The sequence below is a fragment of the Mycolicibacter arupensis genome, from assembly GCF_002086515.1.
GTDB lineage: Bacteria > Actinomycetota > Actinomycetes > Mycobacteriales > Mycobacteriaceae > Mycobacterium > Mycobacterium arupense.
Genome location: NZ_MVHH01000008.1, coordinates 1 through 57671, shown reverse-complemented (window position 1 = coordinate 57671; position 57671 = coordinate 1). Strand labels below are relative to the sequence as shown.

Below are 57671 nucleotides of genomic sequence, written 5' to 3'. Positions count from 1 at the left end.
TTCGGCGCCTTCGTCGACCTGGGCGGCGTGGACGGCCTGGTGCACGTCTCCGAGCTGTCCTGGAAGCACATCGACCACCCGTCCGAGGTGGTTCAGGTGGGCGACGAGGTCACCGTCGAGGTGCTCGACGTCGACATGGACCGCGAGCGGGTTTCGCTGTCGCTCAAGGCCACTCAGGAAGACCCGTGGCGGCACTTCGCCCGTACCCACGCGATCGGTCAGATCGTCCCGGGCAAGGTCACCAAGCTGGTGCCGTTCGGTGCGTTCGTCCGCGTCGAGGAGGGCATCGAGGGCCTGGTGCACATCTCCGAGCTGGCTGAGCACCACGTCGAGGTTCCCGACCAGGTGGTCGCCGTCGGCGACGACGCCATGGTCAAGGTCATCGACATCGACCTGGACCGCCGCCGGATCTCGCTGAGCCTCAAGCAGGCCAACGAGGACTACACCGAGGAGTTCGACCCCTCGAAGTACGGCATGGCCGACAGCTACGACGAGCAGGGCAACTACATCTTCCCCGAGGGCTTCGACGCCGACACCAACGAGTGGATCGAAGGTTTCGACAAGCAGCGCACCGAGTGGGAGGCCCGCTACGCCGAGGCCGAGCGCCGGCACAAGATGCACACCACGCAGATGGAGAAGTTCGCCGCTGCCGAGCAGGCCGAGCCGCGCTCGGGTGCCAACGGTTCGCACCGCGACGAGGCTCCGGCCGGTGGTTCGCTGGCCAGCGACGAGCAGCTCGCCGCACTGCGGGAGAAGCTCGCCGGTAACAGCGCCTAACCAGCGCCCAGCGGGGTTGAAGGGGCGCAGATGCTGCGTATCGGTCTGACCGGCGGTATTGGCGCCGGTAAGTCGACGGTGTCGGCGACCTTCAGCCGCCACGGTGGCGTCATCGTCGACGGTGACGTCATCGCCCGTGAAGTCGTGGAGCCCGGTACCGAAGGCCTCGCCAAGTTGGTCGAGGCCTTCGGGCCGGGCATCCTGCTTTCGGACGGGGCTTTAGACCGTCCGGCGCTGGCCGCGATCGCTTTCAGCGACGACGACAAGCGGGCCATTCTCAACGGCATTGTGCATCCGCTGGTGGCACACCGCCGCTCCGAGCTGATCGCCGAGGCCGGTGACGAAGCGGTGATCGTCGAGGACATCCCGCTGCTCGTCGAATCGCAGATGGCTCCGCTGTTTCCGCTGGTGGTCGTGGTGCACGCGGACATCGAAACCAGGGTGACGCGGCTGACCCACTACCGTGGCATGTCCGAAGAGGACGCGCGGGCTCGGATCGCCGCGCAGGCCACCGAGCCACAGCGCCGCGACGTCGCCGACGTCTGGCTGGACAACTCCGGCGACCCGGACCAATTGGCGGAGCAGGCCCTGGAGCTGTGGCACCAGCGCATCAAGCCGTTCGCGCACAACCTGATCACCCGCCAGACGGTGCCGTCGCCCACTCAGCTGATGAAGGCCGATCCGACCTGGCCGGATCAGGCGCAACGCATCCTGGCCCGGCTGCGCACCGCCTGCGGGCACCGGGCCGTCCGGGTGGATCACATCGGCTCCACCGCGGTGCGCTGGCCGGAGGCCTTCGAAGCCCGAGACGTCATCGACGTCCAGGTCACGGTCGCGTCGCTGGCGGTGGCCGACGAACTCACCGAGTCCCTGCTACGGGCGGGCTACCCGGCGGTGGAGACGATCACCGCGGACAACGGCAAACCCGATGCGCGCAGCACGGTCGCGGAGTTCGACCACGCGGCAGATCCGGCGTTGTGGCGCAAGCGTATTCACGCCTCTGCCGACCCGGGCCGGGCCACCAACGTGCACATCCGCGTCCAGGGTTGGCCCAATCAGCAGTTCGCCCTGCTGTTTCCGGCCTGGCTTTCCGCCGACGCTGCCGCGCAGGCGGAGTATCTGGCCATCAAGCGTGACGCCGAACGCGCGGGAATCGACGGCGGCATCGAGGCCTATGCCTCGGTCAAGGAGCCCTGGTTCGACACCGCCTACCGGCAGGCCTGGGCCTGGGCCGACGCCACCGGGTGGCGTCCCTAGCGGACCTGGCCGGTCAGGCCATGCTGCTGATCAGCGCGCCGCACAGCATCGCGCCGGTGTGGGGATCATTGGTGTTCCCCCAGGTGTTGACGAAGCGCTCACTCTTGACCGTGGTGACTTCGTCGACCTTGATCTCGCAGTGCACCGTCGCGGTGGTCGGGAAGCGCAGCCGGATCACCATGCCGGCCTTGCTGGGGTCGGCCATCACGGTGTTGGCCTCGAACGGCGTTCCGAAAGCGTCGAGGTCCGCGCTGGCCGTCTCGTAGTCGTTGCGCATGAACGTGACGACGTTGCCGCTCGACCAGGCGTCGACCTTCGCGATGTAGGTCACGTTGTGCAGCTCGGTGGTGGTGTCGTTGTCGTCGGCTGCCGCCGGAGCCGGGATCAGCTGACCGCTGCCGATCAGGGCCGCGATGGTTGCGGCGACGACACCGAATCGCAGTGTGGCGTTCATATCAGCGCAGTTTAGCGCGGTCACGGGAACTGCCTCCGGCCATTGCGCCTAGCGTGACTCCGCCGGCGAGCCGGTGAATCCGTCACCGACCGGCCAACTCACCTGCATGCCCTGATCGCTGAGCCAGCGCTGCAGGTCATAGCCGTGCCGGGCCAGGCCGTCGACGGCGGCTACAGCGCGCAGCACCGCCTGCTCGGCGTCCCCGAGACTCAGCAGACCTTCGGAGACGGCCGCCATCAGCTCGTCGGTGTCGGCGAGCTCGACGCCGGATCCGGTGCGAACCACCAGGTCCAGGTAGTGGTCGCGGGAACGCCAGAGCTGCGGCCCCGCGGTGTACTCGCCGACGTCGAGATAGAAATCCTGGTCGCGTTCGTGGCCCGGGTTGAAGTGGAACACGGTCGCGCGAAGTCCCAGCGACGGCAGCAGCCAGGACTGCAGGTAGTGGAACTGTGCCCGGCCCGGGGTGGGTCGAGCCAGGTAAAGGCCCCAGGGCTGCACCGTGTAGATGTCGACGGCGCGCACCACCCCCTTGGGGTCGGTGTTGGTGTAGCCGACCAGATCAAAGGTCTCTTCTTTGGGTGCGTGCACCGCGATGCCCTTCTGCCCTGGCCGTGCTGTCGGCGGCCACGCCTACTCTGGTTTCCGTGGCCTTCGCAACGGAACACCCCATCGTCGCGCATTCGGAGTACCGGCCTGCCGCTGACGCCGTCGAAGGCGTCGTGCGCGCCGGCGGCCGGTTCGAGGTGGTCAGCGAATTTCAGCCGGCCGGTGACCAGCCGGCCGCCATCGCCGACCTGGAACGCCGCATCACCTCCGGGGAGAAGGACGTGGTGCTGCTGGGTGCCACCGGAACGGGCAAATCGGCCACCGCGGCCTGGCTGATCGAACGGTTGCAGCGCCCCACGCTGCTGATGGCTCCCAACAAGACGCTGGCCGCGCAGCTGGCCAACGAGCTGCGGGAAATGCTGCCGCACAACGCCGTCGAGTACTTCGTCTCGTACTACGACTACTACCAGCCGGAAGCGTATATCGCGCAGACCGATACCTATATCGAGAAGGACAGCTCCATCAACGACGACGTGGAGCGGCTGCGCCATTCGGCGACCTCCAGCCTGCTGTCACGGCGCGACGTCGTGGTGGTGGCGTCGGTGTCGTGCATCTACGGTCTGGGCACCCCGCAGTCCTACCTGGACCGCTCCGTCGAACTTCAGGTCGGCGCGGAGGTGCCGCGCGACGCCCTGCTGCGCCTGCTGGTCGACGTGCAGTACACCCGCAACGACATGGCGTTCACCCGCGGCTCGTTCCGGGTGCGTGGCGACACCGTCGAGATCATCCCCTCCTATGAGGAGCTGGCGGTGCGCATCGAGTACTTCGGCGACGAGGTCGAGGCGCTGTACTACCTGCATCCGCTCACCGGGGACGTGGTCCGCAAGGTCGATTCACTGCGCATCTTCCCGGCCACCCATTACGTCGCAGGTCCAGACCGGATGACGCAGGCCATCTCCACCATCGAGGAGGAGCTGGCCGCCCGGCTCGACGAGTTGGAGCGCCACGGCAAGCTGCTCGAGGCCCAGCGACTGCGGATGCGCACCAACTACGACATCGAGATGATGCGGCAGGTCGGCTTCTGCTCGGGCATCGAGAACTATTCGCGCCACATCGACGGCCGCGGCGCAGGCACGGCGCCGGCGACGCTGATCGACTACTTCCCCGAAGACTTCTTGCTCATCATCGACGAGTCGCACGTCACCGTGCCGCAGATCGGTGCCATGTACGAGGGCGACATGTCGCGCAAACGCAACCTGGTCGAGTTCGGCTTCCGGTTGCCTTCGGCGTGCGACAACCGGCCGTTGACCTGGGAGGAGTTCGCCGATCGGATCGGTCAGACGGTCTACATGTCGGCCACCCCGGGCCCCTATGAGCTCAGCCAGGCCGGTGGCGAGTTCGTCGAGCAGGTGATCCGCCCGACCGGCCTGGTGGATCCCAAGGTGGTGGTCAAGCCCACCAAGGGCCAGATCGACGATCTGATCGCCGAGATCCGGCAGCGCACCGAGGCCGACGAGAGGGTGCTGGTCACCACGCTCACCAAGAAGATGGCCGAAGACCTCACCGACTACCTGCTGGAGATGGGCATCCGGGTGCGCTACCTGCACTCCGAGGTCGACACCCTGCGCCGGGTCGAGCTGCTGCGGCAGCTGCGGTTGGGGGAGTACGACGTCCTGATCGGCATCAACCTGCTGCGTGAGGGCCTCGATCTGCCGGAGGTGTCGCTGGTGTCGATCCTGGACGCCGACAAGGAAGGCTTCCTGCGCTCCACCCGCAGCCTGATCCAGACCATCGGCCGCGCCGCCCGCAACGTGTCGGGCGAGGTGCACATGTACGCCGACAAGATCACCGACTCGATGCGTGAGGCCATCGACGAGACCGAACGGCGGCGGGCCAAGCAGGTCGCCTACAACGAGGAGCACGGCATCGACCCGCAGCCGCTCCGTAAGAAGATCGCAGACATTCTCGACCAGGTTTACCGGGAGGTGGAGGACACCGAATCGGTCGAGGTCGCCGGATCGGGCCGCAATGCCTCACGCGGGCGGCGCGCCCAGGGTGAGCCGGGCCGATCGGTCAGCGCCGGGATCATCGAGGGCCGTGACACCAGCAACATGCCGCGCGCCGAGCTGGCCGACTTGGTCAAGGACCTGACCGAACAGATGATGAACGCGGCGCGGGACCTGCAGTTCGAACTGGCCGCCCGGATTCGCGACGAGATCGCCGACCTCAAAAAAGAATTGCGGGGCATGGACGCGGCCGGGATCAAGTGACCCGCCCTGCCACGGGCAGCTGGCGCGAGCTGCTCGGCAAGCGCTATCTGGGCACCTCCGCGGTGCTGGCCGGTGGTGTAGCGCTGTATGCCACCAATGAGCTGCTGACCATCAGCCTGCTGCCCAGCACTATCAACGACATCGGCGGCGAACGGTTCTACGCCTGGGTAACCACCCTCTATCTGGTCGGATCGGTGCTCGCCGCGGCGGCGGCCAACGCGGTCCTGACCCGCCTGGGCTCCCGCTCGGCCTATCTGCTGGGCCTGCTGGCCTTCGGGGCGGGCGCGGTGGTCTGCGCGCTGGCACCCCAGATGGAAGTCCTGCTGGTCGGTCGCACCCTGCAGGGCATGGGCGGTGGCCTGCTGGCCGGACTGGGTTACGCGCTGATCAACGCGGTACTGCCCAGCTGGCTGTGGACTCGGGCCTCGGGCCTGGTTTCGGCCATGTGGGGGATCGGCACCCTGGTCGGGCCGGCGGCCGGCGGCCTGTTCGCCCAGTTCGGCATCTGGCGGTGGGCCTTCATCGTGATGGCCTTGCTGACTGTCGTGATGGCCGTGGCCGTCAGCGTGGTGCTGACGGCCGGCAGCAGTGGACATCGGGGTGAGCCGACGACGTTCCCGCTGCGGTCGCTGCTGTTGTTGGGCGGCGCCGCGCTGGCCGTCAGCGTCGCGCAGTTGCCTCGTAGCCTGCTCGGAGCCGGTGGCCTCTTGCTCGTCGGCGGGATGCTGCTGATGGTGTTTCTGGTGGTGGATCGGCGTTCGCCATCTGCGGTGTTGCCGCCCAGCGCCTTCCAGCCGGGCCGTGAGAAGTGGATCTACTTAACCCTGGGCCTGCTGATGGCCACCACCAAGGCCAACCTGTATATCCCGCTGCTGGGACAGCGGCTGGCGCACCTGGCCCCGGTGATGGCCGGGTTTCTGGGCGCTGCGTTGTCCACCGGCTGGACGTTCAGCGAGATCGCGAGCGCGTCGGTGAGCAAGGTGCGGGTGGTCATCGGGTTGGTGATCAGCGCACCACTGGTCATGTCGGCAGGGCTGACGGTGGTCGCGTTCACCCGGATGAGCCACTACAACCCGACGGCGGTCGCCGCGATCTGGGCGGTGGCGCTGCTGGTGGTGGGCATCGGCGTGGGCGCGGGCTGGCCGCACCTGTCGGCGTGGGCGATGAGCTGCGTCGACGATCCGGCTGAGGGGGGTACCGCGGCAGCGGCCATCAACACCGTCCAGCTGATCGGTGGTGCGTTCGGCGCCGGCTTTGCCGGTCTGGTGGTCAACACCGCGATGAGCGCCGCCCAGCCCGCCGCCCGCTGGCTGTTCGCGATCTTCGCCGTGCTCGCGGCACTGGGATGTGTGACGGCCTATCGGGCCAGCCGCGGTGCCGGGTCCACCGGCTGAGGCGGTGTGCACGGGGGAACCAGTTCGGCGACCAACGCGTGGACGCGGTCGGCGATGTCGTCGCGGATGGCCCTGACAGCGGCAAGGGGCTGACCGGCGGGATCAGCGACTTGCCAGTCGCGGTAGCTGACGCCGGGAAAGTACGGGCAGGTGTCACCGCAGCCCATGGTGATGACGAGGTCACTGGACTCGACGGTCGCCGCGGTAAGGATCTGGGGTGAACGTGTGGCCAGGTCGATGCCGATCTCGGCCATGGCGGCTACGGCGCCCGGGTTGATCTGGTCGGCGGGCTCGGTACCGGCGGAACGGACTTCGATGCGGTCCCCGGCGAGGTGGTTGAGCAGTGCGGCGGCCATTTGCGAGCGGCCGGCGTTGTGTACGCAGACGAACAGCACGCTCGGCCTGGTGGGTGCGGTGAATCGGGGTCGCAGGGCCAGCGCCGCGTAGACCAGCCCGACCAGGACCGGCACTTCGATCAGCGGCCCGACGACCCCCGCCAGGGCCTGCCCACTGGCGGCTCCCCAGGTGGCGATCGCCACCGCGATGGCGAGTTCGAAATTGTTGCCGGCGGCGGTGAAGGCCAGCGTGGTGGTGCGCGCATAGCCCAGCCCCAGCACAGCTCCCACGAGATAGCCGCCGCCCCACATGATGGCGAAATAGGCCAGGAGCGGGATCGCGATACGAAGCACGTCCAGTGGCTGCCGGGTGATCTGATCACCTTGGAGCGCAAAGAGGATCACGATCGTGAAAAGCAGCCCGTACAGCGCCCACGGACCGATCCGGGGCAGGAAGCGGCTCTCGTACCAGTCACGGCCCTTGGTGCGTTCGGCGACTCGGCGGGACAGGTAGCCGGCGATCAGGGGTATGCCCAAAAAGATCGCCACGGACTTGGCGATCTGCCATGGGGAGACCTCGATGCTGGTCTGCGGCAGACCGAGCCAGCCCGGCAACACCGATAGGTAGAACCAGCCCAGTACGGCGAACATCGCGACTTGGAAGATCGAGTTGAGCGCCACCAGGACGGCGGCGGCTTCGCGATCACCGCAGGCCAGGTCGTTCCAGATGATGACCATGGCGATGCAGCGCGCCAACCCCACCACGATGAGCCCGGTGCGGTATTCGGGCAGGTCGGCCAGCAGCAGCCAGGCCAGCGCAAACATCACGGCCGGCCCAATCACCCAGTTGAGCAGCAGCGAGCTGAGCAGCAGTCGACGATCGGAGGTGACGGCATCGAGGCGGTCGTAGCGGACCTTGGCCAGCACCGGATACATCATGATCAGCAACCCGGCGGCGATCGGCAGGGAGATCCCGTCGATCTGCACCGCCGTCAAGCCGTCACCCAGTCCGGGAATCATTCGGCCCAGAACCAGTCCGGTGGCCATGGCCAGTCCGATCCAGAGCGGCAACAGCCGGTCCAGGGTAGAGAGGCGTGCCGGCGTTGCGGTGTCGGCCATCAGCAGCAGGCGGCCGGCGCAGCGGCGGAGTCGGTATCGGCGATCTTGGTGTAGATCTCCCACCGTTCTCGATCGGGGCCGCTGACCCAGACCTTGTCCTGAAGGGCGAAGCAGCAGGTAGTGCCCATCTCCTCTTCGGTGAACAGTTCGGCAGCCTGTAGCCGAGCGATCTCGGCGTGGACGACGTCGCTGGAAGCCACTTCCACGCCGAGGTGGTTCAGCGTGCCGCCATGGCCGGGGCTTTCGATCAGGACCAACTTCAGTGGCGGGTCGTTGATCGCGAAGTTGGCGTAACCGGGCTTGACCTTGGCGGGCTCGGCGCCAAACAGTGCGCTGTAGAACGCGATTGCGGCGTCGAGGTCGTCGACGTTGAGTGCGAGTTGTAGGCGAGACAGGGCAACCACCTCCGAAGTGTGCGACATATGTCGAACTATCCAGCTGACGTCAGCATGCCCACCTCTTCGATATATGTCAATAAATGTGTCAGAATGGGCGCATGCCCAAGGCGTTGCCCGTGATCGACACGACCGCGCCGGTGTGCTGTGCGCCGGTAGCCGCGGGGCCCATGAGTGACGCCGACGCGCTGCAGATTGCTGTGCGGCTCAAGGCGTTAGCGGATCCGGCGCGAGTCAAGATCGTGTCGTATCTGTTCGGTCCGGGTGCTGGTGAGCAGAACTCCGGCGACTTGGCCAGCGTTCTGGGGCTGAGCGAATCCACCGTCAGTCACCATCTGTCCCAGCTGCGCAAGACCGGGTTGGTGGTCTCGGAGCGGCGGGGAATGAACATGTTTCACCGAGTCCGCCCGGATGCCCTGCAGGCCCTCTGTGTCGCGCTGGACCCCAACTGCTGCACGTAAGTGCCGCTCACCGGGTGGACTTGATCACCTGGGCGAACGTGAATTGCCAACGCTCGGTCACATGGAAGCCCAGCGCGTGCAGCATCTGACCGTCGGGCGTGCGGGCGAATCGCTTGCCCGGCGGCAGCATCGCCGCGCGCTGATGGGCGGGCAGGCTGCGGTCATGATCGGTGATCGTCCAGATCGCCGGGCACCGATCGAACTGGTCAGCCAGTGCCGACACCGACAGGTGCCCGTCCCACAGCCGCCCCAACGCCTGGCGGTGCGGACCCAGTCCGGGATCGGTCAGCTTCGCGAACGCCTCGGGACGTCCGGCCGTCACCGCCCGGATCGGGCCGGGTAACCACCGTGTGGTGTTGTCGATCAGCAGACAGTCCCCGGCCTGGGCGTGCATGGCGATCACGTCGGCCACTGCGCTGTAGTCCCAGCCCTTCTCCTTGGTGTACCGATCACGTTGATTGACAATGTAATTGGGCGCTGCTGCCAGGGTCAGCACGGCGACGGTGGCAATAACGGCGCGGCGCGAAACTGCAAGCGTGGTGACGGCGATGGCCAGCGCTATCGCCATGGCGGGCGCTGTGCTGATCAGATATCGCGGGTAGTAGACCGGTTTCACCACCGCCGAATAGGCCACCGCGGCCAACGTCGGCACCAGCATCCACGTCACGCACAGCAGCACCAGCTGTCGTGTGGCGGAATCGGGCGCGCGGCGCGCACCGGTGCGCACCGCGAACACCGCCGCGGCCAGCGTGAGCCAGGCCAGGATCGCAAACGGCACACTCTTGTCGAAATACTGCTGCTCGGCGATCTCCACGACGGTCTGCATTCCCGGCGGCCGAATCCAGGCGACCTGACGGATCTGTCCCTGGCTGAACCACAAGAACGGGGCCAGTGCCACCAGCGCGCCACCGGCCGCGGCGGCCCACCTCCGCCGTTCCCGGGAGCCGACGCCCATGGTGCGCAGCGTCACCGCATGTACTGCCACCACGAGCACGGTGAACGTGTTCAGCAGGGTCGAGGCGACAATCGCCACGCCGTAGCCCGTCCATAGCCGGACGCTGTCGCGCCGGGCCGCGGCCACCCACAGCACGGTGAGCCAGACGGCGGCCATGGCAGCGAAGGCGTACGGCCGGGCCTCGACGCCGGCCCACGTCATCCGCGGCAATACTGCGTAAAGCGCACCGGCACACAGGGATACGTGCCGGCTGCTGAACTTTCCCGTCAGCACGACCACGCCGGCGGCCCCGGCTCCGACGGCCAGTGAACTCGGCAGCCGTGACCAGAATTCGGTCGCGGGGAACACCGCGAACCAGCCGTGCATGAACAGGTAGTACAGGCCGTGCACCGCGTCGATGTGGGTGAGCAACCGCCACAGTTCCGGCAGCGAGCGGTGCGTCGCCGCCGAGATGGTGGCTGCCTCGTCGAACCACAGCGAGGGCCGACTCGCCCCGATCACGCTGATCAGCGTTGCCGCGACGGCGATTACGGCCGCGTCCGGCGAGCGTCGCGGTCGACCGTGCGGGGGCGCCTCGATGCCCACCGGTGCCGGGGTCAGAACCTGGCTCACCGGTGTGCGCTGTCGGTTGCGGTGGCAGTGATGACATTCCACGCTACCGCTCGACACGTCCTGTCAGCTACGTCACCAGGACCGCCGAACGGGGCTTTGTGGCTGCTCAGGCCGTTGTGCACTGCGCGGCGCAAACGACATGTGACGTCAATTGCCCCCATCGGGGCCGCCGACGCGTTAGGGTCGCCATGGCTTAATTTGCGAACAGGCGATCAATGCACCGGGAGGGTTACCCATGAGCGGCTACAAGACCGTGGTGGTCGGTACTGACGGCTCGGACTCGTCGCTGCGCGCCGTCGACCGCGCGGCTCACCTGGCGTCCGGTGAGGGCGCCAAGGTCGTCATCGCCACCGCCTATCTGCCGCACGCCGACGACCCCCGCGCCGCCGATGCGCTCAAGGACGAGGGCTACAAGGCTTCGGGCAACGCCCCGATCTACGCCATCCTCAAGGAAGCCAAGGAGCGGGCCATCGCGGCCGGCGCCTACGAGGTCGAAGAGCGGGCCATTGTCGGTGCCCCGGTCGATGCGCTGGTGGAGCTGGCCGAGTCGGTCAAGGCCGACCTGCTGGTCGTTGGCAACGTCGGCCTGAGCACCATCGCCGGGCGGCTGCTCGGTTCCGTGCCGGCCAATGTGTCGCGGCGCTCCAAGATCGACGTGCTGATCGTTCACACCACGGGCTAGCGGCGGGTTCACCAACCCCGCTCGCGCCATTCCGCCAGGTGCGGGCGCTCTGCTCCCAGGACGGTGTCATCACCGTGTCCGGGGTAGACGATGGTGTCGTCGCCGAACCGGTCGAACACCTTACGGCTCACATCACCCAGCAGGCGCTCGAAATCCCCGGGCTGCCACGTCTTTCCGACGCCGCCCGGAAACAGGCAGTCGCCGGTGAACAGCTGGGTCACCCCGCCGGTCGCCGGGCCGTCCAGGGCCAGCGCCACCGATCCCTCGGTGTGGCCCTGCAGGTGAATCACATCGAAGCTCAGATCGCCGATGGTCACCGTGTCGCCGTCGGCCAGGATGCGGTCCGGCTTCACCGGCAGCGGCTCGGCGTCCAGGGCGTGCGCGGCCGTCGGCGCCCCGGTGGCCTCGGCCAGCGCGGTCAGCGCCTGCCAGTGGTCGAAGTGCTGGTGGCTGGTGACGATCAACGCCACGTCCGGGGCGTACTGGCGCACCAGGGCCAGCAGGGTCTCGGCGTCGTTGGCCGCGTCGATCAGCAGCGTCTTGCCGGTGTGGGTGCACGTCACCAGGTAGGCGTTGTTGTCCATCGGTCCCACCGAGGCCTTGATGATGGTGGCCCCGGGCAGCGTGCGCCTGGCCGCGGTTCCGGGCTCGACGTGTCCGGTGTAGGTGTCGTCCACCGCGATCTGGGAGGTCATTCCCGTCACGGTACTGGCCGTGAGCTGGTTGTCGGTAGCGCCACCTAGCATGGACCCGTGGCTGACCGGCTGATCGTCAAGGGTGCGCGTGAACACAACCTGCGCGGTGTGGACCTGGACCTGCCCCGCGACGCCCTGATCGTCTTCACCGGCCTGTCCGGCTCGGGTAAGTCGTCGCTGGCGTTCGACACCATCTTCGCCGAAGGCCAACGCCGCTATGTCGAGTCGCTGTCGGCCTATGCCCGCCAGTTCCTGGGGCAGATGGACAAGCCCGACGTCGACTTCATCGAGGGCCTCTCGCCGGCGGTGTCCATCGACCAGAAGTCCACCAACCGCAACCCCCGCTCGACGGTCGGCACCATCACCGAGGTCTATGACTACCTGCGGCTGCTCTACGCCCGCGCCGGCACGCCGCACTGCCCTGTCTGCGGCGAGCGCATCGCCCGCCAGACCCCGCAGCAGATCGTCGACCAGGTGCTGGCCATGGATGAGGGCCTGCGCTTTCAGGTGCTGGCGCCGGTGGTGCGCACCCGCAAGGGCGAGTTCGTCGACCTGTTCGAGAAGCTCAACACCCAGGGCTACAGCCGGGTCCGGGTCGACGGCGTGGTGCATTCCCTGACCGATCCACCCAAGCTCAAGAAGCAGGAGAAGCACGACATCGAGGTGGTCGTCGACCGCCTGACCGTCAAGGAATCGGCCAAACAGCGGCTCACCGACTCGGTGGAGACCGCGCTGGGCCTGGCCGACGGCATCGTGGTGCTGGAGTTCGTCGACCGCGAAGACGACCATCCGCATCGCGAGCAGCGCTTCAGCGAGAAGTTGGCCTGCCCCAACGGGCACGCGCTTGCCGTGGACGACTTGGAGCCGCGGTCCTTCTCCTTCAACTCGCCCTACGGCGCCTGCCCCGAATGCGCGGGCCTGGGCGTTCGCAAGGAGGTCGATGCCGACCTGGTGGTGCCCGACTCGGAGCGCACCCTGGCCGAAGGCGCGGTGGTGCCGTGGTCCATGGGCCCCACCAGCGAGTACTTCACCCGGATGATGGCCAGCCTCGGTGAGGCGATGGGCTTCGACGTCGACACCCCGTGGCGCAAACTGCCGGCCAAGGCCCGCAAGGCCATCCTGGAGGGCTCGGACGAGCAGGTGCACGTCCGCTACCGCAACCGCTATGGCCGCACCCGCTCCTATTACACCGATTTCGAAGGTGTGATGGCGTTCCTGCAGCGCAAGATGGAGCAGACCGAATCCGAGCAGATGAAGGACCGCTACGCCGGCTTCATGCGTGACGTGCCGTGCCCGGAATGTGCCGGCACCCGGCTCAAGCCGGAGATCCTCGCGGTGACGCTGGCGGCCGGTGATTACGGCAGCAAATCCATTGCGCAGGTGAGTGAGCTCTCGATCGCCGACTGTGCCGATTTTCTGGGCGCGCTCACCCTGGGTCCGCGTGAGCAGGCCATCGCCGGGCAGGTGCTCAAGGAGATCCAGGCCCGGCTGAGCTTCCTGCTCGACGTCGGCCTGGAGTATCTGACGCTGTCGCGGGCCGCCGGAACCCTCTCCGGTGGTGAGGCGCAACGCATTCGGCTGGCCACCCAGATCGGCTCGGGCTTGGTGGGCGTGCTCTACGTGCTCGATGAGCCATCGATCGGCCTGCATCAGCGCGACAACCGCCGACTGATCGAGACGCTGGTCCGGTTGCGCAATCTGGGCAACACCCTGATCGTCGTCGAGCACGACCTGGACACCATCGCGCACGCCGACTGGATCGTCGACATCGGCCCGGCGGCAGGCGAACACGGCGGCAAGATCGTGCACAGCGGGCCCTACGCCGACTTGCTGACCAACCCCGACTCGATCACCGGGGCTTACCTGTCGGGCGCCAAGAGCATTGCGGTGCCCCAGGAGCGACGCCCGGTGGACGCCAAGCGCCAACTCGGGGTGGTCGGTGCGCGCGAGCACAACCTGTCCGGGGTGGACGTGGCGTTTCCGCTCGGCGTGCTCACCGCGGTCACCGGGGTTTCCGGCTCGGGGAAGTCCACCCTGGTCAACGACATCCTGGCCACAGTGCTGGCCAACAAACTCAACGGTGCCCGGCTGGTGCCCGGCCGCCACACGCGCATCACCGGACTGGACCACCTGGACAAGCTGGTGCGGGTGGACCAGTCGCCGATCGGGCGCACGCCGCGGTCCAACCCGGCCACCTACACCGGGGTGTTCGACAAGATCCGCACCCTGTTCGCCGCCACCACCGAGGCCAAGGTCCGGGGCTATCAGCCCGGCCGGTTCTCGTTCAACGTCAAGGGCGGACGCTGTGAGGCGTGCACCGGCGACGGCACCATCAAGATCGAGATGAACTTCCTGCCGGATGTGTATGTGCCGTGCGAGGTCTGCCACGGCGCCCGTTACAACCGGGAGACCCTCGAAGTGCATTACAAGGGCAAGACCATCGCCGAGGTGCTCGACATGCCGATCGAGACGGCCGCGGACTTCTTCGAGCCGATCACCAGCATCCATCGCTACCTGCGCACCCTGGTCGAGGTCGGGCTGGGCTATGTCCGGCTGGGCCAGCCCGCACCGACCCTCTCCGGCGGTGAGGCGCAGCGGGTGAAGCTGGCCTCCGAACTGCAGAAGCGGTCCACCGGCCGCACGGTCTACATCCTCGACGAGCCCACCACCGGACTGCATTTCGAGGACATCGCCAAGCTGCTGGTGGTCATCAACGGCCTGGTCGACAAGGGCAACACGGTGATCGTCATCGAGCACAACCTCGACGTCATCAAGACCGCGGACTGGATCATCGACATGGGCCCCGAGGGCGGCGCAGGCGGTGGGACGGTGGTGGCCACCGGCACCCCGGAGGACGTCATGGCCGTACCGGAGAGCTACACCGGCAAGTTCCTCGCCGAAATCCTGGGCGCCCCGGCCAAGCCCGTGAAGGCGGTCAAGCGGCGTAAGGCCAGCGCCTAGCTAGCGACCCTCGTTACCGCATACGCCGCGGTTTCAGTTGCAGAGCTGACGGCCGCCAACTTACGGCAGCATTTGGTAGAACCCGTCCCATTCACCGCCGCATGCGCCTGGCCGAGCACGTGCGAACATGTCATTGGACATTCGGCAACTTTGGTCGACTTTGCCTGAATCCGGTCCCAACACGAGCATGGTGGCTTGGGTCCACCGGCTGCCGTCGGGGTAAGGGACGCCGGCGCAGAGGCGGCCCGCGTATATCGGCACATCGCCTCCGGGGCAATAGTCGTCGCGTAGCGATGGATGGTGCGGGTCCGGGTCGGCGTGTGCCGGAACCGCCAGCGTCAGCGAAACACTGAGCATGCCAAAAGCTATTGCGATTGCCTTAAACACCGCTGTCCTTCTTTGCCCGAGACTGAATGTCACGCCGAATCATTCGCTCTAGCTGTCGTCTGGCAGCAATCGAAACGCTGGAGCGTCGTGCAGCGGAACTATAGCCCGGAAGTCACGACGATCAAGGGTAAGGACTGCGTCTGTTTCGTAGCGTTCGGCCAGCGCCACGCAGACGGCATCGGCTAGGTCGAGACGCAAGTCCTCGTAACGATTTTGGACCGTTCGCGCGGTTCGCAAGGTCGCGGCCGTAACGGACGGGATGGCGACGCGTCCCGTACGTTCCTGCGCGAGTAGCCAATCGTTGGTCGCCAGCGCCGCGGCCCTGCCGACGCTGCGGGTGGTGATGTGTTCGATCTCCAGTAGCACCAAGGGGGAGACCACGATCAGTGAAGCGCTGATCATTGCCTGCCGCGCTGCGAGGTGCGCGGGATCTTTCGCATTGAAGGCGGCCACCAGTCCTGAGGTGTCCGCGATGATGATCACTTCGCGCTGTCGACCGCAGCCTCAGCGACCACCTGGTGGATGTCCTCGGCGGTCACCGGACGCGCAAAGTCCAGGACGGGAATGTCCCATCCCGAGGGCCAGCGTGTGGCCCGCAGTGCGGCGAGGTGGAAAGCCTCGCGAAAGTACTCCGACTCAGGCCGCCCTTCGCGTGCCGCGGCTGCCTTGATCACGGCGAGATCATCCTCATCGACCATCACCGTCGTCTTCTTCAGCGCCATATGGGTATGGTACCAGCGCCATAACCCGATGCGGCAGTCCTCAATCGGGGCGACCTCACCGCATTGCGGCCTTGACCAGTGGTGACGGGAACCGAGGCGGAATCCGCACCCCGTCCAGCCATTCCGTGAGTTCCTGCGCACGGCGCGTCAGCACCTCGCGGGCCTGGCTGCCCGGGTCCTCGAGCAGCTGAAGCTGCACCTGTGCGGCGTTGTCCTGATACCAGCCGCCGACAATCCGGCCGTCCCACCACACGGTGGGGCCGGCGTTGCCGTTGCTGTCGAAGACCTGGCCGCGATGCTCACCGAGATACCAGTCACGCTGATACCAGCCCATGGTGGTCACATCTAGGCCGGGCAGCAGGGCGCCCCAGGGCTCGCACTCCGGTTCGGGTTCCAGGTCGTCGGGCAGCGCGTACCCGGGCGCGCCGTGCAGGTCGACTTCGACGGCCCCGATCTCGCCCAGCGCCTTACGGACCGCGGCCTTGGTGCTGCCGAACCACCACCTGATGTCGTCTGCGGTGGCCGGGCCGAACGCGTGCAGCCAGGTGCGGGTCAGCTGAGCCTGTGCCGGCTCGGCGGTCATCGGGGTCCCGGGTTCGCCGAGCCAGCTGGAGGCGGTAGCCCACTTGGGCCGTGACGAGGTCCAGCCACCCTCGTTGGGACCCCGCAGAATGTGGCCTTGGGCACCCAGCACGATCAGCGCCCGCGGCGCCAGATGGGTTTGGCCGCCGTAAGACTTGCCGGGTGCGGGATCGTAAGTGCCGGCCAGGGCGGGCAGGGCCGCCCGCAGCGCGCTGCTGCTGGTCGGTCCGTGCTCATCGAGGTGCGCCAGCACCGTGGCCGCAGCCCGGGTGAGCCACTGTTCGCCGTCATCGGCCACGCCTGCCTTGGCTACATCGGCGATCAGCCTGCGCTGTTCGGCGCCTGCCACCCGGTCGCTGGCCGCAGCCTGCACGGCGGGCAGATCGGCGGGCTCGACCACCCACAGCGTTCGGCGCATCGCCAGATGCTTGACCAGCGAACGTGTTTCATACAGGGCATCGTTCAAGTCGGCGACACTGAAGCCCGGCCGGCGCGCCCACAGCGACAGATACGGGGTGGCGGGATCGCTGGAGTGCAATCCGACCAGCGCCGACGTGATCGTGGTTATCGACTCAGCGGCGGTGTCGCAGGCAAGAAAGTGGCGGCGCGCCAAACGATTCCGCCGTTCGGCGACGGTAAAGGTTCGCACCGGTCAGTGCTCATCCTTGCGCATTGACGTGCGGATCTGTTCGAGCCGTTCGGCGGCCGCGCGCTGGCGGGCGTCGTACTGCTGCTCGACGGTGCGGCCCTCCGGTGACTCGGAGTCCAGCTCCTGGGCGCCGATCGAGGTCTCATATCGGCGCTCGATCTTCTCGCGCACTGCATCGAACGTCGGCACGCCGGCGTCGTCGTAGCCGCTGTCGGGCTGCGGGTCGCTCGATTCGTCACCCATGCCCGCCACGTTACCGCCGGCTCGCGACATCGACATGGCGCGGACGAACGCGCCCACGCCGGGGCGCGCGCCCACGCCCCTCAGCGGGGTTTGGCCAGCGGGAACGGCAGGGTGTCGCGGATGCTGTGGCCGGTGATGAGCATGACGATCCGGTCGACGCCCATGCCCAGTCCGCCGGTCGGCGGCATGGCGTACTCCATGGCCTGCAGGAAATCTTCGTCGAGTTCCATGGCCTCGGGGTCGCCGCCGGCGGCCAGCAGCGACTGCTGGAGTAGTCGCCGGCGCTGTTCCACCGGGTCGGTGAGCTCGCTGTAGGCGGTGCCCAGCTCCACGCCCCACGCCACCAGGTCCCACCGTTCGGCCACGCCCGGCTTGCTGCGGTGCGGCCGGGTCAGCGGCGACACCGAGGTGGGGAAGTCGGTATAGAAGGTGGGCTGCTCGGTGCGCGCCTCGACCAGGTGCTCATAGAGCTCGAGCACCACCGCGCCGGCATCCCACTGCCGCAGATAGTGCACCCCGGCGCCGTCGCACAGCCGGCGCAGGGTGGCCAGATCGGTGCCGGCGTCGATCCGCTCGCCGAGCGCGTCGGACACCGCGTCGTGCACGGTACGCACCGGCCACTGCCCGGAGATGTCGACCGCCTCCAGCTGGTCGCCTGCACCCGGGCGCATCACCACCGGCGCACCGTTGGCCGCGATCGCGGCGTTCTGGATCAGCTCGCGCGCCCCGTCGATCCAGGCCAGGTAGTCGCCGTGGGCCTGGTAGGCCTCCAGCAGGGTGAACTCCGGGTTGTGGCTGAAGTCGACGCCCTCGTTGCGGAATGCGCGGCCCAGCTCGAACACTCGCTCCACCCCGCCGACGCACAGGCGTTTCAGGTACAGCTCGGGGGCGATCCGCAGATACAGGTCGAGGTCGTAGGCGTTGATGTGCGTCACGAACGGGCGTGCGTTGGCCCCGCCATGCAGTTGCTGCAGGATCGGGGTCTCGACCTCGAGGAATCCCTTGGCGAACAAGGTGTCCCGGATGGAGCGCAGCACGTTGCTGCGGGCGGCGATCAGCTCGCGGGACTCGGTGTTGATCGCCAGGTCCACATAGCGGGTGCGCAGGCGCGCCTCGGGGTCGGTCAACCCCTTCCACTTGTCGGGCAGCGGGCGCAGGCATTTACCGATCAGACGCCAGTGCGTCACCAGTAGCGACGGTGTTCCATTGCGGCTCTGCCCCATCCGGCCGGTGGCCTCGACTAGGTCGCCGAGGTCGACGCCGGCATTGAAGTCCGCGGCACGCGCGGCCCCGCCGGCCTGCGCGAGCACCGAATTGTCGAGCAGCAACTGCACTTCACCCGACCAGTCACGCAGCTGGGCGAACAGCACTCCGCCGTAGTCGCGCATCCGCAGCACCCGCCCGGCGACCGAGACCGATTCGCCAGTACCGTCCGTCAGCGCCTCGGCGACGCTGTGGCTGGGCGGGTCGCCCACCGGGTAGGCGTCGACGCCGCTGTCCTGCAACGACTTCAGCTTGGCCATCCGGACGCGGACCTGCTCGGGCAGCCGGGGGAGTGCCTCCTCGGGGGCGGTGAACTGATCGACGGCGCTGCTGTCGATACCGTCGGGTGCGGTGCCGTCATCGTGCAGCCGGCCGGTGGCAGCCACGTTCTCCGGAACGGACGGGTGGTGTCCGGTGTGTTGTTCGGTACGCCGTGAGAACGGCAGCACCAGAAAGCCTTCGGCGATCACCGAGGCGACCCCGACGCGCGGAATCATCCGGGCGTCCTCGTAGCAGGCGTAGCGGGGAACCCACTGCGGCCGATATTTCATGTTCGACCGGTAGAGGGTTTCCAGCTGCCACCAGCGCGAGAAGAACATCAGCAGCCGGCGCCACAGGCGCAGGACCGGTCCGGCGCCCAGTTGTGCGCCCTGCTCGAAGGCGGCCCGAAACATCGCGAAGTTCAGCGAGATGCGGTTGACGCCGATCGTGGCGGCCTGCAGCGCCAGCTCGCTGACCATCAGCTCGATGGTCCCGTTGGGTGACTGCGGCGAGCGGCGCATCAGGTCCAGCGACACCCCGCTGTGCCCCCACGGCACCAGCGACAGCATCGCCACGACCTCCCCGCTGCTCTGGTCGCCGCGTACCGCCTCCACCAGCAGGCAGTCGGCGTCGGCCGGGTCGCCCAACCGGCCCAGTGCCATGGAGAATCCGCGCTCGGATTCGGTGTCGCGCCAGGCGTCGGCGCGTTCGATGACCCGGGCCATCTCGTCGGGGCCGATATCGCTGTGCCGGCGCATCCGCACCGTCAGGCCCGACCGGCGCGCCCGGGTGACGGCCTGACGCACGCCGCGCATGTCCGGGCCGGACAGTTTGAACTCCGACGGCCGCAGGATCGCCTCATCACCCAGCTCCAGCGCGCTCAGGCCGGCATCCCGGAAGGCTTGGGCACCGGCGTAACTGGCACCCATCACCCCGGGTGCCCACCCGTAGTCCTTGCAGACCCGCAGCCAGGTCTGGATGGCGTGCGGCCAGGACCGCGGGTCGCCCACCGGGTCGCCGCTGGCCAGGCAGACACCCACCTCGACCCGGTAGGTGATGGCGGCGCGGCCGTTGGGGGCGAACACCACCGACTTGTCGCGGCGGGTGGCGAAGTAGCCCAGCGAGTCGTTCTGGCCGTACTGCTCAAGCAGCCCGCGGATGGCGGACTCGTCCTGGCCGGTCAGTGCGTTGTCGGAGCGCTGTGACAGGAACAGCACGATCGCCGCGACTACCAACGCCACCGCGCCGAGCAGCCCGCACAGGGCGCGCAGTCCGAGTTCCGGCTTGCCGGGGAAGAAATCCGGCTCCAGCAGGCCGAAGCCCACCACCCGGTTCACCACGTAGGGCAGCCGCAGCGGGGGTGTCACCGTTCCCGGGAACAGCTCGACCAGTCCCCAGCACAACAGGATCGCCACGGTCCAGCCCGCGGCCAGCGTGGCGGCCGACTTGAACAGCGCGCCGCGGCGCACCTTGGCCCAGAACTCGCCGCGGGCCAGCACCAGGACGACGATCGCGCCCACGTGCAGCATCAGGCCGGCAACCCCGCTGATGACACCGAAGCGATCAGAGGTGTCCGAGACCAGGCGGCTGATGTTCCAGCCGCCGGCCACCACCAGGTTGGCGATCAGCAGCCACCAGGCGATGCGCTTGCGGGCGCTCAGTGCTGCCGCCAACAGCGCCAGCACGAAGGCCCAGGCCAGGCTGGTGTCGGGGAAGTTGAACAGGTATTTGTCGATGAACTCCCGCGGAACGCGGATCGCCCACCGGATCACCGGCGACATGCTGGCCAGCAGCGACAGTGTGGCGGCGATACCGACAGCCCAGGCAGCGGTCGGGGGCACCCAGTGGAACCAGCTCGTCGCGCGGCCGCACGAACGCGACTCCGGCGGCACAGTCAACGTCATAGCCAGCGAGAATAAGCAGCAAAACCTGGAAATGTATGTGAGGAATCGCCGGTGGGCGTGTTTGCCGGGAAGAAGTGGGGCTGAACTGCTGCTACACTTCCTTACGCGACCGTCCCGGCGTACGCCAGGACAGCAAGTGGAGTTCCCTCCCACCATTGGCCGAATAGGCTCAGTGGTCCGGTCGCAGGCGGTGCAAACCGCCTGCTCTGCGCCCTGCGCAGACGGCTTGACGCTGTTCAGGCCGTGATCGGTCGGTATTGGGCCCTGCTTCGTGCAGGGCTTTTTTGCTGGTGGGTGGTTCAGCGCCGCTGCGTCCGGACGAGCACTGCGGCGGCCGCGACCGAAGACTACCCAAGGAGGTCCCATCAGCACTGAGATCCGCGTCAACGAGCGCATTCGCGTACCTGAGGTTCGTTTGATCGGCCCGGGCGGGGAACAGGTAGGGATCGTGCGCATCGAAGATGCGCTTCGCGTCGCCGCAGATGCCGATCTCGACCTTGTCGAAGTCGCACCGACCGCCAAACCGCCGGTCTGCAAGATCATGGACTACGGCAAGTACAAGTACGAGGCGGCTCAGAAGGAGCGCGAGTCTCGCAAGAACCAGCAGCAGACCGTCGTCAAGGAACAGAAGCTGCGTCCCAAGATCGACGACCACGACTATGCGACGAAGAAGGGCCACGTGGTCCGCTTCCTCGAAGCCGGGGCCAAGGTCAAGGTGACCATCATGTTCCGCGGCCGTGAGCAGTCCCGGCCCGAACTCGGCTACCGCCTGCTGCAGCGGCTGGGCGCCGACGTCGCCGAATACGGCTTCGTCGAGACCTCCGCCAAGCAGGACGGACGCAACATGACGATGGTGCTGGCACCGCACCGTGGCGCGAAGACCCGCGCCAAGGCGGCAGAAGACGCCGGCGGAGGCGCTCACCCCGCGCCCGCAACCGCCCCCGCGGCGGAGGCGGCCGAGCCGCAGCACGAGAACTGAACACCCGACACCAGAACTGAGGAAACATGCCCAAGGCGAAAACCCACAGCGGCGCTTCGAAGCGGTTCCGTCGTACCGGAACCGGCAAGATCGTCCGGCAGAAGGCCAATGCCCGCCACCTGCTCGAGCACAAGCCGAGCAAGCGCATGCGTCGCCTTGCCGGCCGCACCGAGGTGGCTGCCAGCGACACCAAGCGCGTCAACGCGATGCTGAACGGCTGATCAGCCGCATTTCGGCACTGCAACCCCCTTACGCCCAACGAGAGTAGGAACACCCCATGGCACGCGTGAAGCGCGCAGTCAACGCCCAAAAGAAGCGTCGTACAGTCCTCAAGGCTTCGAAGGGTTACCGTGGCCAGCGGTCGCGGCTGTACCGCAAGGCCAAAGAGCAGCAGCTCCACTCCCTGACCTACGCCTACCGCGACCGCCGCGCCCGCAAGGGTGAGTTCCGCAAGCTGTGGATCACCCGTATCAACGCGGCGGCCCGCGCCAACGACATCACGTACAACCGGCTGATCCAGGGCCTCAAGGCCGCCGGTGTCGAGGTGGACCGCAAGAACCTGGCCGAGATCGCCGTCAGCGACGCGGCTGCCTTCACCGCCCTGGTCGAGGTCGCCCGGGCCGCGCTGCCCGAGGACGTGAACGCGCCTTCCGGCGAGGCTGCCTGACCCGAACCGAGCCGATGCTGACCGAACGTTCGGCCCGGGTGGTCGCGGCGGTCAAACTGCATCGGCACGCGGCCAGGAAGCGCGAGCAGCGCTTCCTGGCCGAGGGGCCCAATCTGATCGAGGCCGCGATCTCTCGCGGTCTCGTCCTTGAGGTCTTCGCCACCGAATCGGCGGCGCAACGACATCACCAACTGCTGGCTTCCGCGCCGGTTCCGGTCCATCTGGTGACCGACCGCGCCGCCAAAGCACTCTCGGACACCGTCACCCCGGCAGGACTGGTCGCGGTGTGCACGCACACCGAAGCCGACCTGCAGGCAGCGCTCGACGGTGCGCCGCGCCTGGTGGCCGTGGCCGTGGGCATCGGCGAACCCGGCAATGCCGGCACGCTCATCCGTATTGCCGATGCCACGGGGGCTGACCTGGTGGTGCTGACCGGCAACAGCGTCGATCCGTACAACGGCAAATGCCTGCGGTCGTCGGCGGGCAGCATCTTCAACGTTCCGGTGGTGGTTGCTGCCGACACGGCCGCCGTGCTCACGGCGTTGGGGGAGGCGGGCCTGCAGGTGCTGGCGACGGCACTGGACGGCGAACTGAGCCTGGACGACGCCGACTCAGTGCTGACCGCACCGACAGCGTGGCTGTTCGGGCCGGAGGCTCAGGGCTTGCCGCCCGAGGCCGCAGCCGCCGCCCACCACCGGGTGCACATTCCGATGGCAGGCGGAGCCGAAAGTCTCAATGTTGCTGCGGCAGCAGCGATCTGCCTCTATCAGAGCGCGCGAGCCCAGCGCCGCGCTTAGGCGGCCTTGGGCTTGCGGCGCGGCGGTCGCGGGGTCAGTCCACTGCCGGCGGCCAGGGAGAACGTGCTGTGCATCAGCGCGCCCGCCCGCTCCACCAGCTTCATCCCCTGGCTGACCGGCGGGACGTAGTGCATACCGCTGCGGCGCCGGTGCTTCGGCGGACCGGAGAACCACGGGGCTTCGATCGGCGGGGTGTCGCTGGGGATCTTGCCCTGTTCACGCCGGTAGCCGGCAAGTGCCCGCGGGTGCAGCCGGATCTCGTCGGGCACCACGCTGAACGCCAGGTGACTGACCTTGCCCAGCAGCCGCAGCAGCACCTCGTCGCTCTCCGACCAGCGCAGGCCGGCCTTCTCGCGCACCGCCGGCTCGAACAGGCCCGTTGCCACCCAGCGCTGGGCGGCCAGGGCCGGCTTGAACATCTGGTGCCACACCGCGTCGGGCATCGGGACGAACCACGGCTTGGGGATCTTGATGTTCAAGATGTCGAGTGCGGCCGGAGTCAGCTCCAGCTCGTCCTCGCAGACGCGGTCCCAGTACTCACAGAAGTCTTCCCAGGACTTGGGCACCGGGCGCATGCTCATGCCGTACATCCGGTACCACTGCACGTGCTCGTCGAAGAGCTGCCGCTTCTCGGCCAGGGTCAGCCCGCCGTCGAAGTACTCCGCGAGCTTGATGATCAGCATGAAGAACGTGGCGTGGGCCCAGTAGAACGTGTCGGGGTCCAGGGCGTGGTAGCGCCGGCCCTGCTCGTCGGTCCCCTTGATGTCGCGGTGGTAGTCGCGGATCGAGGAGCCGGTGTGCTGGGCGCGCGCGCCGTCGTAGACCACGCCCATGATGGGGTACACCGATCGCGTCACCCGCTGCATCGGCTCGCTCAAGATGCTGGAGTGCTCGGTGACGCCGGCGCCCAGGCCGGGGTACATGTTCTCGATGGCGCCGATCCAGATGCCCATGATGCCGGTGCGCAGGTCGCCGAAGTATTTCCAGGTCAGCGATTCGGAGTTCAGCGGCTCCACGGCCGGTGCCGGCTTGGGGGCGGCCGGCGCGGCGCTGGGGGCACTTTCCTCGGCCGACTGTGAAGCCTGCTCAACGGACGCGGTGGGCGTAACGGACATCACGTCTCCTGTCTGGGAACCTGAAACTACGATAATTGTGACAACGGTCGTTGTCTACATCTGCTGTGGCGCGTCGCACGGAAAGCGGCGATCGTGGCGTGCACCACGGACTGCGTCGTTGCCGGTGTCGCGCAGAGCCAATTACGCTGAGCTGCATGGACCTCGAGCCGGCCCCCCGGCAGGCTGCAGGGCTCGGGGAGGCGGTGGAAATGCCCGACCAGGCCAGCCCGCCCCGCCGCGCTCCGTTCTCTTTGGACGAGGCGGCGGCCTGGCTGAACCGCACTACCAACGACGTGCGGATCGTCGAGATGGTCCGGCGGGTGCGCCGGGTGTTGCCCGGTGATCCCGAGTTCGGCGACCCCCTGTCGACGGCCGGCGAGGGCGGACCGCAGACCGCGGCGCGGGCGGCGGACCGGCTGATGGGGGATCGCTCGGCGGCCTCGCGTGAGGTGAGCCTGGGTGCCTTGCAGGTCTGGCAGGCCCTGACCCAGCGGATGTCGCGGGTGCCGGGCAATGCCGAGGCGACGCTGGTCTTCACCGATCTGGTCGGCTTCTCGACGTGGTCGCTGCAGTCCGGCGACGACGCCACCCTCACCCTGCTGCGGCGGGTTTCGCGGGCCATCGAGCCGCCGCTGCTGGACGCCGGCGGTCGCATAGTCAAGCGCATGGGCGACGGCCTGATGGCGGTGTTCCGCGACCCGTTGGTGGCCGTGGCCGCAGTCCTTGAGGCCCAGGAGGCTATCGCCGAGGTTGAGGTCAACGGGCACACTCCGCGGATGCGGGCCGGCATTCACACCGGCCGGCCACAGCGGCTGGCCGACGACTGGCTCGGTGTCGACGTCAACATCGCCGCGCGTGTCATGGAGCGCGCCATCAAGGGCGGCATCGTGGTGTCCGGGCCGACGCTGGAACGCATCGATCCGGCCGCGCTCGCGGAGCTGGGAGTGGTTGCCAAGCGGGCGCGCCGTCAGGTGCTCGCGGCCAAGACCAGCGGCGTCCCGGCGGATCTGATGATGTATCGCCTCAAGGCAGTTCGCCAGAGCCCCCCGGCCAGTGATTGATTACGTGCCGTTAACCACCGTGTGACCCGGTCAGCTGGGTTCCTACGAGTGGATGAACCCCGTTCCTTGGAATACCCTGCGGTGAGCAAGGTAACTATTTGGCCGGTTTACACAGGTCGCCTTAACGCAGAAGCGGGGAATCATGTCAGGTGGGCAGCAGCGTCGGAACAACCGCCGTAAGACGAATCGGCTGGTGGGCGCGGGCGGCTCGGTAGCGGCGTTCCTGGCCTTCGGCATCGCCCCGCTGGCCGGAGCACCTGAGGCGCGCGCTGACTGGGACTTCGACTGGTTCAATGACCTGTTCACCCCGATCACAGACACGTCTACCGGCTGGGACAGCAATGCCTGGGACATCAGCTCGTGGTTCAACGGCTGGTCAGCCGAGCCGGGCATGGCCGTCGACACCACCGCGTTTGACTGGACGCTGGTCTTCAACGCGCTGATCTACCAGCCCTTCCAGACGGCCATGGAGTCGTGGATCGACAATTCGTCCAACGCCTGGATCATCGACGCGATCAACGCGTGGGCACCGGCCGGCCAGATGTTCATCGGCAACGGCGCCGACGGCACGGCCGAGAGCATCAACGGCGGCGCCGGCGGTCTCTGGTTCGGTAACGGTGGCGATGGCTTCGACGGCGCCGACGGTATCGCCGGCGGCGTGGGTGGTGCCGCCGGCTGGTTCGGCGACGGTGGCGACGGTGGCGCGGGTGGACTCGGTGCGGACGGTGGCGACGGTGGCGCCGGCGGCCTGATCATGGGCTTCGGAGGCGCCGGTGGTGCCGGCGGGCTGGGCGGCGACGGTGGTGACGGTGGCGCCGGCCTGGGCTGGCTGTTCGGCGTCGGTGGCGCGGGCGGCGACGGTGGCGCGGGCCTAGCCGGCACTGTGGGGCTCACCGGTACCTGGTTGGACGGAGGCCTGGGTATCGGTGGCAATGGCGGCGACGGTCTGAGCGGCGGCAGTGGCGGCAACGGCGGCTCGGCCGCCGGTTCCCTGTTCGGCACCGGCGGTGCCGGCGGTAAGGGCGGTGCCGGCGGTATTGGCGGCGAGGGCGGTACCGGTGCGGCCGGTGATGAGGACAACCTCAACGGCGGCAATGGGGGCACTGGCGGCGTCGGCGGCATCGGCGGCGAGGGCGGTACCGGCGGCCTCGGCGGGACGCTGGGCATCAAGGGCGCCGACGGTGCAGACAGCACCATCTACGGTGCCGGCGGCAAGGGCGGTACCGGCGGTGCCGGCATGGACGCCGTGGGCGGCAATGCCGCGGGTAGCGGTGGTAACGGTGGCAATGGTGGCGCCGGCGTTGAGGACGGAAACGGCGGCGCCGGCGGTACGGGCGGTGCCGGCGGTGCCGGCGACGCGACCCACAGTGCCGGCGCTGGAGGCAACGGTGGCATCGGTGGCGACGGCGACGAGACCGGCAACGGTGGCGCCGGCGGTACCGGCGGTGCCGGTGGGCTCAGCGGGACGTACGCGGGCGCCACGGGCGGTGCGGGTGGTCTCGGCGGCGCCGGTGGTGTCAGTGGCTCCGAAGCGGGCAATGGCGGCGCCGGCGGCGTAGGTGGTGTCGGCGGGGCCGGACACGACGGCCTCAAGGGCAGCGCCGGATCCGCCGGTGTCTCCGGTGTCAACAACGGAGCGGGCGGTACCGGCGGTAAGGGCGGCAATGGCTTTGACGGCGGCGTCGGCGGCGCGGGCGGTAAGGGCGGCGCACTTCACGCGGACAACGAGGTGGGCAAGGCCGGCACGGACGGCATCGGCGGCCGGGGCGGCAACGGCGGCGCCGTTGGTGCGGGCGGTGACGGTGGCACCGGCGCGGCGGGCGTCTGGGGTGCCAACGGCTCAGGTGGCCTGGATGGGGCCGGCGGCGACGGCGGCCAGGCTGGCGGCGTCGGCGCGGCCGGTCAGGGTGGTGCCGGTGGCGGCACGGGCGACTACAAGGGTGAAGAAGGTCTCGACGGCAACGGTCAGCCGACCCAGGCCAGTAACGGCGGGTCGGGCGGTAATGGCGCTGCGGCCGACGGCAGCCACCTCAACGGCGGTAACGGCGGTAATGGCGCCGACGGCCACGACGGCGGCAACGGTGGTGCGGGTGGCAACGGCGGCGCTGCGACCACCGGAAACGGCGGTAACGGTGGCTATGGCGGCGACGGCGCAGACAGCACCTTCGGCGTCGGCGGCAAGGGCGGCGTAGGCGGCAACGGCGGTGCCTCCGTATCGGGTAACGGCGGCAACGGCGGCCTCGGCGGCGACGGTGGCAACGGCGCCGCGGGCAAACAAGGCGAGGCCGGTGCTGCTGCTCAAGCCGGTGTCAACAGCGGTGCCGGCGGTAACGGCGGCAAGGGCGGCACGGGCTTCGACGGCGGCGCCGGTGGCGCCGGCGGCAATGGCGGCGCCTCGGTAAGCGGCACCGTGGGTGTCAACGGCAATGGCGGCGATGGCGGCACCGGCGGTGCCGGCGGCGCGGGCGGCAACGGGGCGAATGGCGCCGCCGGTGACTGGGAGAGCAAGGGCCAATACGGCTTCGGCTCGGGCGGCAAGGGCGGTAACGCCGGTGACGGTGGCGCCGGGGGCAAGGGTGGCGCCGTCGGCGTTGCGGGCACCGGCGGCAGCGGTGGTGTGGCGGGCGGCAAGGGCGCGGACGGATCCGGAGTTTTCGGCACGGCCAAGGGCGGCAACGGCGGTGTCGGCGCGAACAGCGACGGGGTCCTGCACCCGAACGGCGGCGCCGGCGGTGACGGCGGATCCGGCGGCACCCACGGCGACGGCGGTACCGGCGGCAATGGCGGTGGCTACTACGCCGGTAACGGCGATCCGGAAGCGCCCTGGGGCGAAGCGGACGGCAAGGCACTCCCTGACCCGAACCCGGCAACCGGCGGCAATGGTGGCGCCGGCGGTAACGGCGGTGCGGGCGGCAGCGTCTCCGGCAGCGGCGGCGATGGTGGCAACGGCGGAGATGCGTACAAGCCCGCCGAGATCGACCTCAGTGTCGCGAACAAGGGCGGCAACGGCGGCGCGGGTGGTAACGGCGGCGCCGGTAACGGTGGCGGCGACGGGGGCAAGGGCGGCGAAGGTGGTGACGGTAACTCCGGCACGCTCGCCGGCGGCACCGGCGGCGTCGGCGGCAAGGGCGGTGCCGCTACCGGCACCGGCGACGGCGGCGATGGTGGCACTGGTGGCAAGGGCGGCATCGCGCTGGGCTGGAAGTCCGACGGCACCTGGGGCCTGGACGGCTTCACCAACAAGTTCGCCTCCGGCACTATCCTGGGTGTCTCCGGTGCCGGTGGCGCCGGTGGCGCCGGCGGGGCGTCCGTCAAGGGTGATGCCGGTGCGGGCGGCAACGGCGGTGACGGCGGTGCCGCCGCCAGCGACGCCGGTTCCCGCGTGATCTGGGGCGGTGCCGGTGGAAATGGCGGCGCCGGCGGGGCTGCGGCCAATAGCGGTAAGGACGCCGCCGACAGCGGCGATGGCGGTTTGGGTGGCAACGGCGGCAACGGCGGGGCCGGGGTCATCACCGGTGGTTCCGGTGGGTCCGGCGGCGCCGGCGGCGCCAGCGCCAACGGTGAGGGAGGCGCAGGCGGCAAGGGTGGCGAAGGCAACACGGCCTCCGGCTGGAACGACGTCAACGGCAACATCGCCGGCAAGGGCCAGATCCTGGGCTTCGGCGGCAGCGGTGGCAAGGGCGGCGCCGGTGGCAACGGCGTGACCGGCGGTGCCGGTGGTGACGGCGGCAACGGTGTGAGCGGCATCAGCGGCGGCAACAAGTTCGGCTCCGGCGGCACCGGTGGAGCCGGTGGCTCCGGCGGCACCGGAACCACCGGCGCCGGTGGCGCTGGCGGTGACGGCGGCGACAGCGGCGGCGGCAGCTGGCGCGCCCAGGCCGGTGGGGCCGGCGGAGCGGGCGGCAACAGCACCAGCGGCAAGGGCGGTATCGGCGGCGACGGCGGTAACGGCGGCAAACTGACCGGCGGCGGCACCGCACCCACCAATGGAGCGGTCGTCCAGGTCGGCGCCGGTGGCGCCGGTGGTGCGGGCGGCAGCAGCACCAGCACCACCACCACCGAAGACGGCGGCGCTGGAGGCAAGGGCGGTGCCGGCGGCGACGGTGTGGGCACCATCAAGGGTGGTGCCGGCGGCACCGGCGGCACCGGCGGTAAGGCCGGCAGCGTGGCCGGTGGGGCCGGCGTCAAGGCGCCCACGCCCACCGACACCAACGGGACCGCCGGCGGCGCCGGCGGCGCCGGGGCCGAGGCCAAGGCGCCCAGCAGCTAAACCCGCAGGCGAAGAGCCCCGCACACCACGTGCGGGGCTTTTCGCTGCCACCGAGGTGGCGCAGTCAGTAGTGGTAGCGGGCCTTGAGGATCTTGACCTCGTCGTCGTTGGCCCGGTAGACGAGCCGGTGTTGGTCGTCGATGCGACGCGACCCGTAGCCGGACAATTCGCCCTTCAGTGGCTCGGGTTTGCCGATCCCGGTGAACGGATCACGTTGGATCTCCGCGATCAGCCTGACGATGCGACGAGCGATCTTCAGATCGGAGCCGAGCCAGAATTGGAAGTCCTCCCAGGCTGCGGCATCGAATCTGATTTCCCTCATGCCTCGCCGCCGGCCAGCTCCCGCAGCGTCTCAATCGACGTGGTCGGTGTGGCCTGTCCCTGCCGGTCGCGGGCGACGGCCTCCATCAGCCGCCGCGCATTTTCTGGGGACCGCAACAGATAGACCGTCTCCTGCCAGGAGTCGTAATCGTCGGCAGACATCAGCACGGCATCCCCCGCGCGCGAGGTGATGCGCACCGGCTGGTGGTCTGTGTTGACCTGCTCCAGCAGCGGGAACAGCTGCTTGCGGGCTTCGCTTGCACTGATGGACATGGTGGACCCCTGACCTAGAACGGTACAAGTTTACGGTACGGCTATTGTACGGTTTGATCGTCGCGCGGCGATGTCTTGTCTGTTGACGCACGGCTCACTGTGGTGCGCCGCGTCGCTGTCGATATGATCTGGACCGGCCGTCGTACCGGCCCGGGCACCCCGGATTGACCTCGAACCGGACCCGATTCAACCCAGTCAGCAAGGAGAGTCCCGTCGCGTGGGCGAACAACCAGTCGACCCCTCCGTCGTCTCCGACTCGACCCTGACCGCAGCCCTGCAGGCGGCGCAGGCCGCGTTCGCCGCAGCCGCCGACTTGGACGCGCTGGCGCAGGCCAAAACCGAGCACCTCGGTGACCGTGCGCCGCTGGCGCTGGCCCGCCAGGCGCTGGCCAAACTGGACAAGTCCGAGCGCGCCGACGCCGGCAAGCGCGTCAATGCCGTCCGGACACAGGCCCAGCAGGCCTACGACGAGCGCCTGGGGGAGCTGCGTGCCGAACGTGACGCCGCGGTGCTGGCCGCGGAGAGCATCGACGTCACCCTGCCCTCGGCCCGTAAGCCCGTCGGCGCCCGTCACCCGATCACCATGCTGGCCGAACACGTCGCCGACACCTTCATCGCGATGGGCTGGGAACTGGCCGAAGGCCCCGAGGTGGAGGCCGAGCACTTCAACTTCGACGCGCTGAACTTCCCGGTCGACCACCCCGCGCGCAGCGATCAGGACACCTTCCACATCGCCCCGCCCGGATCGCGTCAGCTGCTGCGCACCCACACCTCCCCGGTGCAGATCCGGGCGCTGCTGGCCCGCGAGTTGCCGGTCTACGTCGTCTCGATCGGCCGCACCTTCCGCACCGACGAACTCGATGCCACCCACACCCCGGTGTTCCACCAGGTGGAGGGGCTGGCCGTGGATCGCGGCCTGACCATGGCGCACCTGCGCGGCACCTTGGACGCCTTCGCTCAGTCGGAGTTCGGGCCGGCCGCCAAGACGCGCATCCGGCCGCACTTCTTCCCGTTCACCGAGCCGTCGGCCGAGGTCGACATCTGGTTCGAGGGCAAGAAGGGCGGGCCCGGCTGGGTGGAATGGGGCGGCTGCGGGATGGTGCACCCCAACGTGCTGCGCGCGGTGGGCATCGACCCGGCCGAGTACTCCGGCTTCGCGTTCGGCATGGGCCTAGAGCGAACCCTGCAGTTCCGCAACGGAATCCCCGACATGCGCGACATGGTCGAAGGCGATGTCCGATTCTCCCTGCCGTTCGGAGTGGGTGCCTGATGCGTATTCCCTACAGCTGGCTGCGCGAGACCCTGATCGCCGGCGCGCCGGGCTTCGACATCACCGCCGAGGAGCTGGAGCAGGCGCTGCTGCGGATCGGCCACGAAGTCGAAGGCGTGCACACCCTGGGGCCGGTGACCGGACCGCTGACAGTGGGCCGGGTAGCCGAGATCGAGGAACTCACCGAGTTCAAGAAGCCGATCCGGGCCTGCCGGGTGGACGTCGGCGAACCCGATCTGCGCGACATCGTCTGTGGCGCAACCAACTTCGCCGTCGGCGACCTGGTGGTGGTGGCTCTGCCCGGCGCGGTGCTGCCCGGCGACTTCACGATCGCCACCCGCAAGACCTACGGGCGCACCTCCGACGGGATGATCTGCTCGGCCTCCGAACTGCGGCTGAGCACCGATCACTCCGGCATCCTGGTGCTGCCGGCCCGTACCGCGCAGCCGGGCGCCGACGCTCACGAGGTGCTGGGCCTCGACGATGTGGTCTATGAGCTGGCGATCACGCCCGACCGTGGCTACTGCATGTCGGTGCGGGGCCTGGCGCGCGACCTGGCCTGCGCCCTGGACCTGGACTTCGCCGACCCGGCCGACGTCGCCGCCCTGCCCGCCGACGGCGAAGCGTGGCCGCTGACCGTTCAGCCGGACACCGGAGTCCGCCGCTTCGCGCTGCGCAGCGTCACCGGGATCGACCCCGCGGCGGTTTCGCCGTGGTGGCTGCAACGCCGCCTCGCACTGTGCGGCATCCGCGCGATCTCCCCGGCCGTCGACGCCACCAACTACGTCATGGTCGAACTCGGCCACCCCATGCACGCCCACGACCGGGCGCGTATCAGCGGCGGATTCGACGTGCGCTTCGCCCGCGACGGCGAGACCGTCACCACGCTCGATGACATCGAACGCACGCTGGAGCCCGGTGACGTGTTGATCGTCGACGACGTCGCCACCGCGGCCATCGGCGGCGTCATGGGCTCGGGCAGCACCGAAATGCGCGACGATTCCACCGATGTGCTGCTGGAAGCCGCGATCTGGGATCCGGCGGCGGTGTCGCGGACCGCACGGCGGCTGCACCTGCCCAGCGAGGCCGCCCGGCGCTACGAACGCTCCGTAGACCCGGCCATCTCGGTGGCCGTACTGGACCGCTGCGCGAGGCTGCTGGCCGACATCGCCGGGGGAGTCATCGGGACCGGGCTGACCGACTGGCGCGGCGACCCGCCTGTGCAGCACTGGAACCCGGCGGCCGTGGAGATCGCCGCCGACCTGCCGGACCGCACCGCCGGGGTGAGCTACCCCGAGGGCACCACCGTGCGGCGGCTGACCCAGATCGGCTGCGAGGTGGCGATCGCGGGCGACACGTTGACCGTCACGCCACCGAGCTGGCGGCAGGACCTGCGCCAGCCCGCCGACCTGGTCGAGGAAGTGCTGCGGCTTGAGGGCCTGGAGTCCATCCCGTCGGTGCTGCCCGCCGCGCCGGCCGGGCGCGGGCTGACCCCCACCCAGCGCCGGCGTCGCGCCATCGGCAAGTCGCTGGCCCTGGCCGGCTACGTCGAGGTGCTCGGCTCGCCGTTCCTGCCCGCCGGGGTATTCGACACCTGGGGCCTGGCCGACGACGACCCGCGCCGTAACACCGTCTCGGTGCTCAACCCGCTGGAGTCCGACCGGCCCCAGCTGGCCAGCACCCTGCTGCCCGGTCTGCTGGAAGCCTTGAACCGCAACGTGTCCCGTGGCATGAGTGATGTCGCGCTGTTCGCCATCGCCCAGGTGGTGCAGTCGGCGGGCCCGGCTGAGTTCCCGGCCGTCACCGCTGCCCGGCGCCCGACCGATGCCGAGATCGCCGGGATCGACGCGGCCCTGCCGCGCCAGCCGTTGCACATCGCGGTGGCGCTGACCGGCCTGGCCGAACCCCGCGGACCGTGGGGGCCGGGGCGGCCCGTCGAAGCCGCCGATGCCATCGAGGCGGCACGGGTGATCGCCCGCGCCAGCGGCGTCGAGGTGACCTTGCGCTCGGCCGCCCAGCTGCCGTGGCACCCCGGCCGCTGCGCCGAGGTGCTGGTCGGCGACACCGTGATCGGGCACGCCGGGCAACTGCACCCGGCCGTCATCGAACGTGCCGGCCTGCCCAAGGGCACCTGTGCCGTCGAGCTGGACCTGGACGCCATTCCGGTGACCACCGCGCTGCCGGCACCCCGGGTGTCGCCGTTCCCCGCGGTGTTCCAGGACCTGGCCCTGGTGGTCGAGGAGAAGGTGACCGCTCAGTCGGTGGCCGACGCGGTACGCGAGGGCGCCGGCGAGCTGCTGGAGGACATCGCCCTGTTCGACGTCTACACCGGCCCGCAGGTCGGTGAGGGGCGCAAATCCCTGGCGTTCGCACTGCGCTTCCGGGCCGCCGATCGCACGCTGACTGAGGACGAGGCCAGCGCCGCCCGCGACGCCGCCGTCGCCCGCGCCGGAGAGCAGGTGGGCGCCGCCCTGCGGGGGTAGCGTTCTTTTCCGCGAGCTGGGGGCACCTCCCGCTTGCGGGGGAGCGTGTCTGCCCGCCGACACGCGCCGTGCCGCGCGTACAACTGCGCACACTCGCCGTCTATCGCGAACGGCGCTGCTCGGGCATGCTGGACTGACACTCCGGCCGAGAGGAATCCCGACATATGACGCAGCAGGCCCACACCGTTGACGTCGTCGTACTAGGAGCTGGACCGGTCGGGGAGAACGTCGCCGACCGGGCTCGTGCGGCCGGGTTGACGGTGGCGATCGTGGAACGTGAACTGATCGGCGGCGAATGTTCCTACTGGGCCTGTGTGCCCAGCAAGGCCCTGCTGCGCCCCGTGCTGGCCCTCGATGACGCCCGCCGGGTGGCCGGCGCTCGTGAAGCGCTCAGTTCCCCGATCGACGCCGCCGCGGTCTTCGGGCGCCGCAATCACTATGTGGGCGACTGGGATGACTCCGGGCAGGTGGACTGGCTCAGCGCGATCGGCGTGACCCTGGTGCGCGGCCACGGCCGCCTGGACGGGCCGAAACGCGTGGTGGTCACCAGTTCCGAGGGCGAGGTGACGCTGACCGCTCGGCACGCCGTCGTGGTCTGCACCGGAACCCGAGCGGCGCTGCCGGATCTGCCCGGCATGGCTGAGGCCCGGCCGTGGACCAATCGCGAAGCCACCGAAGCCATCTCGGTTCCCAAGCGCTTGGCTGTCGTGGGTGCCGGCGGCGTGGGCGTCGAGATGGCCACCGCCTGGCAGGGTCTGGGCTCAGCGGTGACCCTGCTGGTACGCGGATCGGGGCTACTGCCGCGGATGGAGCCGTTCGTCGGCGAATACGTGGCCCGCGGGCTGGCCGATGCCGGCGTCGACGTACGCACCGGTGTCTCCGTCGCACGGCTGGCTCGCCCCGATGCGAGCGGGCCGGTGCGCCTGGAACTGACCGACGGCAGTGCACTCGACGTCGACGAGATCCTGTTCGCGACGGGACGCACTCCACTGACCGACGACATCGGGCTCCAGACGGTCGGCCTGCGTCCCGGCGACTGGCTGGAGGTGGACGACACCTGCCGAGTGCGGGCGGTCGAGGACGGCTGGCTCTATGCCTGCGGCGACGCCAACCACCGGGCGCTGCTGACCCATGAGGGCAAATACCAGGCGCGCATCGCCGGCGACGCGATCGGCGCCCGCGCGGCCGGAACCCCGCTGGACACCGCGCCCTGGGGCAAGCACGCGGCCACCGCCGATCACCACGCCGTGCCCCAGGTGTTCTTCACCGATCCCGAGGCGGCCGCGGTCGGCCTGTCCGCTGCGGAGGCCGAGCAGGCCGGTCACCGCATTCAGGTGGTGGACGTGGAGATCGGTGAGGCGGTGATGGGCGCCAAGTTGCATGCCGACGGCTACCGCGGCCGGGCACGCATGGTGGTCGACACCGACAGCGAACTGCTGCTCGGGGTCACGTTCGTGGGGCCGGGCGTGGCCGACCTGCTGCATTCGGCCACCGTCGCCGTGGCGGGTCAGGTTCCCATCAGCCGGCTGTGGCATGCGGTGCCGTGCTTTCCGACCATCAGCGAGGTGTGGTTGCGGCTGCTGGAGGCCTACCGGGATTCCGGCTCAGCCTGACTGCCGGTCCGCATCGGCGAGCGTGCACACTTGTACGCGACACGCCGCCAGACGCCGGACAGACACGCACGCTCGCAAGTGGGAGGTGCCCCCGGCTCGCGACAGGAATCCCTGTTATTAGTTTGCGTATCGACGCATAATCATGCAGAATCGCCCAGTGACCAAAGCGATCAAAGTGGCGGTGGCTGGTGCCAGCGGCTACGCCGGCGGGGAGATCCTGCGGCTGCTGCTCGGACACCCCGCCTACGCCGACGGCCGGCTGAGCATCGGCGCCCTGACCGCCGCCGGCAACGCCGGCAGCACGCTGGGCGAACAACACCCCCATCTGGTGCCGCTGGCCGACCGCGTCCTGGAGCCCACCGATGTCGACACCCTGGCCGGACACGACGTGGTGTTCCTCGGCCTGCCGCACGGACATTCGGCGGTACTGGCCGAGCAGCTCGACGACGACACCCTGGTGGTCGACTGCGGCGCGGATTTCCGGCTGGGTGACGCCGGCGACTGGGAACGCTTCTATGGCTCGGCGCACGCCGGCACCTGGCCCTACGGTCTGCCCGAGCTGCCCGGCGGTCGCGACAAGCTCACGGAAGCCCGCCGGATCGCGGTCCCCGGCTGTTACCCGACCGCGGCCCTGCTCGCACTGTTCCCCGCCATCGCGGCAGGTTTGGTGGAGCCCGACGTCACGGTGGTCGCCGTCAGCGGTACCTCCGGTGCGGGCAAGGCCGCCAAAGTCGATCTGCTCGGCTCGGAGGTCATCGGGTCGGCGCGGGCCTACAACATCGGCGGCGCCCACCGCCACACCCCCGAGATCAGTCAGGGACTGCGGGCGGTCACCCACCGCGACGTCAGCGTCGCATTCATCCCGGTGTTGATCCCGACGTCGCGGGGCATCCTGGCCACCTGCACCGCGAAAACCACCGCGCCGCTGTCCGAGCTGCGCGCCGCCTACGAAAAGGCTTACCAGGAAGAACCTTTCGTGCACCTGTTGCCGCAGGGCCAGCTGCCCAAGACCGGATCGGTGATCGGCAGTAACGCCGCGCACCTGGCGATCGCCGTCGACGAGGACGCCTCGACATTCATCGCGATCGCCGCGATCGACAACCTGGTCAAGGGCACCGGAGGGGCCGCGGTCCAGGCCATGAACCTGGCGCTGGGCTGGCCAGAGACCGAAGGACTGTCGACTGTGGGAGTGGCGCCATGACCCAGACTCGGCTCCTGCGCGAGCAGGGCGTCACCGCACCGGGAGGCTTCCGGGCGGCCGGAATCGCCGCCGGAATAAAGGCTTCCGGAAACCCCGACCTGGCGCTGGTGTTCAACGAGGGGCCGGACTACGCGGCCGCGGGCGTGTTCACCAGCAACCAGGTCAAGGCCGCGCCGGTGCTCTGGAGCAGCCAGGTACTCAAGGGCGGCCGGGTGCGGGCCGTGATCCTGAACTCCGGTGGCGCCAACGCCTGCACCGGCCCGGGCGGGTTTCAGGACACCCACACCACCGCCGAGGCCGTGGCGGCCGCGTTGTCGGAGTGGGGCACCGAGACCGGGGCCGCCGAGGTGGCGGTCTGCTCCACCGGGCTCATCGGTGACCGGTTGCCGATGGACAAGCTGCTGGCCGGGGTCACCGAGGTGGTGCAGGCCATGGCCGGCGGTCTGGTCGGCGGAGACGAAGCAGCGCGGGCCATCATGACCACCGACACCGTCCCCAAACAGGTTGCGCTGCACCACAACGGCGACTGGACCGTCGGCGGCATGGCCAAGGGCGCCGGCATGCTGGCGCCGTCGCTGGCCACCATGCTGGTGGTGCTGACCACCGACGCCAAGGTCGACTCCGAGGCCCTGGACACCGCCCTGCGGCGGGCCACCGCGGTGACGTTCGACCGGCTCGACATCGACGGCAGCTGTTCCACCAACGACACCGTGCTGCTGCTGGCGTCGGGGGCCAGTGAGATCACCCCCAGCCAGGACGACCTCGACGCCGCCGTGCGCGCCGTCTGCGACGACCTGTGCGCCCAACTTCAGGCCGACGCCGAAGGCGTCACCAAGCGGGTGAGCATCACCGTCAGCGGTGCCGACAGCGACGCCGACGCGCTGATCGCCGCCCGGATCGTGGCCCGCGACAGCCTGGTCAAGACCGCACTGTTCGGCTCGGACCCCAACTGGGGCCGGGTGCTGGCTGCGGTGGGAATGGTGCCGTTCACCATCGACCCGGACCGGATCACCGTGTCGTTCAATGGTTTCCCGGTGTTCAGCGAAGGCACGCCCATGCCGGGCGCCCGGGAGGTCGACCTGTCCGGCGCCGACATCAACGTGACGGTGGAACTCAACCTGGGCTCCGGGCAGGCCACTGTGCGCACCACCGACCTGTCGCACGCCTATGTCGAAGAGAATTCCGCGTATTCCTCATGAGTGAACCGACCACCGCCGTCAAGGCCCAAGTTCTGGCCGAAGCCCTGCCGTGGCTCAAGCAGCTCTACGGCAAGATCGTCGTCGTCAAATACGGCGGTAACGCCATGACCGATGACACCCTCAAGCACGCGTTCGCCGCCGACATGGCGTTTCTGCGTAACTGCGGCATCCAGCCAGTGGTGGTGCACGGCGGTGGCCCGCAGATCAGCGCCATGCTCAAGAAGCTCGGCATCGAAGGCGACTTCAAGGGCGGATTCCGCGTCACCACACCCGAAGTGCTCGACGTGGCGCGCATGGTGCTGTTCGGCCAGGTGGGTCGCGAACTCGTCGGTCTGATCAACGCCCACGGGCCGTACGCGGTCGGCATCACCGGTGAAGACGCCGCACTGTTCACCGCGGTGCGCCGCAGTGTCACCGTCGACGGAGTGGCCACCGACATCGGCCTGGTGGGCGACGTCGACCAGGTGAACACCGCCGCGGTGCTGGACCTCATTGCCGCAGGACGGATTCCGGTGGTCTCGACCCTGGCGCCCGACCCCGACGGCGTGGTGCACAACATCAACGCCGACACCGCCGCCGCCGCGTTGGCCGAGGCGCTGCAGGCCGAGAAGCTGCTGATGCTCACCGACGTCGACGGCCTCTACACCGACTGGCCCAACACCGATTCGCTGGTCAGCGAGATCGACACCGACACATTGGCGCAACTCCTGCCGAAGCTCGAATCCGGCATGATCCCCAAAGTCGAAGCCTGCCTGCGCGCGGTCCGCGGTGGAGTGCCCAGCGCGCACATCATCGACGGCCGCGTCGAGCACTGTGTGCTCGTCGAACTGTTCACCAACGCCGGCACCGGAACCAAGGTGGTAAGCCCATGACAGGCCTGCAGGACCGCTGGTCCGCGGTGATGATGAACAACTACGGCACCCCGCCGCTGGCCCTGGTCAGCGGTGAGGGCGCGGTGGTGACCGACGAGTCGGGCAAGAGCTATGTCGACCTGCTGGGCGGCATCGCGGTCAACGTGCTGGGTCACCGGCACCCGGCGGTGATCGAGGCCGTCACCAACCAGCTGAACACGTTGGGCCACACCTCCAACCTGTATGCCACCGAGCCGGGTATCGCGCTGGCCGAGGGCCTGGTGGGGCATCTGGGCGTCCCGGCGCGAGTCTTCTTCTGCAACTCGGGAACCGAGGCCAACGAGGTCGCCTTCAAGATGACCCGCCTCACCGGCAAAACCAAGGTCGTTGCCGCCCAAGGTGCCTTCCACGGCCGAACCATGGGCTCGCTGGCCCTGACGGGGCAGCCCGACAAGCAGGCGCCGTTCGAGCCACTGCCCGGCGAGGTCGTCCACGTGCCCTACGGCGACACCAAGGCGCTGGCGGCGGCGGTCGATGCGTCCACCGCCGCGGTGTTCCTGGAGCCGATCATGGGGGAGGGCGGCGTGGTGACACCGCCCGCCGGCTACCTGGCCGAGGCCCGCGGCATCACCGCCGCGCACGGCGCCCTGCTGGTGCTCGACGAAGTCCAGACCGGGATCGGGCGCACCGGAGCCTTCTACGCCCACCAGCACGACGGCATCGTCCCGGACATCATCACGCTGGCCAAGGGATTGGGCGGTGGGCTGCCGATCGGTGCGTGCGTGGCCGTCGGCGCGGCCGGTGACCTGTTGACCCCCGGCATGCACGGAAGCACCTTCGGCGGCAACCCCGTGTGCACCGCCGCCGCGCTGGCGGTGCTGAAGGCATTGGCCGACGGTGACCTGATCGCCCGGGCCGGCACCCTCGGCAAGACGCTCAGCCACGGCATCGAGGAACTGGGCCACCCGCTGGTCGACCACGTGCGCGGCAAGGGCCTGTTGCAGGGCGTGGTGCTCACCGAGCCCAAGGCCAAGGCCGTCGAGCTCGCGGCACGCCAGGCCGGTTTCCTGGTCAACGCCGCCGCGGCGGGTGTGGTGCGGCTGGCACCGCCGCTGATCGTCAGCGATGAGCAGATCGGCAGTTTCATCACCGCCCTGCCGGGCATCCTCGACACCGCCCAGGAGGCAGCACAGTGATCCGCAACTTCCTGCGCGATGACGACGTCACGCCCGCCGAGCAGGCCGAGATCCTCGCCCTGGCAGCAGAACTGAAGGCGGAGCCGTTCAGCCGCCGGCCACTGGAAGGCCCCCGCGGGGTGGCGGTGATCTTCGACAAGAACTCCACCCGCACCCGCTTCTCCTTCGAGATCGGCATCGCCCAACTCGGCGGGCACGCCGTCGTCGTCGACGGCCGGTCCACCCAGCTGGGCCGCGACGAAACCCTCGAAGACACCGGGCAGGTGCTCTCGCGCTACGTCGACGCGATCGTGTGGCGCACCTTCGCCCAGGACCGGCTGACCGCCATGGCCTCGACCGCCACGGTCCCGATCGTCAACGCGCTCTCCGACGAGTTCCACCCCTGCCAGGTGCTGGCCGACCTGCAGACCATTGCCGAACGCAAAGGCTCGCTCACCGGGCTGAAGCTGACCTATCTCGGGGACGGCGCCAACAACATGGCGCACTCGCTGATGCTCGGCGGTGTCACGGCGGGCGTACACGTCACCGTGGCCGCGCCCGAGGGCTTCACCCCCGATCCCGCCGTTGTGGCCGCCGCGCAGGCGCGCGCCGCGCAGACCGGGGCCTCGGTGACCCTCACCGCCGATGCGGCCAAGGCCGCCGCCGGCGCCGACGTGCTGGTCACCGACACCTGGACCTCGATGGGGCAGGAAGACGACGGCCTGGACCGGGTGGCGCCGTTTCGGCCCTTCCAGATCAACGAGGAACTCCTTGCGCTGGCCGACTCGGACGTCATGGTGCTGCACTGCCTTCCCGCGCACCGCGGCGACGAGATCACCGACGCGGTGATCGACGGGCCGCGCAGCGCGGTGTGGGATGAGGCCGAGAACCGGCTGCACGCGCAGAAGGCGCTGCTGGTGTGGTTGCTGGAACAGTCGCGATGAGCCGGGCCGACAGCACCGTGACGCGGGTGGGCCGTCAGGCCCGCATCGTGGAGGTGCTGTCTTCCGCGGCGGTGCGCAGCCAGACCGAACTGGCCGCGATCCTGGCCGCCGAAGGCATCGAAGTCACCCAGGCCACCTTGTCGCGGGATCTCGAAGAGCTGGGGGCGGTCAAACTGCGTGGCCCCGACGGCGGTGCCGGCGGCTACGTCATCCCCGAGGACGGCAACCCGCTGCGCCTGTCCGGTGGAACCGACCGGCTGTGCCGGCTGCTGGGGGAGCTGCTGGTGTCCACCGACGCCACCGGAAACCTCGCGGTGTTGCGCACCCCACCCGGCGCGGCGGACTACCTGGCCAGTGCCATAGATCGGGCCGCGCTACCGTACGTCGTCGGCACCATCGCCGGGGATGACACCATCTTCGTGGCGGCCCGGGAACCGATGACCGGTGCCGAGCTTGCCGCCACCCTCAACGACCTGCAATAAAACCCAGAAGCAACAAAGCGCAGAGCAAGGAGAACTCGATGTCCGAACGCGTCATCCTGGCGTATTCCGGCGGCCTGGACACTTCGGTGGCGATCAGCTGGATCGGCAAGGAGACCGGCCGTGAAGTCGTCGCCGTCGCCATCGACCTCGGCCAGGGTGGCGAGGACATGGAGGTGGTGCGCCAGCGGGCCCTGGACTGCGGCGCGGTGGAAGCCGTCGTGGTCGACGCCCGCAACGAGTTCGCCGACGAGTACTGCCTGCCCACCATCAAGGCCAACGCGCTTTACATGGACCGTTACCCGCTGGTCTCGGCGATCAGCCGCCCGCTGATCGTCAAGCACCTGGTGGAAGCCGCACGCAGCCACGGGGGCACCATCGTCGCCCACGGCTGCACCGGTAAGGGCAACGACCAGGTGCGGTTCGAGGTGGGCTTCGCCTCCCTGGCGCCCGAGCTGAACGTCATCGCCCCGGTCCGCGACTACGCCTGGACCCGGGAGAAGGCCATCGCCTTCGCCGAGCAGAACGACATCCCGATCAACGTCACCAAGCGCTCGCCGTTCTCCGTCGACCAGAACGTGTGGGGCCGTGCGGTGGAGACCGGTTTCCTCGAAGACCTGTGGAACGCGCCGACCAAGGACGTCTACGACTACACCGAGGACCCGACGGTCAACTTCAACGCCCCCGACGAGCTGATCATCAGCTTCGACAAGGGCCGCCCTGTGGCCATCGACGGCCGCCCGCTGAGCGTGCTGGAGATCATCCAGGAGCTCAACACCCGCGCCGGCGCGCAGGGCGTGGGACGCCTGGACGTGGTCGAGGACCGGCTGGTGGGCATCAAGAGCCGCGAGATCTACGAGGCGCCCGGCGCGATGGTGCTGATCACCGCGCACACCGAGCTCGAGCACGTCACCCTGGAGCGCGAACTTGGCCGCTACAAGCGCGGCGTGGACCGCAAGTGGGGCGAACTCACCTATGACGGCCTGTGGTTCAGCCCGCTCAAGCGGTCGCTGGAGGTATTCGTCGAGGACACCCAGCAGCACGTGTCCGGCGACATCCGTCTGGTACTGCACGGTGGCAGCATCATCATCAACGGCCGGCGCAGCGCGGAGTCGCTCTATGACTTCAACCTGGCCACCTACGACGAGGGCGACACCTTCGACCAGAGTGCGGCGCGCGGCTTCGTGCAGATCCACGGGCTCAGCTCGAAGATCTCCGCCCGCCGGGATCTGGGGTGAGCACCAACGAGGGTTCGCTGTGGGGCGGCCGCTTCGCCGAAGGGCCGTCCGACGCGCTGGCGGCGCTGAGCAAATCCACGCACTTCGACTGGGTGCTGGCCCCCTATGACGTCGCGGCGTCCAAGGCCCACGCCAAGGTGCTCTACGGCGCGGGGCTGCTCACCGTCGAGCAGCGAGATGGCTTGCTGGCGGGCCTGGACAGTCTCGGTGAGGACGTGGCCGACGGCAGCTTCGGACCGCTGGTCACCGACGAGGACGTGCACGGCGCGCTCGAACGCGGCCTGATCGACCGGGTGGGCGCGGAACTGGGTGGCCGGCTGCGTGCCGGACGGTCGCGAAACGACCAGGTGGCCACGCTGTTTCGGCTGTGGCTGCGCGACGCGGTACGCCGTGTCGCCGCCGGGGCACTCGACGTGGTGGACGCGCTGGCCCACCAGGCCGCGGCCCACCCGAGCGCGATCATGCCGGGCAAGACGCACCTGCAGTCGGCCCAGCCGGTGCTGCTGGCCCACCACCTGCTGGCCCATGCCCACCCGCTGCTGCGCGACGTGGACCGGATCGTTGACTTCGACAGGCGCGCCGCAGTCTCGCCGTACGGCTCGGGGGCGCTGGCCGGCTCGTCGCTGGGCCTGAATCCGGACGCGATCGCCGCCGAACTCGGCTTCACCGCGGCCGCGGACAACTCGATCGACGCCACCGCCGCACGCGACTTCGCGGCCGAGGCGGCATTCGTCTTCGCAATGATCGCCGTCGACCTGTCCCGGCTCGCCGAGGACATCATCTTGTGGAGCTCAACGGAGTTCGGCTACGCCGTGCTGCACGACTCCTGGTCCACCGGCAGCTCGATCATGCCGCAGAAGAAGAACCCCGACATCGCCGAGTTGGCCCGCGGCAAGTCCGGTCGGCTGATCGGCAACCTGGCCGGTCTGCTGGCGACGCTCAAGGCCCAGCCCTTGGCCTACAACCGCGACCTGCAGGAGGACAAGGAGCCGGTCTTCGACTCCGCGGCGCAGCTCGAGCTGCTGCTGCCGGCGATGGCCGGGCTGGTGGGCACGCTGCGTTTCGACACCGAGCGGATGGCGGAACTGGCGCCGGCCGGGTACACCCTGGCCACCGATATCGCCGAATGGCTGGTGCGCCAAGGTGTTCCGTTCCGGGTGGCGCATGAGGCGGCCGGCGCCGCGGTGCAGGCCGCCGAACAGCGCGGGGTGGGCCTCGATGAGCTGGAGGACGCCGAACTGGCCGCCATCAGCCCCGAGCTGACCGCCCAGGTGCGCGAGGTGCTGACCGTCGAAGGCTCAGTGGCCTCGCGCGATGCCCGGGGCGGCACCGCACCGGCACGGGTGGCCGATCAGCTGGCGGGCCTGCGCGAGCGTGCCGCCGACCAGCGCCGCTGGCTCAACGGCTGACGTAGTCAGCGGCGATTGGTCAGCGGCGATACGAGGCCAGATTCAGGGCCAGCTCGTCGAAGAGTTCCTGGTTGAGCCGGAAGGCGACCTTGACCTCGTCGACCACATGCTCGACCTCGTCAGGCTCCAGGCCGAGTCCGTCGAGGCGGGCACGGTAGGCGTCCTTGTACGGCTTGGGCCGCATCGGAAACTCGTAGAACGACAAGCCGCGGCCCTCAAGATCGAAGGTGCGGTCCAGAACCCGCCCGATAGCCTGGCCGCCGGACAGATCACCCAGGTAGCGGGTGTAATGGTGGGCCAGCAGGGCGCCGTCTGAGGCGATGGCGATCCGCTCGCAGTACGCCTGTGCGGCAGGCGAATCGACGACCCGCGCGGCCCCTTTGGTCCAGAAGTCGAGGTCGCTGTCCAGGGCTGCCACCCGCTCCAGCTCGGGGTCGTAGACCGACGCCACCAGTGGGCTGTCGTGGCGCTGCCGCACCGCCTCTTCCAGCGCGGCATAGACCATCCGCAACCGTGCGAGGTAGTCGGCGTAGCCGTCTTCGTTGACGTTGCCGCCCATCAGTTCCGACACAAAGGTGGAGCCCTCCGCGGCGTCGTGCGCGGCTTGCGAGCCGTCCCGCATGGCGGTGGACAACGGTCGGGCGGTCTCGGGGTCAACCGGGGCCTTCAGCGACATTCTTCAATCCGTTCCCTGGAAAGTTCGGTCAGTGGACATTCGGTGGTCACGTGGTCTCGCGATCGTCGTTGCGAGGGTTCTCTTCGGTCCAGCCTCCCGGCAGCATCGGGGTGGCGGCGCCGTTGCCGAATGCGTCAGCGGCCAGCGTGGCAAGGCCGGCCGGTTCAGTGAGTCCCGACCCTACCGTTGTACCGGTCGAACCGAACGGTGCGCTACCGCTGCGCGAAACTTCGGCGCGTGCAGGCTGTTCCACGGGAGGCGCAGCGGCCGTGCCCTCGGCGGTCATGAATTCGTAGCGATAGCCGCGTGCTTTGACATCGGCGCCGCGACGCCTGCGTGTCCTCGACTTTCGCGCGGCGGCCGCCACCGCAGCCGCTTCGGCTGTCTCGCCGATGCTGCGTGACCGGCGGGCTGATTCCAGCGCCCGCTGCTGCATCGGTGGACCGAAGCCCACGCCGGGCCCGCCCCCAGACACCGCGTAATACAGCGGTGGGACGCCGGAAGCCGGCGGTGGACTCGGCACCGGGGGTGCGGGTGCGGCGGTCACGTTCGCCGGCGCCGGTGCCGGTGCGGGCGGCGTGGTGACCGCGCCGGCCGGGGGAGTCGGCACCATGACGGCGGACGGCAGAATCTGCGGTGCGGCGGGGGGTGATACCTCTACCGGTACCTGCGCCATGTAGGCCAGCCCGGACAGTCCCAGCGCGATGGGGATGGCCGACGACGCGGCCGCCGGACCCATGACCGCCGCGTAGAGCGGGGTGCCCAATACGGCGAAGGTTGCTGCGTAGGCGAACAGGTAGAACAGCGGCATCCACGTGGTGACCGCCGCCGCCGGGTTGGCGGCGAAGTCCGTGATGATCTGGATCAGGGTGCCGAGTGGATTGGCCAGCACCTGTTTGAGCATCCGGTACATGCTGCTGAAGTGCTCTGACCACGACAGCCACTCTTCGATGGGATCGGTGAACTCGGCCGAACCCGCCAGGGCGCCCCTGTTGAGCACGGACGGCGCCGGGGCGGTCTGCGGCGTGGCGGCCAAGGCTGCCGTGGACACCGCCTGGTAGACGCTCATGGTGGTGGCCGCCTGTATCCACATCCGCGCGTAGTCCGCCTCGGTGACCGCGATCGGAATTGCATTGATGCCAAAGAAATTCGTGGCGACGAGCACGCTCAGCGTGGTGCGGTTGGCGGCCAGTTCGGCGAGGGTCGGCATGGCGGCCAAGGCTGCGGTGTAGGAGCCGGCCGCCGTTTCCAGCTGGGCGGCCGCGCCGGCGCTGTTGAGGCCGGCCAGGTTCAGCCAGGTCAGGTACGGGGTATGGGCTGCGACATAGCTTGCGGCGGTTGGTCCCTGCCAGGCGCCGGCCTGCACCGAGGTGAGGAGTGCGGTGAGTTCGGCTGCGGTGGCGGCGTATTCGTTGCTCAGCGCAGTCCATGCCTGGGCTGCCGACATCAAGGCGCCGGGTCCGGCTCCGCTGCTGAGCAGCGTGGAATGCACCTCGGGGGGTAGGGCCATCCAGATGGGGGTCGTCATGGCCGTGCTGCGGTGAGGGGGTGAACGGTCATCGGTGGTGGTCCGGGGAGGGGGATACGGCGCCCCACCCGCTCCTTTCTGTTGGATAGGCTGGCCTAAGTCAAGTTACCCTAACCTAATCCAGTTGGACGGGTGGGGGCTCTGCTGGCTACTCCATCCCGGTGCGACCGGGAGTCCAGAACGGCTTGGTGCAGATCCGCCGGCGATCCCAACCCCGTTCGCCGATCAGGATCGTGCGCAGGGTTTGGATGGTGCGGGCTTCGCCGGCCAGGTAGGCGATGCCGGGGCGCTCTGGCAGTGGCAGTGCGCGCAGGGCCTCGGCCAGGGCCGCGGAATTCGCTGCCGGCGCCTGCCCGCGCTCGACCTGCGTCAACGACCGCGCCAGAGGCAGGTGGTCAGCGCCGGTTGCCGCCTCGACCGCGCCGTAGACCTCCGTCTCCGGGTGTAGCGCGCGCAGCATTGCCGCAAACGCCACCGACGCCGTCTCATCGCCGGCAAACACCTGATAGGCCGCCTCGGGGCGGATCACGAAACTGCCCTGAGGCCGCGTGAAGGCAACGTCGTCGCCCACGGCTACTGCCGCGGCCCAGCGCCTGGCGGGCGTCACGACGGTCGGGTCGTAATCGTGGCGGCACATGACGATGTCGAGCGTCCCGGCGTCCGGGTTGGCGTCGTAGATCGAATACGTGCGCAGCGCGTCGTGCGGGTGCAGTCGCAGGACGGAGTCGAGCAGACCCGCGACCTGCAGGCGGACATGCTGGCCCGGCCTCCAGGTCAGGCCCTGCAGCCGCGGTCCGGTGAAGCGATACCGGCGCATCGTCGGCGTCAGTTGCTCGACTTCGCCGAGGGTGGCGGACAGAAAGACCGCGTCGCGCAGGGTGCTGACGAGCGGTAGCGAATCGAGCAGCGGTGCCACGGTGCCTCCCAGGAGTCCTATAGGTTAGGTATGCCTTACCTAAAGAGAGACAGTAGCAGGTCCGTGCTGCGCTAGCGTGAATCCATCAACGGCAGCTCACACGTCTGGTCCACGCGGCGCCTGGCGGCGGCGATCGCGGCGTGCATGCTGCTGGCGCAGTGCAGCACCGCACCGCCCGAACCGCCCCCGCCGCCATCCCCGACGCCGCGCACCGCCGCACCCGAGCCCGCCAGCGTCGCCAGCGTCACCGCCGCCGAACTCGGACCCACCTGGCACCCCGACTGCCCCGTCAGCCCGGCGCAGCTTCGGCGCGTGACGCTGACCCACCTCGGCTTCGACGACCAGCCACACCGCGGCGAACTGATCGTCCACCAGGAACTGGTGGCGCAGGTGATCGCGGTCTTCGAGCGGCTCTATCGCCTGGAATTCCCGATCGAGAAGATGCGGTCGGTCGCGACCTATCGCGGCGGTGACGACGAACTGTCCATGGAAGACAACAACACCTCGGCATTCAACTGCCGACGCATCCCCGGCTCAGGCAATTGGGCGTTGCACGCCTACGGCCGGGCCATCGACGTCAACCCGCTGCTGAACCCGTCGGTGGACCACGGCAGCTTCGAGCCCCGCAACGCCGCGGTCTATCTGGACCGCAACCGGATCGAGCCGGGACTGCTGCACGCCGGCGACGCCGCGGTGCGGGCCTTCACCGACGCCGGCTGGAGCTGGGGTGGCAACTGGCGATCGCCGGTGGACTACCAGCATTTCGAGCGTCGCTGACGCGCACCTACTCCACCAGCTCCGACAATTCCAGCCACCGGGCTTCCTGCTCGGCGACCTCGGCCTCCAGCGCCCGCAGCTCACGGGTGACTGCGCCCAGGCCCACATGGTCGGACTGGTCGTGATCGGCCAGTTGGTGATGTTTGGCCTCGATCTGCTCGGCCAGCCGGGCCAGCCGTCGATCGACGGCGGCCAGGTCCTTTTGTGCAGCACGCAGTTCCGCGCCCGACAACGGTCCCGGCCCGTCGTCGGCGACGGCAGCGGCGGCGGGCCGCGACGCCGGTGTCCGGCGCGCCTCGGCGACCAGCTGCAGGTACTCGTCGACACCGCCGGGCAGGTGCCGCAGTCGACCGTCAAGGATCGCGTACTGCTGGTCGGTGACCCGCTCCAGCAGATACCGGTCGTGCGAGACCACGATCAAAGTGCCGGGCCAGGAGTCCAGCAGATCCTCGGTGGCCGTCAACATGTCGGTGTCGACGTCGTTGGTGGGTTCGTCGAGCACCAGCACGTTCGGTTCGGCGAGCAGCGTCAGCATCAACTGCAGCCGCCGGTGCTGCCCGCCGGAGAGCTCACCGACCCGGGCCGACAGTTGTGAGCTGCCGAACCCGAGCCGCTCCAACAGCTGCGTCGGCGTCATCTCCTTGCCGTCGACCTGATAGTCGTTGCGCAGCCGGCCCACCACGTCGGCCACCCGGTCCTCGGCGAGCGACGCCAATTCCGTCGACTGCTGGTCCAAGATGCCCAGCCGCACCGTTTTGCCCCGCTTGACTCGCCCGCTGTCGGGCACCACGGTGCCGGCGATCAGCCCCAGCAGAGTGGATTTGCCCGCACCGTTGGCGCCGACGATCCCGGTACGCTCACCCGGGCCGATACGCCATTCGACGTCGCGCAGCACCGGCTTACCGCCGAAGGCGACCGAGACATCGAGCAGGTCGATCACGTCCTTGCCCAACCGCGCGGTCGCCAGCTTCATCAGCTCGACGTCGTTGCGCAGCGGCGGAACATCGGCGATCAGCGCATTGGCCGCCTCGATACGGAACTTCGGCTTGGAGGTGCGGGCCGGCGCCCCGCGCCGCAGCCAGGCCAGCTCCTTGCGTAAGACGTTCTGTCGCTTGGCCTCACTGGCCGCCGCCATTCGGTCGCGCTCCACCCGCTGCAGCACGTACGCCGCGTAGCCGCCCTGGAACGGCTCGACGATGCGGTCATGCACCTCCCAGGTGGTGGTGGCCACCTCGTCGAGAAACCAGCGGTCGTGGGTCACCACCAGCAGCCCGCCGGTGTTGCGGGCCCAGCGCTGCTGAAGGTGCCGCGCCAGCCAGGTGATCCCCTCCACATCGAGGTGGTTGGTCGGCTCGTCGAGGCAGATCACATCCCATTCCCCGATCAGCAATGCCGCCAGCTGAACGCGCCGGCGCTGCCCCCCAGAAAGCTCGGAGATGGTTGCATCCCAGGCGATGTCGGAGACCAGGCCCTCGACCACGTCCCGGATACGCGGGCTCGATGCCCACTCGTGGTCGGCTTGCTCGCCGACCAGCGAGGTCCCCAGCGTGCTGTCGGGGTCGAGGGTGTCGGACTGATCCAGCAACCCCACCCGCAGCCCGCTGCGGCGGGTGACGCGCCCGGAATCCGGCGTCGCGGCGCCGGCCAGCAGCCGCAGCAACGACGACTTACCGTCCCCGTTGCGCCCGACTATCCCGATCCGGGCGCCGTCGTTCACCCCCAGCGTGACTGAGTCCAACACCACACCGGTGGCGTATCGCAGGTGAAGGGACTCAGCTCCGAGCAGGTGTGCCACCGCTGGAACGGTACTGCCTGTCGGTAGCCGAATGCTGAACCAGCAGGACGCACGGTGCTGATGTGCCAGAATGTGCACGTCATTTCCGGGATCGGGCGCAACGTAGGGGAGCAGCGGTGGATCTGAACTTGTCGGCCATCACCCGGCCGGTCGAGTGGCTGATGGCCACCGCGCAGAACGGCCTGGAGGTGCTGCGCTGGGGCGGCCTGGAGACCGGGACCGTGCCGTCGCCGTTCCAGATCGTCGAGAGCACCCCGATGTACAAACTGCGGCGGTACTTTCCGCCGGACAGCCGGCCCGGACAGCCCCAGCCCGGACCGCCCGTGCTGCTGGTGCACCCGATGATGATGTCGGCGAACATGTGGGATGTCACCCACGACGAGGGTGCGGTCGGCATCCTGCACGACGCCGGGGTGGACCCGTGGGTGATCGACTTCGGCTCACCCGACGAGATCGAAGGCGGCATGCGCCGCAACCTGGCCGACCACATCGTCGGCCTCAGCCAAGCCATCGAGACGGTGGCCGAGACCACCGGTCGCGACGTCCATGTGGCCGGCTACTCCCAGGGCGGCATGTTCGCCTATCAGACCGGGGCATACCGCCATTCGAAGAGCATCGCCAGCATCATCGCGTTCGGCTCGCCGGTGGACACCTTGGCCGCCCTGCCGATGGGCCTGCCGCCCAATCTTGCTTCCGGGGTGGCCGGATTCATGGCCGACCATGTCTTCAACCGGCTGGACATCTCGGGATGGCAGGCACGCCTGGGTTTCCAGATGATGGACCCGCTCAAGACGGCCAAGGCCCGGATGGACTTCCTGCGCCAGCTGCACGACCGGGAGGCCCTGCTGCCGCGTGAGGCGCAGCGGCGGTTTCTGGAGTCCGAGGGCTGGATCGCCTGGTCGGGTCCGGCGATCTCAGAACTGCTCAAGCAGTTCATCGCCCACAACCGGATGATGACCGGTGGTTTTGCCATCAACGGCCAACTGGTCACGCTCACCGACATCACCTGTCCGGTGCTGGCTTTCGTCGGCGAGGTCGACGATATCGGCCAGCCGGTGGCCGTGCGCGGCATCCGCCGTGCCGCCCCCAACGCCAAGGTCTTCGAATACCTGCTGCGGGCCGGACACTTCGGTCTGGTGGTGGGTTCCAAGGCGGCTGAGCAGACCTGGCCGACCGTGGCTCGCTGGGTGCTCTGGCAGTCCGGGATGGGGCCGCAGCCGGCGGGGGTGGCGCTCATGTCCGAGCAGCCGTCCGAAGGCGCCAACCGCGGCGTTGCCATGACGTCGCGCATCGCCCACGGGCTCGGTGAGGCCTCGGAGGTGGCGCTGACGTTGGCGCGCGGAGCCGCCGACGCCATGCTGGCGGCGCAGAAGTCCATGCGCACCATGGCGGTCGAGACCGCGCGCACGCTGCCCCGGTTGGCACGGCTGGGCCAGATCAACGACCACACCCGAATCTCGCTGGGCCGCATCATCGATGAGCAGGCCGCGGACTCGCCCGACGGCGAATTCCTGCTCTTCGACGGCCGGGTGCACACCTACGAGGCGGTCAACAAGCGCATCGACAACGTGGTCCGCGGTCTGATCGAGGTCGGCGTGCGCCAAGGCGTCCACGTCGGCGTGCTGATGGCCACCCGGCCCAGTGCGCTGGTCGCGATCGCGGCGCTGTCGCGACTGGGCGCTGTGGCCGTGCTGATGCCCACCGACGGCGACCTGATTCCGGCGGCCCACCTCGGCGGCATCTCCGACATCATCGTGGATCCGGGCAGCCTCAAGCTGGCCGGGGAAGCCGCGCGTGAGCTGGACTGCCAGGTGCTGGTGCTCGGCGGCGGCGAGGCCCGCGACCTGGACCTGCCCACCGACATCGATGTGATCGACATGGAGCAGATCGACCCGGACGCGGTCGAGCTGCCCGGCTGGTACCGGCCGAACCCGGGATTCGCCCGTGACCTGGCGTTCGTGGCCTTCGGCAACGCGGCCGGCGAGCTGGTGGCCAAGCAGATCACCAACTTCCGCTGGGCGCTCTCGGCGTTCGGCACCGCCTCGACCGCCGCCCTGGGCCCCAACGACACGGTGTACTGCCTGACGCCGCTGCACCACGAGTCCGGGCTGCTGGTCAGCTTGGGCGGCGCCGTGGTGGGTGGGGCGCGGATCGCGCTGTCGCGCGGCCTGAACCCGGACCGGTTCGTTTCCGAGGTCCGCCAGTACGGCGTCAGCGTGGTGTCCTACACCTGGGCGATGCTGCGTGAGGTCATCGACGACCCGAACTTCGTCCTGCAGGGCAACCACCCGGTGCGGCTGTTCATCGGCTCGGGAATGCCCACCGGCCTGTGGAACCGGGTCACCGAGGTGTTCGCCCCGGCCCACGTTGTCGAGTTCTTCGCCACCAAGGACGGTCAGGCCGTGCTGGCCAACGTCTCCGGCGCCAAGGTCGGCAGCAAGGGCCGTCCACTGCCCGGTGCGGTGGATGTCCAGCTGGCCGCCTACGACTCCGAACTGGACCTGATCCTGGAAGACGACCGGGGTTTCGTGCGGGTCGCCGAGACCGACGAGGTCGGGGTGATGCTGGCCAAGCCCCGCGGGCCCATCGACCCGTCGGCCTCGGTCAAGCGAGGTGTTTTCGCGCCGGCCGACACCTGGATCTCCACGGAATTCCTGTTCCGGCGCGACGCCGACGGTGACTATTGGCTGGTGGGTGGGCGCGCCTCCAGCATCCGCACCGACCGGGGCATCGCGTTCCCGGTGGTCATCACCGACGCGCTCGGTGCCGTGACCGGCGTCGAGTTGGCGGTGACGTACCGGGTGGCCACCGAAGGTGCCGACCTGGTGGTGTCGGCCGTGACCGCGCAGCCGGGCGCCACGATCACCGCCGCCGACCTCAGCGAGGCAGTGGCGGCCATTCCCTCCGGCACCGGACCCGACATCATCCACGTGGTGCCGGACCTGACGCTGAGCACCGTGTACCGACCGGTCCTGGGCAAGCTGCGCGACGCCGGCCTGCCCAAGGCGGGACGCAACGCGTGGTATCTGGACACCGAGAGCCGGCAGTACAAACGGCTGACCGCCGCGGTGCGTACCGAATTGGCCGGCGGTCGGTCGTGATCGACCAGGACCTGTTGGACATCCTGGTCTGCCCCGCCGACCGCGGCCCGTTGCTGCTGGTGCAGCGCTCCGACGGCACCGGCAATCAGGCGCTATACAACCCGCGGCTGCATCGGGCCTACCGGATCGATGACGACATCCCCGTGCTGTTGATCGATGAGTCCGATGCCGTCGGCGACGACGAGCATGCCCTGCTCATGGCCCAATCGGGTCCGGCAGATCCCCGGTGAGATAACGCTGCAAGTTTGGGGCGATCATCGCCGCCACCTCCTGCGCCGGCAACGAGGCCAGGGGCTCAAGCCCCACGATGTAGCGGGCGACCACCACGCCCATCAACTGACTGGCGGCGAATTCCGCCCGCAGCACGCCGGTACCGGCGGGGCTGTCGATCCGCTCGGCGAGTTCGGCGACCACGATGTCGCGGAAGAACGACCGGGCCAGGGGTACGTCGGTGCCGGTGAGCATGGAGCGCATCGCTGCGATCAGGCCGGTGCCGGCTTGGGAGTCCCACAGCGGGACCAGCAGTTCGGGCAACGCGCGTCCGAGGTGCTCGACCGGGGTCTGACGCAGCGGCCCCAGCACCTGCATCGGATCAACCGGCAACTCCACCGCGGCGGCGAACAGTTGTTGTTTGGTGCCGAAGTAGTGGTGCACCAGCGCCGCGTCAACGCCGGCTTCGGCGGCCACCGCACGAATAGAGGTAGTAGCGAAACCCTTGCGGGCGAACAGGTTACGGGCAGCTGTCAGGATTCGGTCGCGGGTGTCTGAAGCGCCCGACGGTCGGCCCGGCCGACGGCTGGGCGGCTGGGCGGCCCTCATGGGGTCCGCCGGCGCAGCGTGACCGCGGCCAGTGCCAGGGCTGCCACCGCGAATGCCAGCACGATGACGATGTCGCGCACTGTGAGCCCGGTCAGATCGGAATGGCTGCCCACCTGCTGCAGCGCTTCGAGGGCGTAACTTGCCGGCATCGCGTTGCTCACCCACTGCAGCCATTCGGGCATCGCCGCGCGCGGCACGATGATGCCGGCCAGCAACAGCTGGGGCACCATCACCAGGGGGATGAACTGCACGGCCTGAAACTCGGTGCGGGCGAACGCACTGCACAGCAGGCCGAGCCCGACCCCGAGCACCGCGTTGATGATCGCTATGCCGAACACCCACGCCGGGCTGCCCGCGGCGTGGAAGTCCAGCAGCCAGAAGGCGACGACACAGGCCAGGGTGGCTTGCGCGGCCGCGGCGATCGAGAACGCGGTCCCGTAGGCGGCCAGCAGGTCGCCTCGGCGCAGCGGGGTGGTCAAGATGCGCTCCAAGGTTCCCGAGGCGCGTTCACGCTGCATGGTGATCGCGGTGATCACGAACATCAGAAACAGCGGGAACAACCCCAGCAGGACCAGGCACGCGGCGTTGAACGGCGACGGCGTGCCCGGCGGGTGCGCCGCACCCGAGTACATGAAGTACATCAGCGTGATGACCAGGCTGGGCACCAGCAGAATCATCGCGACGCTGCGGTGGTCACCGGCGAGCTGGCGCAGGATTCGCAGGGTGGTGGCCGCAAAGGGACGCAGCCCCAGGAATCCGGTCAGCCGGCTTGGCGCGCGGTGGTGCGCCGGATGATGGACAGGAACGCTTCCTCCATCGACGTACATCCGGTCTCCTCTCGCAGTCGCTTCGGGGTGGTGCGTGCCAGCAGGCGGCCCTCGCGCATCAGCAGCAGGTCACCGCAGTGGTCGGCTTCGTCCATTACGTGGCTCGACACCAGCAGCGTGGTTCCGCGCCGGGCCAGGGCGGTGAACTGCTGCCACAGCTCGGCGCGCAGCACCGGGTCCAGGCCGATCGTCGGCTCGTCGAGAACCAGCAGGTCCGGCCGCCCGACCAGCGCGCAGGCCAGCGAGACGCGGGCGCGTTGGCCGCCGGACAGGTTGGCGCAATAGCTGGCGCGGTGGCTGCGCAGGTCGACAGCATCCACCGCGTCATCGGCGTCACGGGCATCGGCGCCCGCCAGCGCTGCGAAGTAGCGCACGTTGTCGATCACTCGCAGGTCGTCGTAGATGGTGGCCTGTTGGGGCATGTAGCCGACGCGGCGTCGCAGGGTGGGGGAGCCTGCTGGGCTGCCCAACACCTGGACCCGTCCGCCGGTGAGCAGTTGGGTGCCCACGATGCAGCGCAGCAGGGTTGTCTTTCCGCAGCCGGAGGGCCCGAGCAGGCCGGTGATGGTGCCGCGGGCGATCCGGACGGTGAGGTCCTGCAGGGCGGGGCGCTTGCCGCGCACCACCTGCAGATGCTCGATCTCGACGGCCGGATCGGCGCCCCAGAATTCATCACGCGATGAAATCATCATGTGATGAATAATCGGCTCGCCGTAGCGCCGTGTCAAGGGTGTGAGCCGGCAAGGCAGAATCGCGGCGTGAGTGCAGGTCGACTTGCCGTCGAGCCGCTCGCGGCTGCCCGGCTCCTGTTGGGTGCCAGCCTCACCTGTCGCGGGGTTGCGGCGACGATCGTCGAAGTGGAGGCCTACGGCGGGGTGCCCGCCGGGCCCTGGCCGGACCCAGCCGCGCACTCCTACCGTGGCCCCACCCCGCGCAACACCGTGATGTTCGGCCCGCCGGGCCGGCTCTACACCTACCGCAGTTACGGCATGCATGTGTGCGCCAATGTGGTCTGCGGCCCGGACGGAACGGCCGCGGCCGTGCTGCTGCGCGCGGCGGTGGTGGACGCGGGGGAGTCGCTGGCCCGCTCCCGCCGCGGCGAGACCATCCCGGGTGCGGCGCTGGCCCGGGGGCCGGGCAATCTCTGCTCCGCCTTGGGAATCACTATGGACGACAACGGGATTGACTTACTCGACCCGGCCGGTCCGGTTCATCTGGAGCTCGGCGGGCCACTGCCTGCGCACACCGGACCGCGGGTGGGCGTGAGTCAGGCGGCCGACCGGCCATGGCGGCTGTGGGCCCCCGGAAGGCCCGAGGTTTCGGCGTACCGGCGCAGCCCGCGGGCACCGGCGCCGGGTGCCTCGGACTGATCCGGGAAAATCAACGCATGCCGACGACGATTCTCGACGAGCTCAACTGGCGCGGTCTGATCGCCCAGTCCACCGACCTGGATGCCCTGACCACCGACGTGACGGGCGGGCCCATCACGGTCTACGCCGGGTTCGATCCGACCGCGCCCAGCCTGCACGCTGGCAACCTGGTGCCGCTGCTGGCGCTGCGGCGGTTCCAGCGGGCCGGGCACCGGCCGATCGTGTTGGCCGGCGGTGCCACCGGCCTCATCGGCGACCCCCGCGACAGCGGAGAACGCACCCTCAACACCGCCGACACCGTGGCCGAATGGTCCGAGCGGATCCGCGGCCAACTCGAGCGATTCGTCGACTTCGACGCCAGCCCGACCGGCGCGGTGGTGGTGAACAACCTGGACTGGACGGCGCCGATGTCGGCGGTGGAATTCCTGCGTGACGTGGGTAAACACTTCTCGGTCAACGTGATGCTCGACCGTGACACCATCCGCCGACGCCTCGATGAGGGCATCTCCTACACCGAGTTCAGCTACATGCTGCTGCAGGCCAACGACTATGTGCAGTTGCATCAGCGTTACGGATGTTCGCTGCAGATCGGCGGGTCCGACCAGTGGGGCAACATCATCGCCGGGGTCCGGCTGGTCCGCCAGAAGCTGGGCGCGACCGTGCATGCGTTGACCGTGCCCCTGGTGACCGCCGCCGACGGCACCAAATTCGGCAAGTCCACCGGCGGCGGAAGCCTGTGGCTGGACCCCGAGATGACCAGCCCTTATGCCTGGTACCAGTACTTCTTCAACACCGCCGACGCCGACGTGATCCGCTATCTGCGCTGGTTCACCTTCCTGTCGGCCGAGGAGCTGGCCGAGCTGGAGCAGGCGACGGCCGAGCGTCCGCACGAGCGCGCCGCTCAGCGTGCCTTGGCTCGAGAATTCACCACGCTGGTGCACGGACAGGCGGCCACCGAGGCGGTCGAGTTAGCCAGCCAGGCGCTGTTCGGCCGTGGTGAGTTGACCCGCTTGGACGAATCCACCCTGACAGCGGCCCTGCGTGAGACGTCGGTGGCGCAGTTGGACCCGACCGCGCCGAACACCATCGTCGACCTTCTGGTCTCCACCGGGCTATCGGCCAGCAGGGGGGCGGCGCGACGCACGATCGGTGAGGGCGGCGTGTCGGTGAATAACGTGCGCGTTGACAGCGAGGAATGGACGCCGGCGGCCGAGAATTTCCTACATGGACGCTGGCTGGTGTTGCGCCGCGGCAAGCGCAACGTCGCCGGCGTGGAGAGGGGCTAGATCAGGGGCTGGCTGGCCCCGCACCGACCATGGGTGTTGATCTTGAAACGAGCGAGAAAAGCCTCTGACCAGCGGATTTGACTCCCTGTTTCACCTCGCGTAACTTTATCCACGTCGCAGAGACCCGGCCAGGCCGGGGGGAGCGACAAGCCCGCGGAATCAAGCAAGATTCGAAGTGCGATTCCGGGGGTTTTCATCTGCCCGCACTGACATTCAGCGGCTTTTAGCCGCGGGATGACTGCGCGTTCAGATAGGCGTGTTGTTTGAGAACTCAATAGTGTGTTTGGTGAAATTTTTTGTTGTTGTT

The 57671-nt window shown here is 68.9% G+C and carries 51 protein-coding genes (1 of these 51 running past the window's edge); 29 read left to right on the top strand and 22 right to left on the bottom strand.

Translation table 11 applies throughout. The annotated features are described in order from the left end of the window. Positions 1 to 777 carry the 3' portion of a 30S ribosomal protein S1 gene (gene rpsA, locus BST15_RS06095; RefSeq protein ID WP_046188969.1) on the top strand. Its footprint begins 663 nt before the window's first position, so only the last 777 of its 1440 coding nucleotides appear in the window; its start codon lies off the left edge, out of view; the stop codon is at positions 775 to 777. A gap of 30 nt (positions 778 to 807) precedes the next feature. Next, positions 808 to 2034: a dephospho-CoA kinase gene (gene coaE, locus BST15_RS06090; protein WP_046188947.1), complete on the top strand. Its 1227-nt coding sequence runs from the start codon at positions 808 to 810 to the stop codon at positions 2032 to 2034. Between the two features lie 13 nt (positions 2035 to 2047). On the opposite strand, the gene BST15_RS06085 is transcribed toward coaE, so the two are convergent. Further along, a complete protein-coding gene (locus BST15_RS06085) occupies positions 2048 to 2488 on the bottom strand; it encodes a hypothetical protein (RefSeq protein WP_046188948.1) in 441 nt (146 codons plus the stop codon). A 48-nt stretch (positions 2489 to 2536) separates the two neighbouring features. Beyond that, positions 2537 to 3076 carry a ribonuclease FAU-1 family protein gene (locus BST15_RS06080; protein WP_046188949.1) on the bottom strand — a complete coding sequence of 180 codons (540 nt, stop codon included), beginning with the start codon at positions 3074 to 3076 and terminating at the stop codon, positions 2537 to 2539. A gap of 56 nt (positions 3077 to 3132) precedes the next feature. On the opposite strand from BST15_RS06080, the gene uvrB reads away from it, so the two are divergent. Then, a complete protein-coding gene (gene uvrB, locus BST15_RS06075; RefSeq protein WP_046188950.1) occupies positions 3133 to 5304 on the top strand; it encodes an excinuclease ABC subunit UvrB in 2172 nt (723 codons plus the stop codon). Continuing rightward, positions 5301 to 6698, top strand: a complete 1398-nt coding sequence (locus tag BST15_RS06070) for an MFS transporter (protein WP_046188951.1) — start codon at positions 5301 to 5303, stop codon at positions 6696 to 6698. The genes uvrB and BST15_RS06070 overlap by 4 nt, the downstream gene beginning before the upstream one ends. Here BST15_RS06070 and arsB read toward each other — a convergent pair. Both arsB and BST15_RS06060 read right to left on the bottom strand, forming a co-directional pair. Continuing rightward, positions 6662 to 8152 carry an ACR3 family arsenite efflux transporter gene (gene arsB, locus BST15_RS06065; RefSeq protein WP_046188952.1) on the bottom strand — a complete coding sequence of 497 codons (1491 nt, stop codon included), beginning with the start codon at positions 8150 to 8152 and terminating at the stop codon, positions 6662 to 6664. The two genes, BST15_RS06070 and arsB, sit on opposite strands and share 37 nt — an antisense overlap. Continuing rightward, positions 8152 to 8547, bottom strand: coding sequence for an ArsI/CadI family heavy metal resistance metalloenzyme (locus tag BST15_RS06060; protein ID WP_083070864.1), 396 nt, complete (start codon positions 8545 to 8547; stop codon positions 8152 to 8154). The genes arsB and BST15_RS06060 overlap by 1 nt, the downstream gene beginning before the upstream one ends. Before the next feature lie 101 nt (positions 8548 to 8648). Here BST15_RS06060 and BST15_RS06055 point away from each other — a divergent pair, with 101 nt between their 5' ends. Beyond that, positions 8649 to 9008 (top strand): Rv2640c family ArsR-like transcriptional regulator, encoded by a 360-nt coding sequence (locus BST15_RS06055; RefSeq protein WP_046188954.1) that lies wholly within the window; start codon positions 8649 to 8651, stop codon positions 9006 to 9008. A 7-nt stretch (positions 9009 to 9015) separates the two neighbouring features. On the opposite strand, the gene BST15_RS06050 is transcribed toward BST15_RS06055, so the two are convergent. Further along, positions 9016 to 10575: a glycosyltransferase family 39 protein gene (locus BST15_RS06050; RefSeq protein WP_083070855.1), complete on the bottom strand. Its 1560-nt coding sequence runs from the start codon at positions 10573 to 10575 to the stop codon at positions 9016 to 9018. A gap of 235 nt (positions 10576 to 10810) precedes the next feature. On the opposite strand from BST15_RS06050, the gene BST15_RS06045 reads away from it, so the two are divergent. Continuing rightward, a complete protein-coding gene (locus BST15_RS06045) occupies positions 10811 to 11257 on the top strand; it encodes a universal stress protein (RefSeq protein WP_046188955.1) in 447 nt (148 codons plus the stop codon). 8 nt (positions 11258 to 11265) lie between these two features. Here the strand turns inward: BST15_RS06045 and BST15_RS06040 are convergent, their stop codons facing one another. Beyond that, a complete protein-coding gene (locus BST15_RS06040) occupies positions 11266 to 11952 on the bottom strand; it encodes an MBL fold metallo-hydrolase (RefSeq protein ID WP_046188956.1) in 687 nt (228 codons plus the stop codon). Between the two features lie 57 nt (positions 11953 to 12009). On the opposite strand from BST15_RS06040, the gene uvrA reads away from it, so the two are divergent. Then, positions 12010 to 14913 carry an excinuclease ABC subunit UvrA gene (gene uvrA / locus BST15_RS06035; protein ID WP_046188957.1) on the top strand — a complete coding sequence of 968 codons (2904 nt, stop codon included), beginning with the start codon at positions 12010 to 12012 and terminating at the stop codon, positions 14911 to 14913. 435 nt (positions 14914 to 15348) lie between these two features. On the opposite strand, the gene BST15_RS06030 is transcribed toward uvrA, so the two are convergent. The 5 genes from BST15_RS06030 to lysX form a co-directional block, all read right to left on the bottom strand. Next, positions 15349 to 15783 carry a type II toxin-antitoxin system VapC family toxin gene (locus BST15_RS06030; protein ID WP_046188958.1) on the bottom strand — a complete coding sequence of 145 codons (435 nt, stop codon included), beginning with the start codon at positions 15781 to 15783 and terminating at the stop codon, positions 15349 to 15351. After that, positions 15780 to 16022, bottom strand: coding sequence for a ribbon-helix-helix protein, CopG family (locus tag BST15_RS06025; protein ID WP_046188959.1), 243 nt, complete (start codon positions 16020 to 16022; stop codon positions 15780 to 15782). The genes BST15_RS06030 and BST15_RS06025 overlap by 4 nt, the downstream gene beginning before the upstream one ends. 55 nt (positions 16023 to 16077) lie before the next feature. Then, positions 16078 to 17253 (bottom strand): winged helix DNA-binding domain-containing protein, encoded by a 1176-nt coding sequence (locus tag BST15_RS06020; protein ID WP_046188960.1) that lies wholly within the window; start codon positions 17251 to 17253, stop codon positions 16078 to 16080. A 3-nt stretch (positions 17254 to 17256) separates the two neighbouring features. Beyond that, positions 17257 to 17496: a hypothetical protein gene (locus BST15_RS06015; RefSeq protein WP_046188971.1), complete on the bottom strand. Its 240-nt coding sequence runs from the start codon at positions 17494 to 17496 to the stop codon at positions 17257 to 17259. Positions 17497 to 17576: 80 nt separating this feature from the next. Next, positions 17577 to 20924 carry a bifunctional lysylphosphatidylglycerol synthetase/lysine--tRNA ligase LysX gene (lysX, locus tag BST15_RS06010; protein WP_046188961.1) on the bottom strand — a complete coding sequence of 1116 codons (3348 nt, stop codon included), beginning with the start codon at positions 20922 to 20924 and terminating at the stop codon, positions 17577 to 17579. 325 nt (positions 20925 to 21249) lie between these two features. On the opposite strand from lysX, the gene infC reads away from it, so the two are divergent. From infC to BST15_RS05990, 4 genes are read left to right on the top strand one after another with little or no spacing between them, the layout of a single operon-like run. Next, positions 21250 to 21903, top strand: coding sequence for a translation initiation factor IF-3 (gene infC / locus BST15_RS06005; RefSeq protein WP_083070863.1), 654 nt, complete (start codon positions 21250 to 21252; stop codon positions 21901 to 21903). Positions 21904 to 21929: 26 nt separating this feature from the next. Next, entirely contained in the window at positions 21930 to 22124 is a 195-nt protein-coding gene (gene rpmI / locus BST15_RS06000; protein ID WP_046188963.1) for a 50S ribosomal protein L35, read from the top strand. A gap of 56 nt (positions 22125 to 22180) precedes the next feature. Then, the gene (gene rplT / locus BST15_RS05995) at positions 22181 to 22570 is read left to right on the top strand and encodes a 50S ribosomal protein L20 (RefSeq protein ID WP_046188964.1); all 390 of its coding nucleotides are present in this window, start codon (positions 22181 to 22183) and stop codon (positions 22568 to 22570) included. A gap of 14 nt (positions 22571 to 22584) precedes the next feature. Continuing rightward, positions 22585 to 23367, top strand: a complete 783-nt coding sequence (locus BST15_RS05990) for a TrmH family RNA methyltransferase (protein ID WP_046188965.1) — start codon at positions 22585 to 22587, stop codon at positions 23365 to 23367. Here BST15_RS05990 and BST15_RS05985 read toward each other — a convergent pair. After that, a complete protein-coding gene (locus BST15_RS05985) occupies positions 23364 to 24482 on the bottom strand; it encodes an oxygenase MpaB family protein (protein ID WP_046188966.1) in 1119 nt (372 codons plus the stop codon). The genes BST15_RS05990 and BST15_RS05985 overlap by 4 nt on opposite strands. Positions 24483 to 24637: 155 nt before the next feature. Here BST15_RS05985 and BST15_RS05980 point away from each other — a divergent pair, with 155 nt between their 5' ends. Together BST15_RS05980 and BST15_RS23020 are read left to right on the top strand one after the other, a co-directional pair. Further along, a complete protein-coding gene (locus BST15_RS05980; RefSeq protein ID WP_083070854.1) occupies positions 24638 to 25543 on the top strand; it encodes an adenylate/guanylate cyclase domain-containing protein in 906 nt (301 codons plus the stop codon). A 142-nt stretch (positions 25544 to 25685) separates the two neighbouring features. Next, positions 25686 to 29813 carry a PGRS repeat-containing protein gene (locus BST15_RS23020; protein ID WP_165757106.1) on the top strand — a complete coding sequence of 1376 codons (4128 nt, stop codon included), beginning with the start codon at positions 25686 to 25688 and terminating at the stop codon, positions 29811 to 29813. 64 nt (positions 29814 to 29877) lie between these two features. On the opposite strand, the gene BST15_RS05965 is transcribed toward BST15_RS23020, so the two are convergent. Both BST15_RS05965 and BST15_RS05960 read right to left on the bottom strand, forming a co-directional pair. Next, positions 29878 to 30135 (bottom strand): Txe/YoeB family addiction module toxin, encoded by a 258-nt coding sequence (locus BST15_RS05965; protein ID WP_046191461.1) that lies wholly within the window; start codon positions 30133 to 30135, stop codon positions 29878 to 29880. Continuing rightward, positions 30132 to 30407, bottom strand: a complete 276-nt coding sequence (locus tag BST15_RS05960) for a type II toxin-antitoxin system Phd/YefM family antitoxin (protein WP_046191462.1) — start codon at positions 30405 to 30407, stop codon at positions 30132 to 30134. The genes BST15_RS05965 and BST15_RS05960 overlap by 4 nt, the downstream gene beginning before the upstream one ends. Positions 30408 to 30624: 217 nt before the next feature. Between BST15_RS05960 and pheS the strand changes: the two genes are divergently transcribed. The 11 genes from pheS to argH all read left to right on the top strand — a co-directional run bounded on the left by pheS (position 30625) and on the right by argH (position 44269). Then, positions 30625 to 31677, top strand: a complete 1053-nt coding sequence (gene pheS, locus BST15_RS05955; RefSeq protein ID WP_046191463.1) for a phenylalanine--tRNA ligase subunit alpha — start codon at positions 30625 to 30627, stop codon at positions 31675 to 31677. Next, positions 31677 to 34160, top strand: a complete 2484-nt coding sequence (gene pheT, locus BST15_RS05950) for a phenylalanine--tRNA ligase subunit beta (protein WP_046686455.1) — start codon at positions 31677 to 31679, stop codon at positions 34158 to 34160. The genes pheS and pheT overlap by 1 nt, the downstream gene beginning before the upstream one ends. A gap of 164 nt (positions 34161 to 34324) precedes the next feature. After that, the gene (locus tag BST15_RS05945) at positions 34325 to 35773 is read left to right on the top strand and encodes a dihydrolipoyl dehydrogenase family protein (protein ID WP_046190859.1); all 1449 of its coding nucleotides are present in this window, start codon (positions 34325 to 34327) and stop codon (positions 35771 to 35773) included. 142 nt (positions 35774 to 35915) lie between these two features. Then, entirely contained in the window at positions 35916 to 36974 is a 1059-nt protein-coding gene (argC, locus tag BST15_RS05940; RefSeq protein WP_046190860.1) for an N-acetyl-gamma-glutamyl-phosphate reductase, read from the top strand. Beyond that, on the top strand, positions 36971 to 38173 hold the full coding sequence (argJ, locus tag BST15_RS05935) for a bifunctional glutamate N-acetyltransferase/amino-acid acetyltransferase ArgJ (protein WP_046190861.1): 1203 nt from the start codon (positions 36971 to 36973) through the stop codon (positions 38171 to 38173). The genes argC and argJ overlap by 4 nt, the downstream gene beginning before the upstream one ends. Further along, positions 38170 to 39045: an acetylglutamate kinase gene (gene argB / locus BST15_RS05930; RefSeq protein ID WP_046190862.1), complete on the top strand. Its 876-nt coding sequence runs from the start codon at positions 38170 to 38172 to the stop codon at positions 39043 to 39045. The genes argJ and argB overlap by 4 nt, the downstream gene beginning before the upstream one ends. Next, positions 39042 to 40220, top strand: coding sequence for an acetylornithine transaminase (locus tag BST15_RS05925; RefSeq protein WP_046190863.1), 1179 nt, complete (start codon positions 39042 to 39044; stop codon positions 40218 to 40220). The genes argB and BST15_RS05925 overlap by 4 nt, the downstream gene beginning before the upstream one ends. After that, on the top strand, positions 40217 to 41143 hold the full coding sequence (gene argF, locus BST15_RS05920) for an ornithine carbamoyltransferase (protein WP_046190864.1): 927 nt from the start codon (positions 40217 to 40219) through the stop codon (positions 41141 to 41143). The genes BST15_RS05925 and argF overlap by 4 nt, the downstream gene beginning before the upstream one ends. Then, on the top strand, positions 41140 to 41625 hold the full coding sequence (locus BST15_RS05915) for an arginine repressor (protein WP_046190865.1): 486 nt from the start codon (positions 41140 to 41142) through the stop codon (positions 41623 to 41625). The genes argF and BST15_RS05915 overlap by 4 nt, the downstream gene beginning before the upstream one ends. A 38-nt stretch (positions 41626 to 41663) precedes the next feature. After that, positions 41664 to 42860, top strand: a complete 1197-nt coding sequence (locus BST15_RS05910; protein WP_046190866.1) for an argininosuccinate synthase — start codon at positions 41664 to 41666, stop codon at positions 42858 to 42860. After that, positions 42857 to 44269 carry an argininosuccinate lyase gene (gene argH / locus BST15_RS05905; RefSeq protein ID WP_046190867.1) on the top strand — a complete coding sequence of 471 codons (1413 nt, stop codon included), beginning with the start codon at positions 42857 to 42859 and terminating at the stop codon, positions 44267 to 44269. Before BST15_RS05910 ends, argH begins: the two co-directional genes overlap by 4 nt. Before the next feature lie 19 nt (positions 44270 to 44288). Here the strand turns inward: argH and BST15_RS05900 are convergent, their stop codons facing one another. The 3 genes from BST15_RS05900 to BST15_RS05890 form a co-directional block, all read right to left on the bottom strand. Continuing rightward, on the bottom strand, positions 44289 to 44945 hold the full coding sequence (locus BST15_RS05900) for a biliverdin-producing heme oxygenase (RefSeq protein ID WP_046190868.1): 657 nt from the start codon (positions 44943 to 44945) through the stop codon (positions 44289 to 44291). Positions 44946 to 44991: 46 nt separating this feature from the next. After that, positions 44992 to 46473, bottom strand: a complete 1482-nt coding sequence (locus BST15_RS05895; RefSeq protein ID WP_046190869.1) for a PPE family protein — start codon at positions 46471 to 46473, stop codon at positions 44992 to 44994. 148 nt (positions 46474 to 46621) lie between these two features. Next, positions 46622 to 47389, bottom strand: coding sequence for a siderophore-interacting protein (locus BST15_RS05890; RefSeq protein ID WP_046190870.1), 768 nt, complete (start codon positions 47387 to 47389; stop codon positions 46622 to 46624). A 144-nt stretch (positions 47390 to 47533) separates the two neighbouring features. Here BST15_RS05890 and BST15_RS05885 point away from each other — a divergent pair, with 144 nt between their 5' ends. Further along, positions 47534 to 48166, top strand: a complete 633-nt coding sequence (locus BST15_RS05885) for a M15 family metallopeptidase (protein ID WP_052751494.1) — start codon at positions 47534 to 47536, stop codon at positions 48164 to 48166. A 7-nt stretch (positions 48167 to 48173) separates the two neighbouring features. Here BST15_RS05885 and BST15_RS05880 read toward each other — a convergent pair whose 3' ends face one another. Further along, positions 48174 to 49961, bottom strand: coding sequence for an ABC-F family ATP-binding cassette domain-containing protein (locus BST15_RS05880; RefSeq protein WP_083070853.1), 1788 nt, complete (start codon positions 49959 to 49961; stop codon positions 48174 to 48176). A gap of 116 nt (positions 49962 to 50077) precedes the next feature. Between BST15_RS05880 and BST15_RS05875 the strand changes: the two genes are divergently transcribed. Both BST15_RS05875 and BST15_RS05870 read left to right on the top strand, forming a co-directional pair. Further along, entirely contained in the window at positions 50078 to 53062 is a 2985-nt protein-coding gene (locus BST15_RS05875) for an acyl-CoA synthetase (RefSeq protein WP_046191169.1), read from the top strand. Beyond that, the gene (locus tag BST15_RS05870; protein ID WP_046191168.1) at positions 53059 to 53292 is read left to right on the top strand and encodes a Trm112 family protein; all 234 of its coding nucleotides are present in this window, start codon (positions 53059 to 53061) and stop codon (positions 53290 to 53292) included. The genes BST15_RS05875 and BST15_RS05870 overlap by 4 nt, the downstream gene beginning before the upstream one ends. Here the strand turns inward: BST15_RS05870 and BST15_RS05865 are convergent. From BST15_RS05865 to BST15_RS05855, 3 genes are read right to left on the bottom strand one after another with little or no spacing between them, the layout of a single operon-like run. Further along, positions 53258 to 53881: a TetR/AcrR family transcriptional regulator gene (locus BST15_RS05865; protein ID WP_046191167.1), complete on the bottom strand. Its 624-nt coding sequence runs from the start codon at positions 53879 to 53881 to the stop codon at positions 53258 to 53260. The genes BST15_RS05870 and BST15_RS05865 overlap by 35 nt on opposite strands. Next, complete coding sequence (locus tag BST15_RS05860; protein ID WP_046191166.1) at positions 53878 to 54708, bottom strand: ABC transporter permease; 831 nt, start codon at positions 54706 to 54708, stop codon at positions 53878 to 53880. Before BST15_RS05860 ends, BST15_RS05865 begins: the two co-directional genes overlap by 4 nt. Then, positions 54642 to 55400 carry an ABC transporter ATP-binding protein gene (locus BST15_RS05855; RefSeq protein ID WP_046191165.1) on the bottom strand — a complete coding sequence of 253 codons (759 nt, stop codon included), beginning with the start codon at positions 55398 to 55400 and terminating at the stop codon, positions 54642 to 54644. Before BST15_RS05855 ends, BST15_RS05860 begins: the two co-directional genes overlap by 67 nt. Positions 55401 to 55466: 66 nt before the next feature. Here BST15_RS05855 and BST15_RS05850 point away from each other — a divergent pair, with 66 nt between their 5' ends. After that, the gene (locus BST15_RS05850) at positions 55467 to 56078 is read left to right on the top strand and encodes a DNA-3-methyladenine glycosylase (RefSeq protein WP_046191164.1); all 612 of its coding nucleotides are present in this window, start codon (positions 55467 to 55469) and stop codon (positions 56076 to 56078) included. Positions 56079 to 56095: 17 nt separating this feature from the next. Continuing rightward, the gene (tyrS, locus tag BST15_RS05845) at positions 56096 to 57364 is read left to right on the top strand and encodes a tyrosine--tRNA ligase (RefSeq protein ID WP_046191163.1); all 1269 of its coding nucleotides are present in this window, start codon (positions 56096 to 56098) and stop codon (positions 57362 to 57364) included. Here the strand turns inward: tyrS and BST15_RS22365 are convergent. Further along, on the bottom strand, positions 57361 to 57671 hold a 311-nt coding region (locus BST15_RS22365), incomplete at its 5' end, for a hypothetical protein (protein WP_207572045.1). The two genes, tyrS and BST15_RS22365, sit on opposite strands and share 4 nt — an antisense overlap.

Coding starts and splice junctions, on each gene's coding strand:
- coaE (WP_046188947.1), top strand. CDS start 808: ATGCTGCGTATCGGTCTGACCGGCGGTATTGGCGCCGGTAAGTCGACG.
- BST15_RS06085 (WP_046188948.1), bottom strand. CDS start 2,488: ATGAACGCCACACTGCGATTCGGTGTCGTCGCCGCAACCATCGCGGCC.
- arsB (WP_046188952.1), bottom strand. CDS start 8,152: ATGGCCGACACCGCAACGCCGGCACGCCTCTCTACCCTGGACCGGCTG.
- BST15_RS06055 (WP_046188954.1), top strand. CDS start 8,649: ATGCCCAAGGCGTTGCCCGTGATCGACACGACCGCGCCGGTGTGCTGT.
- BST15_RS06045 (WP_046188955.1), top strand. CDS start 10,811: ATGAGCGGCTACAAGACCGTGGTGGTCGGTACTGACGGCTCGGACTCG.
- BST15_RS06040 (WP_046188956.1), bottom strand. CDS start 11,952: ATGACCTCCCAGATCGCGGTGGACGACACCTACACCGGACACGTCGAG.
- BST15_RS06025 (WP_046188959.1), bottom strand. CDS start 16,022: ATGGCGCTGAAGAAGACGACGGTGATGGTCGATGAGGATGATCTCGCC.
- BST15_RS06015 (WP_046188971.1), bottom strand. CDS start 17,496: ATGGGTGACGAATCGAGCGACCCGCAGCCCGACAGCGGCTACGACGAC.
- lysX (WP_046188961.1), bottom strand. CDS start 20,924: ATGACGTTGACTGTGCCGCCGGAGTCGCGTTCGTGCGGCCGCGCGACG.
- rpmI (WP_046188963.1), top strand. CDS start 21,930: ATGCCCAAGGCGAAAACCCACAGCGGCGCTTCGAAGCGGTTCCGTCGT.
- rplT (WP_046188964.1), top strand. CDS start 22,181: ATGGCACGCGTGAAGCGCGCAGTCAACGCCCAAAAGAAGCGTCGTACA.
- BST15_RS05990 (WP_046188965.1), top strand. CDS start 22,585: ATGCTGACCGAACGTTCGGCCCGGGTGGTCGCGGCGGTCAAACTGCAT.
- BST15_RS05985 (WP_046188966.1), bottom strand. CDS start 24,482: ATGTCCGTTACGCCCACCGCGTCCGTTGAGCAGGCTTCACAGTCGGCC.
- BST15_RS05980 (WP_083070854.1), top strand. CDS start 24,638: ATGGACCTCGAGCCGGCCCCCCGGCAGGCTGCAGGGCTCGGGGAGGCG.
- BST15_RS23020 (WP_165757106.1), top strand. CDS start 25,686: ATGTCAGGTGGGCAGCAGCGTCGGAACAACCGCCGTAAGACGAATCGG.
- BST15_RS05965 (WP_046191461.1), bottom strand. CDS start 30,135: ATGAGGGAAATCAGATTCGATGCCGCAGCCTGGGAGGACTTCCAATTC.
- BST15_RS05960 (WP_046191462.1), bottom strand. CDS start 30,407: ATGTCCATCAGTGCAAGCGAAGCCCGCAAGCAGCTGTTCCCGCTGCTG.
- pheT (WP_046686455.1), top strand. CDS start 31,677: ATGCGTATTCCCTACAGCTGGCTGCGCGAGACCCTGATCGCCGGCGCG.
- BST15_RS05945 (WP_046190859.1), top strand. CDS start 34,325: ATGACGCAGCAGGCCCACACCGTTGACGTCGTCGTACTAGGAGCTGGA.
- argC (WP_046190860.1), top strand. CDS start 35,916: ATGCAGAATCGCCCAGTGACCAAAGCGATCAAAGTGGCGGTGGCTGGT.
- argJ (WP_046190861.1), top strand. CDS start 36,971: ATGACCCAGACTCGGCTCCTGCGCGAGCAGGGCGTCACCGCACCGGGA.
- argB (WP_046190862.1), top strand. CDS start 38,170: ATGAGTGAACCGACCACCGCCGTCAAGGCCCAAGTTCTGGCCGAAGCC.
- BST15_RS05925 (WP_046190863.1), top strand. CDS start 39,042: ATGACAGGCCTGCAGGACCGCTGGTCCGCGGTGATGATGAACAACTAC.
- BST15_RS05915 (WP_046190865.1), top strand. CDS start 41,140: ATGAGCCGGGCCGACAGCACCGTGACGCGGGTGGGCCGTCAGGCCCGC.
- BST15_RS05910 (WP_046190866.1), top strand. CDS start 41,664: ATGTCCGAACGCGTCATCCTGGCGTATTCCGGCGGCCTGGACACTTCG.
- BST15_RS05900 (WP_046190868.1), bottom strand. CDS start 44,945: ATGTCGCTGAAGGCCCCGGTTGACCCCGAGACCGCCCGACCGTTGTCC.
- BST15_RS05895 (WP_046190869.1), bottom strand. CDS start 46,473: ATGACGACCCCCATCTGGATGGCCCTACCCCCCGAGGTGCATTCCACG.
- BST15_RS05885 (WP_052751494.1), top strand. CDS start 47,534: ATGCTGCTGGCGCAGTGCAGCACCGCACCGCCCGAACCGCCCCCGCCG.
- BST15_RS05865 (WP_046191167.1), bottom strand. CDS start 53,881: ATGAGGGCCGCCCAGCCGCCCAGCCGTCGGCCGGGCCGACCGTCGGGC.
- BST15_RS05860 (WP_046191166.1), bottom strand. CDS start 54,708: ATGTACGTCGATGGAGGAAGCGTTCCTGTCCATCATCCGGCGCACCAC.
- BST15_RS05855 (WP_046191165.1), bottom strand. CDS start 55,400: ATGATGATTTCATCGCGTGATGAATTCTGGGGCGCCGATCCGGCCGTC.
- tyrS (WP_046191163.1), top strand. CDS start 56,096: ATGCCGACGACGATTCTCGACGAGCTCAACTGGCGCGGTCTGATCGCC.